The sequence below is a fragment of the Hymenobacter sp. 5516J-16 genome (assembly GCF_022919335.1).
In the GTDB taxonomy this organism is placed as follows: domain Bacteria; phylum Bacteroidota; class Bacteroidia; order Cytophagales; family Hymenobacteraceae; genus Hymenobacter; species Hymenobacter sublimis.
This window is the reverse complement of sequence record NZ_CP095058.1, coordinates 4171916-4229586: the sequence shown is the minus strand read 5'-3', so window position 1 is coordinate 4229586 and position 57671 is coordinate 4171916. Positions and strand designations below refer to the sequence as shown.

Sequence of the window (57671 nt, the reverse complement as noted above, 5' to 3'; positions counted from 1 at the left end):
AAGGAGCTTTCTGGCGGCCAGCTTACCCTAGACCCAGCTCAGGTTGATGCCCAGAATCTGTTTGAGTTTACTACCGGTGGCCGGCCCGCGCCCTTCATCGTACCCCAGCCCCGCCAGGAACGCGACGTGCGCCGAGGAAGCGGCGGTAACAATAACCGACGCGACAAGCAGCGCCGCGGCGGTAAAAAAGGCCGCCAGGAACCTCAGCAACCCCCGCAGTAAGTTTTTAGCTAGTAGCCAATGGCTAGTATCTATTGGCTTTATAGTTAGGAACAACTACAAGCCCGCTTCTTTTTCTTGATTTTAAAAGCTAACAGCTACTAGCCATCAGCTACTAGCTCCCCAAAAAATGGCCTCTTTTGAAGTTATCGGCGGCAAGTCGCTGAAAGGTGAAATTGTGCCTCAGGGCGCCAAAAACGAAGCTCTACAGATTCTGTGCGCCGTGTTGCTTACGGATGAGCCCGTCACGATTTCCAACATCCCGGATATCCGCGACGTGAACAAGCTCATTGAGCTATTGCGTGATATGGGCGTGAAGGTGGGCAAGCTTGCCAACGACACCTACCGCTTCCAGGCCGACGATGTGCACTTGGACTACCTCGACACCCCCGAGTTTGTGGCCCAAGCCGGAGCTTTGCGCGGCTCCGTCATGATTCTGGGGCCCATGCTGGCCCGCTTCGGTAAGTGCCAGCTACCCAAGCCCGGCGGCGACAAAATTGGCCGGCGCCCCATGGATACCCACTTTTTGGGTCTGGAAAAGCTAGGTGGCAAGCTCACGTTGGAGGGCACTGACTTCTACCGCATCAACACCGAAGGTCGCCTGCGCGGTGCCTACATGCTCCTGGACGAGGCCTCAGTAACCGGTACCGCCAACATTGTGATGGGTGCAGTACTGGCCGAAGGCACCACAACTATTTATAACGCGGCGTGCGAGCCGTACTTGCAGCAGCTTTGCAAAATGCTGGTGCGCATGGGGGCCAATATCAACGGCATTGGCTCTAACCTGCTAACCATTGAAGGGGTTGAGCGCCTGGGGGCACGGACCACCGCATGCTGCCCGATATGATTGAAATCGGCTCTTTCATTGGCCTCGCGGCCATGACAGGCTCCGAGATTACCATCAAGGACTGCCAGATTCCGGAGCTGGGCCTGATTCCTGACACCTTCCGTAAGCTGGGCATTCAGCTAGAATTCCGTGGCGACGATATCTACGTGCCCGCCCAGGACCACTACGAAATTGCTACCTACCTCGATGGCAGCATCCTCACCATCTCGGACCACACTTGGCCCGGTCTCACCCCCGACCTGCTGAGCGTGTTGCTAGTGGTAGCAACCCAAGCCAAGGGCACCGTGCTAATTCACCAGAAAATGTTTGAGTCGCGCCTGTTCTTCGTGGACAAGCTCATTGATATGGGCGCCCAGATTATCCTCTGCGACCCGCACCGTGCTACCGTTATTGGCCTGGACAAGCGTACTCGTTTGCACGGCATTACCATGACCTCACCCGACATTCGCGCCGGGGTAGCCCTGCTGATTGCCGCTCTATCGGCTGAGGGCCGAAGCGTGATTGAAAACGTGGAGCAAATTGACCGGGGCTACCAGAACATTGATAAGCGCCTGACAGCCCTTGGCGCCCAGATTCGTCGTCTCTAAATCCAGCTTTACGGTAAGTATTGCGCACCGCCCGGTTTCCGTTGAAGCCGGGCGGTGTTGCGTTATATACTGGCTTCGGGTTACGTTCCGGGCGTGACAGTATAAACCGGCAGAAGCTGCGCAGCTTTTTTCATCTCACTCTTTCCTCTTTTATTCGATGAAAAAATATGTGCGTCTGCTCCCGCTGATGGGGCTGATGCTGGCTGGGTGCGCCCAGTCAGCCGAGCAGCAAGATATGTTTACTTCCGGCGCGGTAGTGCCCGAAGTTACTACCACCTCTCCTGGTACAAATACGGTCGCAGCGGAAGCCACGACGCCGGAAGTACCACTTGCCCGCTTGTGGCGGGTAGCAGGTCACCCAGTTATCTACCAGGGCGCCATGGAGGTGGAAGTGGCTGACTTCACAGCCGCCTCAGCGCACCTAGATACAACCCTACTGCGCCATAACGCCTACCTCACCAGCGCCCGCGAAACCACCGACGCCGACCGCCACCAGCAACTCCTGACGATTCGGGTTCCGTCGGCGCAGTTTCTGACTCTCACCTCGGAGCTGGCCCGCTTGGGACTCGTTCGTGGCAAAGAGCTTACCTCCCGCGACATTACCGCCGAACTAGCTAAGCTCAGCCGCGCTACCGCCGCTGACACGACCACCCAACAGTTTTCTGCCCAGGAAAAGCAACTGCTTACGGAGCAGGCCACGTTGGCCACCTTGCAGCTTACATACTACCAGCTGCGTCCTGCCACTGAACTAGCTCCGGCCGCAGATATAACCAGCCAACTGCAAACTGGTTTGTGGTTTGGTTGGCGGGCGTTAAGCATGTTCCTCATTGTGGCCTCTTACATCTGGCCACTCTTGCTAGGGGTAGCAGTGTGGGCCGGATACCGTTGGCGCCGAGGTAAGCTGGCACTAGACTAATCCTTTAACTCACGGCTCCTACCCTACCCGCAGGAGCGTACTCAAACGGGCCCGTTTGGCTTCCGTATCTTTTTTATCTGGCCAAGAGATAATAGCTACCATAGAAAAGCCCGCCTGAACGCGTCCAGGCAGGCTTTCTTATAGCAGCAGGACCAGCTTAGCTCCGGTCAGTTACCATATCGATTACTGAGGTAACCAACGACAACACAACGCTGAAGATCAGGGCAGAAACGAATCCATCCAGTTTGAAGCCACCTAGCAGCCAGTCGGCTATCATAACAATTAGAGCATTGATAACCAGCAGAAATAGGCCTAGCGTGAGAACGGTAATGGGGAAGCCGATGATTTTCAGAATCGGCTTGACAATGGCGTTCAAGATTGCCAGCACAATGACCAGTATAAACGCGTCCCCGATGCCGCTGATGTCGGCACCGGGCAGAAACTTAGCCAGCACGTAGGTAACAATGGCCGTGAGAATGAATTTAAGAATGAAGCCCATAGGGTAAGAAGAGGGATTGAGGTGAGAGAACAGTACGGGAAGTAGGAAGTTGCTTACTCTACGCATAGCCCGCAAAAAAGTACGGCAAGCAGCTGAATCAGCCACTTGCCGTACTTTTTTGCGGGCGCTTGATAACTCGAACTACCGAACGAAAAGCCTATTTTTCTACAGCGCGGGCTTTTAGCCGGCCCTGCGAGACGCCCATCCAGTTGGCCATATGATAAAGCAACCGGGCGCCTACAATGGCGTTCCATTCCGTGTCGCCGGGTGCTACCTCATTTAAGTCGCAGCCGATGATGGTGCGGCCGGAGCGCACTACCATCCGAATAAGGTAGAGAGCTTGCTCAAACTCCAGCCCACCGGGTACGGGGGTACCGGTGCCGGGGCACAGCTTGGGGTCGAGTCCGTCGATGTCAAAGCTCAAATACACTTTTTGGGGTAGCTGGGCAATGATTTTTTTGCACTCCTTCTTCCAGGATTTTCCCCCAGCATTTCAGCCTGCAGAAACCGGTCGGCGAACAGGGCCACTCGGCCGTTGCTTTGGTCAATGTACTCGGCCTCCTGCTGGCAGTAGTCGCGGATGCCAACCTGCACCAACTTCTTTACCTGTGGCAGTTTCAGGGCATTATACATGATGGAAGCGTGGGAGAACTCAAAGCCTTCATAGGCCGGACGCAGGTCGCAGTGCGCGTCAATCTGCAGAATTCCAAACTCTTCGTGCCGCTCAGCCAGCGCGTGCAAGTAGCCCAGGGGCGTGCTATGGTCGCCACCCAGCACTACTACCCCTTTGCCGGCATCCAGCAAGGCACCGGTTTTTTGCTTAAGCCACTCTAGCAGGGCCTGGCCGCGCTGATTGACTTGGGCAGGCACCTGGGAGAACGTTCCGTGCGTTGCTTCAGGCTCGCCTTCCTCCAGCCAGCCGATGTACTCCGCCGCGGTAGGGCGCAAAGAGAGGCTCTCGGCGGCAATCTTTTCGTCGGGCTCCTCCATGGCCAAGCCCATTTGCCAGGCATTGGGCAAGTCGGGGTCATAGAGGTCCACCTGCAAGGACGCCTCTCGGATGGCCTCGGGCCCCTCAGCGGTACCGGCGCGGTATGAAACGGTTACTTCCCAAGGCACAGGTACGATTACGACCTGGGCCTCCTCAGGCGTGAAAGGTAGACCGTAAATTCCGCCGGCGGAGTCACCGAGGGCATTGGGGTCGAAGGCGGCAAGCTTTTGTTCCAACGAGGACGCAGAATTAGCCATACTAGTAAAGAAGTGAAAGTGAGAGGTAAGACCAGCCGGAAAAGGTAGCAGCCCCCGCTTCCAGGTCTCAACGCCCGTTCTGAGCATGATTCCTGGCGGCGAGGGCCGCTTTATAACACCCCGGCCCAACGGCCGGAAGACTTATTAGCCAGCTTGCTGGCCGCCCATAAAATCGTAGGTGCGAATGATATCCAGGATTTTCTCAAAAGTATCCCGGTCGAAGAAGATCATCAGCGGTAACTCAACTGAGTTGTCTTTGTCCGAGAATTGGGTTATAACCGAGAAAATAAGTGGCTGCACCATGGGCCGGTTCAGCAGCAGGTTGTGCAGGGCATCGGCAATGTCGCCACGCGGGTGCGTGGGTGGCGCCCCGTAAATACTGGCTTTCAGAATGTTAGCAAGCTGGGTTACCAGTGCCCCGGTAATGATATTGCTGATCTCAAGCAGCAATGACTCCTGCATTTCATCAATCTGCGTGGAGTCCGAGGTGCTCATGCGCAAGCAGACGCGGGAAAGCCGCTGGACATGCTGGCCGGAAAAGAACATCAGGGTTGTTCCATTGAAATCTCCCCGGATATCCGACTGAATAATGACGTGGCCCGCTTGCAGGTCGCGGACTTTATCCAGAATCGTCTTACCCGACACGATATCAAGGTTGGGTACTTCCAGCAGCACCTTTTCCTGGGCGACAACCGCGAACGAATCGGCCGCGCGAGCAAGGCCGATATTCAGGATTTCGCGGATGATATCCCGCTCCAGTTCCGTCATGTGCAAATCCATAGGAATCAAATGAAATGGCGGCCAGCCAAAGTCGGCCGCCACAAGTCTGCAATACGTGAGTTACGGTCGTTTGGCCAGAAATAGTCGAGTTAAGGCCGGCACATCGAGCACCAGGCATACTTGCCCGCTTCCCAATAAGGTAACGCCCCAAACAAGTCAATGGTATCCAGCGGTTTACTCATGGGTTTTACCACGATATCCTGCTGGCGTAAAAACCGGTCGACTATCAAGCCCAACCGGCGGTTACTGTAGTTGACAATGATTATGTCTTGACGACCATGTAGATCAGCTTTGGTAGCGGGCGCTAGCGGTCCGTCACCGTTATGCAGCAAGCGGCGTAGCGACACGACCGGAACGTTTTCGTCCTGGACTCGGGTCAGTAGCACGCCTCCTACTACGTTGAAATTTTCCGGCAGCAAGGATACCACCGAATCAGTATGCATAAGCGGAATAGCGTAGTTACGCTGGTCCAGTTGAAAGAGTAGCGCTCCTTTTACGGCAATGGAAGTGGGTAGTACTAGCGTAAAGGTGGTTCCTTCTCCTAGTACTGAATCCACACGCAATTGGCCGCCCAAGGAGTCAATGGCCAATTTCACTACATCCAGCCCCACACCGCGCCCCGATATTTCGGTTACTTCCTGGGCCATGGAAAAGCCCGGCTCGAACAGAAAATCACGTACGGCATCATCGTCGAGGTTAGCAGCCGTAGCGGCCGGTACCAAGCCGCGTTCAATGGCTTTGCGCCGAACGCTTTCCACGTTAATGCCGCGGCCATCGTCGCGCACCTGAATCAGCACATCGTCGCGCTCCGTCTGGGCCGACAACGTCAGGTGGCCTTGGGCACTTTTGCCGGCCGCCTCCCGCTCTTCCGGAGTTTCTAGGCCGTGCCCAATGGCGTTGCGCACCAGATGAAGCAGGGCGTCGGTAATGATTTGCAGGATGTTGCGGTCAATCTGGATGTCCTCACCCACTACCGTTAGCTCAACGTCCTTCTTTTCCGTGTTGGCCACGTCGCGCACCACCCGCGGAAATTTGTTGAACAGGGAGCCGACACCTACCAAACGGGCGTCCATGACGCTGTATTGCAGTTCGTCGGCAATGCGTGAGAGGTGAGCGGCCGCCGCTGCCAACGCTGGATTACCGATTTCCTGGCTGAGCGTCAGCACCCGGTCCCGGTCGATGGTCAGCTCGCCCACTAGGTTAAGCAGGTGGTCAAGCTTGCGGATTTGAATGTAGACCAGATCCGAAAGCTCCAGCTTACGGCTAGCGTCCTCTTCATCCTCGGGGCCGGATTCCAGAATAGGCTCCTCACCGCGCACCAGACGGTCCAGGTTTTCCAGCAGTTGCTCTACTTCCGGCAGCCCCTCATCCTCACCAACGGCGCGAATCATTTGGCCGATAGTGTCAATCCCCGTGAATAAAACGGGTACTACTGATCCAGTAAAGGTTTTCTCCCGGCTGCGAATAAGCCCGAAGATGGTTTCCATGTGGTGGGCTAACTCCCCGATGGGGTTGTAGCCCATAGCCCGCGCATTGGACTTGAGGTTGTGCATGAGCCGAAATAGCTCATTCAGCGCTGGCTCGTCGGTCGGATTACGCTCTAACTCGCTGATATGGCGGCTCATGGCGTCGTAATATTCGAGCGCCTCGGCCATGAAAATCTCGCGGTACTCCTGCTCCCTTGACTTCATTGCGCCTGCACGGGTTGAGAGAGGAAGGAAGAACGCCCCCGACGCGCGGTGGTTCCGGGCTGCACGTGGCGCACCAGGAAGTCGGCAATGTGCGGAAGGGGTAGCACAGCAGATGCCAGACCGGACTGGATGACCGATTTGGGCATCCCAAATACCGCTGAAGAAGCTTCGTCTTGGGCTACAACCGTGCCGCCGTGCTGGCGAATGTCGTGAGCTCCAGCGGTTCCATCGTGCCCAAGCCCGGTCAGGACTACGCCTACCACATTACGGCCCACGGCCCGGACAACGGAGTGCATCAGAATGTCCACGGAAGGTACATCAAGACCGTGCTCCTCCACAAAATCAGTTTGCCAGCCAACCCAAGGGCTATCCATTACCGGCCGCACAACTAAGTTACGCCCACCCGGCGCAACCAAAACACGCCCTGGTTCCAGGCGCATGCCGCTGGTAGCAGCCATGACGGGTAGTTGGGAGGCCCGCCGCAGACGCTCCACTAGCGTATCGGTGAACGATTCAGGCAGGTGAACGGCCACGAGCACGGCCCAAGGAAAACCCAGCGGCAACTCCCGAAGCAACGCCTCAACTGCGGGGCCCCACCCGTTGATCCTCCAATGACTACCACCCGCGCGGAGGTAAGGGCACCGCCGTGCGGCGCAGAATAATCGACGGTTCTACTTGGGGACGGGAACTGAGGAAGGCTTGGCAGCTAGCAGCTTACGACGTAAAGACATACGCCACTCAGCCAATTCATTACCTGTCCCTAGAGGAGGAGTAATGTAATCGTACACCCCTAGCCGCGCAGCCTCGCGCAGCATGCCGGATAGGGGCGCTTGAGCGCTATACAGCAGTACAGGGACCGAAAAGTGCCGTTGCAGCTGCTCCAAGCCTAGTAACTGATTCTCACTGATGAGCACTACCCCCGGCCGCAAACGCCGCGCCATGGCGGGCAGCTCGTCAGTAACCACGGCAGCGCCTACCACCTCCAGTTCAGGATCAGTATGCAAGAGCCGGGTGACTTCCGTGCGCACAAACGTGGGCAGGTTGCCAAGCAATAAGGTGAGAGGAGCAGTTAGGGCGGACACAAGAAAGAAAAGCAGCTACTACAAGAGGCGGACTTTATTTACCGCGTGGGGTGGGCTAAAACTACTCTTGCTCAGAATCAGTTTCCTGCAGGGCGCTTCCTACAATTTCCAGCACCTTCTCCTCCGAGAAAGGCTTAACGATATAAGCGGTGGCCCCGCTTTCCAGTGCTTCGTTTACAATAACCTCCTGGCCTACTGCTGAGCACATAACTACTTTTACCTCAGGCTGCTCCTGGCGGATGCCCTTTAACACGTCAAGGCCGGTATTGTCGGGCAGAATCACGTCGAGCGTAATCAGGTCAGGCTTCGTTGCCAGCGCCATTTCCAGTGCTTGCTGCCCATTTGCGGCTTCTCCCACTACCTCATAGCCGGCGTCGGTAAGCATGTTCTTGAGCATCGTGCGCATGTAGAAAGAGTCGTCGACGATGAGGATGCGGTTTTTCATGGAGAAAGTAAGAAGGAGGAAAACAGGAGCTGAACAATACGTTTGGACTAGGCCTTTGTACGGCTGCCCGCGGCGGAAGATTCCGCTTTGGGCTGCAACTGCATGATTTCGGAGGGGTAAGCAGTTTCAGCATATCGAGCACCACGATGATGCGGCCATCGACCTTGGCAATTCCCTCAATGTATTTGTCGTGAATGTTAATGTCCTGAATAAACTCCGGGGCCTTTTCAATGATGGACACGGGAATAGACAAGGGTTGGGGCACTTCGCGCACCATGATGCCAATGGTATACTCTTTGGCTTCAATGGCCATTGTGTATGACATAGCAGGCATCTCACCCTGGCTGGACCGAAGCTTGAATCGCTCTTCCAGGTCAATGATGGCAATAATATCGCCGCGCAGGTTGGCAATTCCCTTGACGAAGGGGGAGTTTTAGGCATACGGGCAATTTCAGGGGTAATGGTTACCTCCTTCACTTGCTCGATGCGAATCCCATACTCTTCTTCACCCAGGCGGAAAACAATCAGCTGGATGATAGGGTCCTGTTTGACGTTCTTTTCGGACTCAGGCATGCCTGAAAAAGTAGCGCGGATCCCAGGCCACCCGGTAGGGGCAGCCCGGGGGCGCGGTTAGAGAAAATGCTTACTTGTTCTTGCTCTTAGCCGTCCGAGCCTTCGAAGGTGCCGGGGCATCTGCTGACGGCTGGGGCGCCTCTTTCTTGCGGTCCTTACGGCGGCGGTTATCTTTTACCGCAGGTGAGGCAGACTGATCAGCAACGGCCGTTTCTGCCGGAGCAGCGGGAGTGGCCGCAGCGGCCCGGCGCGACGTTTTGCGGGCGGTAGCTGGGGCTGATTTCTCCGTTGTAACAGCTGCCGCGGTGCCCCGACGGCTGGGCCGGGTAGCGGGTGCGGCAGCAGGGGCAGCCGGAGTAGAGCGGCGCATCAGCGGCCGCCGACGAATTGGTTCTGGCTCCGGCTCGGGCTCCGGCTGCAAGTCTTCCATCAGCTGGAAGGCGGACAGGCCAAGCTGTAGGTCGTCGGCAATGTCGGTCAGGTTCTGACTGCTGGTGGTCAGCTCCTGCATGCTCGTGGAGAGCTGCTTGGCGGTGCTGGCTACCTGCTGGGTACCGGAGGCCGTTTGCTCGGCAATGGCTACTACTTCTTCTACGTACTTTACCACGTCGCCAATCGAGGTTTTCTGTACCTCGGTGGCCGTTAGAATGTCGCGGGAAGTGCGGAGCGTTTCGCCGCTGCTGGTGGCAATGTTCTTAAAGGCCGAACTGGCTTCGAACGTAGCGTTCTTACCCTTGAGTACTCGGCCTTCCATGGTGCTAATTGCCGTAGCGGCCGAGGTCGTATCTTTCTTAACGTCTTCTACCAAGGTAGCAATTTCGCTAGCCGACTTACGAGAGCCTTCTGCCAGCTTGCGGATTTCTTCGGCTACTACCGCGAAACCACGGCCGGCTTCCCCGGCGCGGGCTGCTTCGATGGCGGCGTTCAGAGCCAGCAGGTTGGTCTGGGAGGCAATGTCGGTGATAACGCCGAGCGACTTGCTGATTTCTTGGGACCGAGTGCTTAGTACTTCAATGGTTTTGGAGGTTTGGGCGGCAGCCGAGCTGATTTCCTCCATGTTTTTTACCACTTCCGCTACCGTCTTCAGACCCAACTGAGAAGTCTGCTCACCGAGGATGGCCGCTTTAATACCAACGTCGGCTTTGCCAGCCGTTTCCTTGGTAGCCTGCATGATTTCTTCGATCAGCTTGAAGGCTTGGTCGGTCTTGAGAGCTTGGTTCTGCGCGCCTTCGGCCATCTGCTGCATGGCCAGGGCCACGTCAACCGTAACCCGGCTCATCTCCTGCCCTTTCACCACCATTTCCTCCGACGATTCCCCTACAATCTGCGAGGACTCGTTAATCTCGCCGAGCAGTTCGTTGAGGTTGTCTACGGCGAGGTTCAGAGCGTCGGCCATGGCGCGGATGTCGCCGGTGGTTTCGATTTCTACCTGCTGCTGCAGGTCGCCTTCCGAAATGGCTCGTACCACGCGGCTTACTTCCAGTACCGGGGAGGCAATGGATTCAATAAGAGCGTTCAGCGTATCCACCAGTTCTTTCCAGGAGCCCGACACGTCCGTTACCGTAGCGCGTTCCGTCAGTTTGCCTTCGCCACCCGCTACGCGCGCCACGCGGCTAACTTCCGAGGCCAGACGGTTCAGGTCGTCCACCATGCGGTTGATGGTTTCGGCCAGGTCGGCTACCTCACCCTTGGCGTCCAAGGTCAGCTTCTGGGTCAAGTCACCCTGCGATACGGCGGTTACTACCTTCACAATACCCCGTACCTGCGTGGTAAGGTTGGAGGCCATGGTGTTTACCCGGTCGGTCAGCTCCTTCCATACCCCGCTCACGCTGGGCACGTTGGCCTGGCCACCCAGGCGACCTTCCGTACCTACTTCTAGTGCCACGCGGGTTACTTCGCCGGCGAAGATGTTCAAGGAGTCCACCATGACGTTGATGTTGTCCTTGAGGTCCAGTAGCTCGCCTTTTACATCTACCGATACCTTCTGGCTTAGGTCACCGCGGGCTACGGCGGAGGTTACGTTGGCAATGTCTCGTACCTGAGAGGTCAGCGAGGCAGCCATGGTGTTTACGTTGTCCGTCAGGTCCTTCCAGGTGCCACGCACATTCGGGACTACGGCCTGACCACCAAGGCGGCCTTCCGTGCCTACCTCGCGAGCCACGCGGGTTACTTCGTCGCCGAACGTGTTCAGCGAGTCCACCATCTGGTTGAGGTTTTCTTTCAGCTGGAGCAGCTCGCCGCGTACGTTTACCGTTACCTTCTGGCTCAAGTCGCCGCGGGCTACGGCCGTGGCCACGTTGGCAATGTCCCGTACCTGAGAGGTCAAGTTCGAGGCCATCGTGTTTACGTTGTCCGTGAGGTCTTTCCACGTACCCGAAACGCTGGGCACGTTGGCCTGACCGCCCAGAATACCCTCGGTACCTACTTCGCGGGCTACGCGGGTTACCTCGCCGGCAAAGATGTTGAGCGAGTCCACCATCTGATTGAGGATGTTCTTCAGGTCGAGAATCTCGCCTTTCACATCCACCGTCATCTTCTGGGTCAGGTCACCTTTGGCTACGGCGGTTGCCACGTTAGCAATGTCCCGCACCTGCAGCGTCAGGTTCGAGGCCATGGTGTTTACGTTGTCCGTCAGCTCTTTCCAGGTTCCACCAACGCGGGGCACTACAGCTTGGCCACCGAGCTTACCCTCGGTACCTACTTCACGCGCCACGCGGGTTACTTCGTCACCGAAGATGTTGAGCGAGTCCACCATCTGATTGAGGATGTTCTTCAGCTCCAGGATTTCTCCTTTCACATCCACGGTCATCTTCTGGCTCAAGTCGCCGCGGGCTACGGCGGTAGCTACGTTAGCAATGTCTCGCACCTGAAGCGTCAGGTTCGAAGCCATGTAGTTTACGTTGTCGGTCAGTTCTTTCCATACACCCGCGACGTTAGGCACGCTAGCCTGACCACCGAGCTTACCCTCGGTACCTACCTCCAGCGCCACGCGGGTTACCTCGCCGGCGAACAGGTTGAGCGAGTCCACCATCTGGTTCAGGTTCTGCTTCAACTGCAGCAGCTCGCCCTTTACGTCTACCGTAATCTTCTGCGACAAGTCGCCTTTGGCTACGGCGGTAGCTACGTTGGCAATGTCTCGCACCTGCAAAGTCAGGTTCGAGGCCATGTAGTTTACGTTGTCGGTCAGCTCCTTCCATACGCCGGCCACATTCGGTACTACGGCCTGGCCGCCAAGGCGGCCTTCCGTACCTACCTCCTGGGCCACGCGGGTTACCTCACCGGCGAACAGGTTGAGCGAGTCCACCATCTGGTTCAGGTTCTGCTTCAGCTGTAGCAGCTCGCCCTTTACGTCTACCGTAATCTTCTGCGTCAGGTCACCCTTAGCTACGGCCGTGGCTACGTTGGCAATATCTCGTACCTGCAGCGTCAGGTTCGAGGCCATTGTATTTACGTTGTCCGTCAGCTGCTTCCATACCCCGCCTACGTTAGGCACACTGGCTTGGCCGCCTAGCTTACCCTCCGTACCTACTTCCTGGGCCACGCGGGTTACCTCGCCGGCGAACAGGTTGAGCGAGTCCACCATCTGGTTCAGGTTCTGCTTCAGCTGTAGCAGCTCGCCCTTTACGTCTACCGTAATCTTCTGCGTCAGGTCACCCTTAGCTACCGCAGTAGCTACGTTGGCAATGTCTCGCACCTGAGAGGTCAGGTTCGAGGCCATGTAGTTTACGTTGTCGGTCAGTTCTTTCCAGATGCCACCCACGTTTGGTACCGAAGCCTGGCCGCCGAGCTTACCCTCGGTACCTACTTCCTGGGCCACGCGGGTTACTTCGCCGGCGAACAGGTTCAGGTTGTCGATGGTCTTGTTGATGGTTTCGGCCATCACTTTGAAGTCACCTGACACCGGAATCTGGAAGGTTTCGTCCAGGTTTCCTTTGCTGATGTTCTTCAATACTTTACCTACCTCCAACACCGGCACGGCAATGCTATCCACTAAGCCGTTGATGTTATTAATCATGTCGCGCCAGAAGCCAGCGGCATTATCGGCTGAGGCCCGGGCTTTGAGGTTACCCTCAACCCCGGCCACCTTCGAAATGCGCGACACCTCACCGCCTACCCCACCAATCATCTCCACCATGGAGTTGTAGGCTTCGGCAATTTCTGCGAAAATGTCGTCGTTCTGCTTCGTTAGGCGCACCGACACGTCGCCCTTCTTAAAGGCGTCAAGGGCGTAGAGCACCCGGTTAAGCTGGTCGTTGATATAATCCGGGTCCTGGGCCGTATAGCTTACAGAGCTAGCTGCTCCCCGCTTGCGGGTGAGGTTGCTGCTCTGCTGCACCGGACCAGTACCATTATCGGCCGAGTCAGTGACGAGGGTTGATTCTTCTAGCGTGTCCGGAGCGGCGGGAGCCGGGCGGTTGTTTCTGGGCGTCTTAGCTGAAGCCATAAACTGGGTATGGTGGCGAAACCTGCCGAAGCAAGGCGAGGCACAAACGGAACCCCAGATAGCAGGGTTCCAGAACGTGCAAAGGTAGCAAATAGAGTTGTCTGGTCACAATTCCTGCTAAAAACTTCAGGGTATTCAGTAACCCGCGGAATCTGAACGATTTGCCTTCCGTTGGGGTCCCTTGTATTCCTTAGTTAAGACACTAGCTAGGCCAATATTCCTACCCGGCTACTGCTGCGCCGGATTATTCCAGCATCTTTGCGGCAAAATTCAACTTTTGCGCTGTCCCGACCGTTTCCTACCGAAACAAGCCTAGCGTATCCCACCCCTATGGTCAAAAATCTAGTCATCGTCGAATCTCCTGCTAAGGCCAAAACAATTGAGGGCTATCTGGGCAAGGATTTCGTGGTCAAGTCGAGCTTCGGCCACGTCCGCGACCTACCCAAGGATAATAACGCCATTGATATTGCCAACGGCTTTAAGCCTACCTATGTGGTATCGGCTGATAAGCGGGAGATAATCAGCCAGTTGAAGAAGCTGGCTAAGGAGGCCGAAACCGTATGGCTGGCCAGTGACGATGACCGGGAGGGCGAGGCTATTTCCTGGCACTTATCGGAAACGTTGAACCTGAACGACGCCAAAACCCGGCGCATCGTTTTTCGGGAAATCACCAAAAATGCTATTCTCAATGCCATTGCCACGCCCCGGGAAATTGACCTGAACTTGGTGAACGCCCAGCAGGCCCGACGGGTGCTCGACCGGCTGGTAGGTTTTGAGCTGAGCCCCGTGCTGTGGAAAAAAGTAAAAACTGGTCTTTCCGCTGGGCGCGTGCAATCCGTGGCCGTGCGGCTAGTGGTGGAGCGCGAGCGGGAAATCAGCCAGTTCAAAACATCCTCGGCCTACCGGGTAGTAGCGAAGTTTGATGCCGGCCGCGGCGCAGTACTGGAGGCCGAGCTGCCGACCCGATTTAAAACCCGCGAAGAAGCTGAAGCTTTCCTGGCCCGTTGCGTAAATGCGGCCTACCGCATTGATAATCTGGAGAAGAAGCCCGGCAAGCGTAGCCCCGCGCCGCCCTTTACTACCTCTACTCTGCAGCAGGAAGCCTCGCGCAAGCTGGGCTTCTCCGTAGCCCAGACCATGAGTGTGGCCCAGAAGCTTTACGAGGCGGGCAAAATCAGCTACATGCGGACCGACTCGGTGAACCTGTCGCAGGATGCGCTGGCAGCGGCCCAGGTAGCTATTACGGCTGCTTACGGCGCAGAATACGCCCAGACCCGACAGTTTAAAACCAAGTCGGCCTCGGCCCAAGAAGCGCACGAAGCTATTCGGCCCACAGATTTTGCTTTGGTGAAAGCAGGTGCCGACTCCCAGGAGCAACGGCTCTACGATTTGATCCGCAAGCGGGCCCTGGCCTCACAGATGGCCGACGCCGTGATTGAGCGCACGGTAGCAACCATCAGCATCAGTACCCAGCCGGGGGTAGCCCTCACGGCAACCGGCGAAGTCATAACGTTTGAGGGTTTTCTGAAGGCGTACGCCGAGTCGAAGGACGACGAGGAGCAGGACGGGGAATCGTCGTTCTCGCGCGGGCTGCCGCCCCTAAGCGTCGGCCAGGAGCTGCCCCTGCAGCAACTGCGGGCTACGGAACGCTACGCCGCCCCTGCCGCTCGCTACACGGAAGCCTCGCTGGTAAAGAAGCTGGAGGAAATGGGCATCGGCCGGCCTTCTACCTACGCGCCGACCATCAGCACCATTCAAAAGCGCGGCTATGTCGAAAAAGACACCCGTGAGGGCAAGGAGCGCAAGTTTCATGTGCTGACGTTGGAGGGCGACACGGTGAAAACGGAAGTAAAAACCGAAACCTACGGCGCCGATAAGGCCAAGCTGTTTCCCACGGATACGGCCATGGTGGTCAATGACTTCCTGGTAGAGCATTTCCCCGTCATTGTGGACTATCAGTTCACGGCGAAAGTGGAGGATGAGTTTGACCGGATTGCCGACGGCCAGGAGCAGTGGACGGACATGCTAGCTGGTTTCTACACCACGTTTCACGAGACGGTGGAGCGCGGCCAGGACATTGAGCGTAGCACGTTAGGAAGCACCCGCGAAATTGGCGTGCACCCGGAAACGGGCCAGAAACTAACGGCACGTCTGGGCCGCTTTGGTCCCTACGTGCAGATCGAGCCCAAGGAAGGCTCGGAGGAAAAGGCCGTGTACGCCAGCCTGCGGAAAGGTCAGTTTATCGAGAGCATCACGCTGGAAGAAGCGCTGGAGCTGTTCAAACTGCCCCGCATCGTGGGCCAGTTCGAGGACAAGGACATGACGGCTGCCCTGGGTCGCTTCGGTCCTTACATTCGCCATGACAGCAAGTTCTACTCGCTCACCAAAGAGCAGGATCCGCACACGATTACGGCCCAGGAAGCCATTGATTTGATTGAGGCCAAGCGTAAGGCCGATGCCGAGCGTCTGATCAAGCAGTTTCCCGAGCGCGAGGACGTGCAGATCCTGAATGGCCGCTTCGGGCCCTACATTGTGGTCGGCAAGAAAAACGTCAAGATTCCTAAGGGCGAAGAACCGGCCGAGCTGACCCTGGAACGCTGCCTGGAACTAGCCGACGCTACCCCCGATAAGCCAGCTAAAGGCGGCCGCTTCGCTAAAAAAGCGGCACCAGCAGCTGATAAGGAAGACAAAGCAGACAAGCCGGCGCGCAAAGCGCCCGCTGCCAAGAAGCCTGCAGCCAAGAAACCAGCGGCGAAAAAGCCTGCTGGCACTGCCGCCAAGAAAGCTACTGGCAAAGTGAAGTAAGCGGTGATTACTACATAAAAGGCCCGGCTGAATTCAGTCGGGCCTTTTTGTTTAACTCAGTTCCAATATAGGGTACCGAGCCTCGTTATATCGAATAATATAGATAGTATCAACCAAATGAAGTGTGCCTTATTACTGAGCACCTTGGCGCTGGGATTTACTACCTTGCTTCCGCCTTTTACCGTACCAGCCGCCGAGCCTGGGGTAGCAGCCGTGCCTGCACCGCCGCCCGCGTATCCGTGGCTCCCGGTGGGGCGCTACCAAACCAACCAGACGCTGGCCGCCCGCTTTCCGCCCCCGCCCGGCTATGAGCGAACAGCTGTGCAGCCTGGTTCGTTTGCGTACTGGCTGCGGTATTTGCCCTTGCTGCCCGTCGGAACGTCCGTGCGCCTGCACACGGGTAAACTCAAGAACCGCCAAGATGTGCATGCCGCCGTGCTCGACTTGGACGTGGGGGCGCGTGACCTGCAGCAATGCGCGGATGCCGTTATCCGGTTGCGGGCCGAGTACCTATTTAGCCAGAACCCTGACCTCGTGCACTTTCACCTCACCAGCGGGCATGACATTGCCTTTCGGGATTGGTATGCCGGGCGTGGATTTCGGGTGGTGGGCCCGCAGGTAGAGCAGGTGCCAAAGGCCGCGGAAAAGCCCGACCACGCCACTTTCCGGCGCTACCTCGACCAGATTTTTACGTATGCTGGCACCCTTTCTTTGAGCCGGGAGCTACGCCTGGTGCCGCTGGCCCAGGTGCAACCCGGCGACGTGCTGATTCGGGGCGGCGCGCCGGGCCATGCAGTACTGGTACTAGATGTAGCCGTGGAGCCTCAGACGGGTCGGCGCAAGGCCTTGCTGGCCCAAAGCTACATGCCCGCCCAGCAAATGCACGTGTTGAAAGCGGGTCCGCGGGTTGGTGCGGGCGCCTGGTTTCTGCTGGACCCTGAACGAGACGACGTCAACACCCCGGAGTGGACGTTTAGCCGCGACGAGCTGGGACGGTTTGAGTAAGGGCGAAGCCGATTGTACGCCCGGTGCCCTAAACCCACGGGCGGCAAGTCACGTCTCTGTTTACGTAAACCTGACTGGCATGAAAAAGAAACTGGTAGCCCTAACTGGGGCAGGAATTTCGGCGGAAAGTGGACTGGCTACCTTCCGCGGCTCCGATGGACTGTGGGAAGGCCACCGCATTGAGGATGTGGCTACCCCCGAAGGCTGGGCCAAGAATCCTGGTTTGGTACTGGAGTTTTACAACCAGCGCCGGGCCGCGGCCCGCGCCGCCCAACCCAACGCCGGGCACCGCGCCCTGGTTGAGCTGGAACAGGACTTTGACGTGGTAGTAATAACGCAGAACGTAGACGATTTGCACGAGCGGGCGGGCTCCTCCCGCGTCATTCACTTGCACGGCAAGCTGTTTGAGTCGCGTAGCTCCTACTTCGACCAGTTAGTATACCCCATGGAGGCAGACCGAATTGAGCTGGGCGAGCATTGTGAGAAAGGCCACCAGCTACGGCCTAATATCGTGTGGTTTGGCGAGGATGTACCGCTGATGCAGCGCGCCATGGAAGAAACGGCCATTGCCGATGTACTTCTGGTGGTAGGTACTTCATTGCAGGTATATCCGGCGGCCAGCCTAGTAAACTACACCCAGCAGGGCTGCCCTATCTACATCATTGACCCCAGCCAGCCCCCGTAGCGGCACGGACCAACCTGCACTTCGTTGCTGAACCGGCCACAACGGGCGTGCCACGGGTAGCCGCAGAGCTACGCGCCCAGGCCTAGGGAGCAAGGGGCCTGGTAACGCGGTTACCCGGTTAGCCGTTACGTTTTTGCGTTTTTAGCTGAAAGCAACATCCTGCGTCAGATTTACTTTACCCAGGTAGCCTCAGCCACGTTGCCCTTACCAGAGGGAAGTAAGAAGGAGTTATATCGGATTGCGGATTTTTGCGTAGTAGGACGTTCTACACTCCCCTTTCCATGCCCCTACGTTACACTCACGCGCTGTTAACTGGCCTGGGCCTAGTGGCCTCTGTCCCGGTTTTTGGCCAATCAGTCCCGCCAGCACACTCGGTTTTTCTACTAGGTAATACCGCCTCCGCGGAGCTGCCTTCCAGCCGGTTGCAGGCCCTACGCCGTACTCTGGAGCAGCAGACTGGCCCTTTCACGGTAGTTCACCTCGGCGACATTGTGGGCAATACCGGCTTGGGTAGCCAGAAAGACTCCAGCCAAGCCAGCCAAACGGCCCGCGCCGATGCGCTAATTGCCCTAGTGCAGGGCTTGCCTAACGGCAAGCTCTACTTTGTGCCCGGTGACAAGGACTGGGCAAATTCCGGCCCCGACGGGCTAAAACGGGTACGTCGGCTGGAAAAGTACATCGAGGAAAGGCTGCCCGGCCAGAACGCCTTCGTGCCTACGGGCGGCTGCCCCGGCCCCGAAATCGTGGACGTAGCCCCTACCGTGCGCCTCGTGGCCATTAACTCCCCGTGGTGGACTCATCCCTACGACCGTCCCGAAGCCCCGACACCGATTGCAAGACCATGACGCCGGAGGAGTTCCGGGAGCAATTGCAGGACGTGTTGGATGAAACCAAGGGCCGGAATGTGCTGCTGGTGGGTCACCAGCCCGTTATCAGCAACGGCGTGTACGGTGGCCATATGCCCCTGAGTCGCCATTTGCTACCCCGGTAGCGGGCACGGTGTACGCTGCCTACCGCCAGAACGTGGGCTCCCCCGCGACCTGGCCAACCCGGCTTACCAGCAGTTTCAGAAGGAAATGCTGAACACGCTCAAGGACCACCCCGGCGCCGTGTACGCCGCCGCCCACGATTTCAGCCTGCAACTAACCCAGGCCGAGGGCAGCTACCACTTGGTTTCGGGTTCCTTCGTTGAAAAGCAACACGTAGGCGCCAATGCCCAGTCGCAGTTCAACGAGTCGGCTGAAGGATTCTCCAAGCTGGACTACTTTGCCGACGGCACGGTAAAAACGACGTTCTACACCTTTAACGGGGCTAGTGTTGCCGTTAAGGAAGCGTATGCAGCTACACTATTTCAATCGGCCTGCCAGCAGCCGCGCCTGCCCAACGTGCCGGTCAACAGCTTTATTCCCGAATGTCCGGGCGGGCCGGCGGGGGTAGCAGAAACCAAGCCCGATGCGCCGTTCCAGCCTACTCAAACCCTGGCCGCCGGCAAGCAGTACGCCGGCACCCGGTCCTCGCGCTTTTGGCTCGGCGACCTGTACCGCACTTCCTGGACCCAGCCCGTGCCGGTGCCAACCCTGAACCTTGCCACTGAGAAGGGCGGCTTGCGCCCCTTCGGCCGTGGGGCGGACGCCAGACTACCTCCCTCAAGCTCATTGCGGCCGATTCCTCGGAGTACGTGTTTCGCTCCGTCGATAAGGACGTGACCCGCATCCTGCCGCCGGAACTACGCCGCTCTTTCGCCGCCGATGTGCTGCGCGACATCACGCCTACGGCTCACCCCTACTCGGCGCTGGTAACCGGCTCCTTGCTCGATAAAACTGACATTCTGCACGCCCGCCCCGACTGTTTGTACTACCCGATAACAACCAGTTGGGCCCCTATCGTCAGGAGTACGCCGGCCTGCTTGGCACCCTAGAAGACCGCCCCGTGGACCCTAAGCCCAACCTGCCCGGCTTCGGCGGGGCCGATGAGGTGCGCCGGTCGTTCAGTTTTTTTCGCCAGCTCTACAAAGACCACGACAACCGCATTGATGCCGAGAACCTGGGTCGTGCCCGGGCCTTCGATATGCTGGTGGCTGACTTTGGTAAGCACGAGGACAACTGGAAGTGGGCCGGCTATAAAAACGGTAAGAAAACGGTTTACAAGCCTATTCCGCGCGACCGGGACCAGTCGTTTACCCTCTGGAACGGGGCACTTACTTACCTGGCCAACCGGGAATGGGCCGTACCGAGCATCGAGGATTTCCAGGCCGAGTTTCACGACTTAAAAAGCCTGAATTGGCCTGCCCGCCACCTCGACCGATTCCTGCTGCAAAGCCTAAGCCGGGAGCAATGGCAGCAGATTGGGCGCTACCTGCAGGCACGCATTACGCCCGCGGCCATTGACGAAGCAACTGCCACCCTACCCACCGAGTTGCAGGCCCTATCGGGTAATGAATTGAACCGCAAGCTCAAAGCTCGCATCCAGGCCCTACCCCAAGCCCTGGACGAGTACTACCTGCTGCTGGCCAAGCGCGTGGACGTAGTTGGCTCCAACAAGGCCGAAGTGTTCCAAATAAGCCGCCAAGCCGACGGCCGGGTACGGGTGCAGATGTTCGACAAGGCTAAGGAAGGCAACGAGCCCAACGGCCCGGCCCTGTTTGACCGCACGTTTTCGCCCAAGGAAACTCAGGAAATCAGCCTCTACGGCCTCGATGGCAAGGACACGTTTACGGTAACCGGCACGGCCAAGCGTAGTGTGCTGGTGCGCATCATCGGCGGCGACGGCAAAGACCAGATTGCCGATGACTCGCGCGCGGCAGGCCTGCGCACGCTCACAAAGGTGTATGACGTGCCCGATACCGACCTGAAGCTGGGCCCGGAAAGTGACAACCGCACCTCCACCCGGCCCGACATCAACCGCTACAACCAGGAGGAGTTCGAGTATAACACGTACAAGCCCCGGGCTACCGTCATCGTGAATGCCAACGATGGGCTGGGGGTAGGCGCTGGGGTAGATTTCGTGCGCCAGGGTTTCCGCAAGCCGGGCTTCAAAAACGTGTATTCCTTTGACATCCGGGGTTCTAGCGGCGGTAACTTCCAAGTTTCGCTGGCCTCGCGCCACCGTTACGCCTTTGGCCAGTGGGATGTAGGCGCGCGTACTGAATACGGCAACTTCTTCCCCTTCTACAACTTTTTCGGGCTAGGTAACGACACTGATAAGGACCAAAGTCGCTACGACGATAAGTACTACAAGGCCCGCTACAAAGGCTTCACGCTGAACGGTTTTGCAGAACGAGTTTTCTGGCAGCGCAGCTTGTTCCGCATTGGTCCCACCTACGAGCAGTACACCTCTAATTACGCCGGCAACAGCTACTTAGGGCAGCTAGAACGCCGCAACACGACCGTACCGGACGACCGAATACCCAACACCGATTTTCAGCGCCTGCTTGGTTTAAATGCCTTGCTGGACATAGACTTGCGCGACCGGCAGAGCTTTGCTCGGCGCGGGGTACGCCTGCGGGTGCAGCACGATACTTACCACCAGCTGAACGGCAACAGGGGCAATTTCGGCCTGACCCAGGGCTTTGCCGAATACTACGGCACGGCGCGCCTGGGCATTCCGGTAACGCTGGTAGTAAAGGGTGGCGGTGGCCGCAACTACGGCAACGACGACGATATTCCCTTCTACAAGTTCACCAGCCTGGGCCTGCGCGAAAACCTGCGCGGCTACTACCGCAACCGCTTCACCGGCGACGCCAGCCTCTACTTGAACACGGAGCTGCGCCTAGCCCTAGGGCGGGTGCAAACCTCTTTTCTGCCCTTTTCCTACGGTGTATTTGGGTTCTACGACCGGGGCCGGGTGTACTTTAAAGGCAGTTCGCCGGATGGCTGGCACAGTGGCTACGGAGCGGGCTTCTACATCGCGCCCGTTTCAGATCAGTTGGCTTTGTCGGTATCGTATCAAAAATCACCGGAAAATGGCCTGATACAGGTGGGCTTGGGCTTCCGCATTGATAACTAACAGGTTGCACCCTCTAAGGCGCATCCTGTTCCAAGGAAGGATGGGACACGCTTTGCTTGTTAGCTGGCCCTAATGACTTTCCACCCCTTCTGACCGGCTATATTTGTTTGTCCCCTTCCGCCACACCTTTCTCTGAATGGAATATCCTCTGCTGAAACTAGCCGCCATTGATATTGGGTCCAACGCCGTGCGCTGCCAGATTTCGGCCGTGCTACACTACGGCGACCGGTACCGGCTCAAGCGTGTGGAATACGTACGCTACCCCTGCGGCTGGGCGAGGATGTGTTTGCCAGCGGCCGGATTTCGGCTAAAAAGGAAGAGAAGTTCATTAAGTTTCTGCACGCCCTGCGCTTGCTGATGGAGGTACACGATGTGGCCCCGAACCACTACTTGATCTGTGCTACTTCGGCCATGCGTACCGCCCAGAACGGACAAGAGGTAGCCGCCCGCATTCAGCAGCAGCTCGGCATGACGGTGCGGGTTATTGACGGGCAGGATGAGGCCGCTTTCATCAACCGCGTTATCGAAAACCTGCTCGAAGACAAAAAGCACTACATCCACATTGACGTGGGCGGAGGCAGCACTGAGTTCAACATCTACCACGACCGGCGCAAGGTAGCCTCGCAGTCGTTTGAGGTAGGCTCCATTCGGCGGATGCAGCAGGAAGAAGCGGGCCTGAGCACGGAAGCCATGCGCGAAACCTGGCAGCGCATGGAAGAATGGGTAACGGAAAACGCTCGGCGCTACCACGTAACCCGGGCCATTGGCACCGGCGGCAACATCAACAAGCTCTACAGCATGGCTCAGGCGGGCGTCGATAAGCCCGTTACCCGCCGCCGCATTGCCACCATCCTCGACCACCTCACTTCCATGAGCATGGATGAGCGGGTGAACGTGGCCCTGCTCAACCCCGACCGGGCCGATGTCATCGTGCCCGCCGGCCACATCTACCTTTCCGCCATGGAATGGGCCAATGTGCACCAGATGATTGTGCCCGATATCGGCCTGAAGGATGGCATGCTGCAAACCTTGTTCGAGGAGCACTTCGACGAGTTCCGCGCCGAAGGCGACCTGAAGCCTGGCTGCCCCAAGCCCGCCATGCAAAGCCGCCCCACAGAAGTAGAGTGAGTTTAGGGTAAGGGGGTAAGAAGGTAGGAGGGCAAGAGTCGGGTGAAATATTGGCACGTTTGCCATTCACCCGACTCCTGCCCTCCTACCTTCTTACCCTTATGCCCTGTATTTACTCCAGCGCCGCCTCCGAATCAGCGGCGGGCTCAGCGCCCAAGTCCACGGTCACTGCTGTTTCCTCGGTGGCGTTGGGTTCATCATCCACGGGCACCGAGGGCGGGTTGTCGGCCGCGTCGGAGGTAGCGCTGGCCCGAATGGTGGCGCAGGACAGCCATTCATCGTAGAGCAAGGTTTCCGATACCAGTCCGAAGTTCTTGTTGTAGAACTCCTTATGCACGTTGAAGGCTGGCTCCTCATTATCGGGTAGGCGCTGAATGTAGGCTCCATCTTCGCGCATCACGTAGGTATTCTGGTTGTCCTTCAGGTTGAAGTACAGAATGTTAATGGCCTCGCGCTTGAGCTGGGGGTTTACAATCAGGAACAGGGCCTCAATACGCCGGTCGAAGGAGCGCACCATCAGGTCGGCGGAACCGGCGTACACCTTGGGGTGACCGGCCTGGTGGAAGTAGAACATGCGGGAGTGCTCCAGGTAGTCGCCCACAATGCTGCGCACCTCAATGTTTTCGCTAAGCCCCGCCCTACCCGGCCGCAGGCAGCAGATACCACGCACGATAAAGCGGATAGGCACGCCGGCTTTGCTGGCCTTGTAGAACTCGTCAATCATTTCCTTGTCTTCCAAGGAATTCATCTTCATGACGATGCCGCTGGGTAGGCCCTTCTTAGCATTGCGCACTTCTTCCCGAATCAGGGAAATCAGCTGCTGGCGCATGTCCTTGGGCGCCGTAATCAGGTACTCGTAGTCGTCGGGTTGGGAGTGGCCAGTAATTACGTTGAAGAATTCCGATACGTCGTGCCCGTACACGTCGTTGGTGGTAAGCAGGCTTACATCGGTGTAAATGCGCGAGGTTTGCTCGTTGTAGTTACCCGAGCCGATGTGCACGTAGCGCGTCACCTTCTCCCCTTCCTTGCGGATAATCATCATCATTTTGGTGTGCGTCTTGTACTTGCTCACCCCATAAATGACAAAGCAACCCGCTTTTTCCAGCTTCGCGCCCTCCCGAATGTTGCGTTCCTCATCGAAGCGCGCCTTCACCTCAAACAGCACCGATACGTGCTTGCCGTTTTCGGCCGCTTTCAGTAGCGCGGCCGTTACGCGGGAGTCGTCGGCCAGGCGGTAAATGGTTTGCTTGATGCCCAGTACGTGCGGGTCCTCGGCGGCCTGCTCCAGTAGCCGAACCACGGGTCGATGTTGTTGTAAGGATGGTGCAGGAGCACATCGTGGTGCTTGAGGTATTCAAACAAGTTGTCATCGGCACCCTCCGGCAAGCTCAAGGGCGTGACGGCGGCGGGCTGCCGGAAGCCCTTGCCCCGGAAATTGGGGTGCTTCAAAATCTGCAACACCCCTTTAAATCAATCAGGGAGTTGATAACGAACACGTTGCCGTTATCAATGTTCCACCGCTCACGCAGCACCTGCATCAGCAAGGCCGAGGCGTTAGGCTCCACCTCCAGGCGCACGACCCTACCCTTCTTGCGGGTTTTGAGGCCCAATTGAATTTCCTTGATGAAGTCCACGTCAATGTCGTCAGACTCCTCCAGGGTAAAGTCGCCGTTGCGGGTGATGCGGAATAAGTCGGCCGATACGATTTCTACGTTGCGGAACAGCTTGGGCAGGTTGGCCCGCACGATTTCCTCAATCGGCACGAACATCACCTTGTCTTTGCGGGTCAGCTCAAAAAAGCGCGACAGGTTCTGCGGAATCTGCACGAAGGTGAGGCGCTCCTGGCCCCGCTCCGCCTCGGCGTCAAGTCCGCCCCGGCCCGCGTTACTACCCCGAAGATGAGCATCTGATTCATCATCAGCGGGAAGCCGTGGTAGGAATCGTACACCATGGGGGTAAGCAGCGGGAAAATGGTGTGCTTGAAGTAGCCATCAGCTTTCTTCAGCTCCAGTTCCGTAAGCTCCTCCATTTTGAGTACGTTGAAGCCGTTCTTCTCAAACAGTGGCTTCAATTCGTTCAAGTAAGTCAGCGACTGGTCGTTGATGAAGCGGTGGGCAAAATCCAGCAGTTTACGCCGGAAAGGCATTTCGCGCAGCCCGGAGTAGTCTACCCGCTCCTTGCCGTAGTCGATGTAGTTATAGAGTGAGCCCACCCGAATCATGAAGAACTCATCGAGGTTGCTGCTGGTAATGGCAATAAAGCGCAGCCGATCGAAGAGCGAGCGGCTAGCGTCGCGCGCCTGATCTAGCACCCGGTAGTTAAAGCGCAGCCAGCTCAGGTCGCGGCTGATGTACTTGCTTTTGCGGATGAGGTCGGCAGATTTGAATAATTTCATACTGAGTAAGGAAAGGCCGGACAAAATACGAGCAAACGCCCGTAGAAGTATGGCTAGCCCGGAATAATAGCAGTGGCTTCTATTTCGACTAGCAGCCGCGGGTCAATTAGGGCGCTTACCGCCAGCATGGTGGAGGCGGGCCGGATAGTATCAAACACCTCCCGTGGGCTCGGCCCACGGCCTCCCAATTGGCCATGTTCGTGAGGTAGATGCGGGTGCGAACCACGTGTTCCAGTGAAGCACCGGCCGCCGCCAGCGCCTCCCCAATTTTGACTAGAACCCGTTGCGCCTGCTGGTAGGCATCAGCGCCCGTAATCGTGTCGCCATCCTGGGCGGTAGTACCGGCCACCTCCACCACATTGCCCACGCGCACGGCCCGCGAGTACCCCACAACCGGCTCCCAGGGAGCCCCTGACGAAATTAGCTGCCGCATGTTTCCATTTGGGTTAAAAGCAAAAAGGCCCGCTTTGCAGCGGGCCTTTTCTAGAATCAGTTACACGTCGAGTTTCGCGTACTTGGCGTTTTTCTCGATGAAGTCGCGGCGAGGAGCTACCTCGTCGCCCATGAGCATGGAGAACAGGTGGTCGGCTTCGGCAGCCGACTCCACGGTTACTTGCTTGAGGGAGCGGGTAGCGGGCTGCATGGTGGTTTCCCAGAGCTGCTCGGCGTTCATTTCGCCCAGACCCTTGTAGCGCTGCACGTTCACCGTTTCCGGCTTGCCGCGGCCCAACTCTTCCTGAGCCTGCGCGCGCTCGTCTTCGGTCCAGCAGTAGCGCTCTTCCTTGCCCCGCTTCACAAGATAGAGTGGCGGCAGGGCAATGTAGATGTAGCCACGGTCCACTAGCTCGCGCATGTAGCGGAAGAAGAAAGTCAAGATCAAAGTTCGGATGTGGGAACCGTCGATGTCGGCGTCGGTCATGATGATGACCTTGTGGTAGCGCAGCTTGGCCGTGTTTAGAGCTTTGGCGTCGGCCTCAATCCCTTTCTCTACGTCGGCGTTTACCCCGAAGCTCACGCCCAAAGCCGTAATCATGTTCCGGATTTCCTCGTTTTCCAGAATGCGGTGCTCCTGGGCCTTCTCCACGTTCAGGATCTTGCCTCGTAGCGGCAGAATAGCCTGGAAGGCCCGGTTGCGGCCCTGCTTGGCCGTGCCACCAGCCGAGTCACCTTCTACCAGGTAAATCTCGCAGATTTCGGGGTCCGATTCCGAGCAGTCGGCCAGCTTACCGGGCAGGGAGGTGGAGCCCAGCACGGTTTTGCGCTGCACCATCTCGCGGGCCTTGCGGGCGGCAATCCGGGCTTTAGCAGCCAGAATTACTTTCTCCACGATGATGCCGGCTTCCTTGGGGTTTTCCTCCAGGTACTGGCTCAGGATTTCACCAACTACGGTGTTTACTGCGCCACTTACCTCGTTGTTGCCCAGCTTGGTTTTGGTCTGGCCCTCGAACTGAGGCTCGGCTACCTTCACCGAAATAACGGCCGTCAGACCTTCCCGGAAGTCTTCCCCAGAAATCTCCACCTTGGCTTTCTCTAGCTTGCCTGATTTATCGGCGTAGGCCTTCAGCGTGCGGGTCAGGGCCGAGCGGAAGCCGGCTACGTGCGTACCGCCTTCGTGGGTGTTGATGTTGTTAACATAGGAGAAAATGTTCTCCTGATACGAGTCGTTGTACTGCAGTGCTACCTCCACTGGGGTGCTACCCTTCTCGCTGATCACGTGAATGGGGGCCGGCATCAGGGCGTGGCGCTCCGAACCGTCGAGGTACTGCACGAACTCGGCCAGGCCGCCCGTGGAGTAAAACTCTTCGCCCAGGAACTCCGCGCCGTTTTCGCCGGGCTCCCGGCGGTCAGTCAGGGTAATGCGGATGCCGCGGTTCAGGTAGGCCAGTTCCCGCAAACGCGAGGCAATGGTAGCGTACTTGTAGACGGACTCCGTGAAGATGGTATCGTCGGGCAGAAACTCTACCTGGGTACCATGCTCCTCCGTTTCCCCAATTTCTTTAACCGGGTACTGCGGCGCCCCAATTTTGTATTCCTGCTCGTACACTTTGCCGTTGCGGCGCACGGTTACTTTCAGGTCCTTGCTCAGGGCATTCACGCAGCTGACGCCTACCCCGTGCAAACCACCGGATACTTTGTAGCTGTCCTTGTCGAATTTGCCGCCGGCGTGCAGCACCGTCATCACCACTTCCAGGGCCGAGCGGCCTTCCTTCTGGTGGAAATCAACGGGAATACCGCGGCCGTTGTCGCGGACGGTTATGGAGTTGTTCTCATTAATGGTCACGTGGATCGTGTCGCAGTGGCCGGCTAGGGCTTCGTCAATGGAGTTATCGACTACTTCCCACACCAAGTGGTGCAGGCCTTTGATACCGGTGTCGCCGATGTACATCGAGGGACGTTTGCGCACGGCTTCGAGCCCTTCGAGTACCTGAATGCTGTTCGCGGAGTACTCGGCGGGGGCTTTTTTCTCTTTAGTTTCGCTCATGTTGCGGTTGGTTCAGCGCTTAGTGCGTAAGTAGGCAAAGATAACGAAAAAAATCGTTTTTTACCAGCAAAAAGGCCGATTTACCACTACGTCAGCAGCCGTTGTGTATTCCCTTCCGTGGCAGTCAGAGCCGCGCCACACCGTTCTGCTTGTAGCTCTATTTAAGGGCTACCAAGATAGATCTAAGCTGCACTATAAATTGCAGGATATATCTGTTTTAAACGAGCTGTTTTCTGCACCACTTTACCCGTGGTATTCGCTGCTATGTACAGCATAGGCGTGGCGCGTAACATGCAACATACTAGCTGGCATAGTGTAGGCTATTTCGGTGCTATAAATAAAAAAACCCGCTTCACAAGACGTAAAGCGGGTTTCAGTGGCCCCGATTGGATTCGAACCAATGACCGGCTGCTTAGAAGGCAGCTGCTCTATCCAGCTGAGCTACGGGGTCAAAAACAAATAGCCGCCCGCCCCAAAGGTGGGCTGACGGCTATCTTGTGGTCGGGGTGGCAGGATTCGAACCTGCGGCCTCCTGCTCCCAAAGCAGGCGCGATACCGGGCTACGCTACACCCCGAAAAAGAATTATGAGTTAAAAACCAGGGCTGCCAAGGTTGTTGTGCAACATACAGCCCACAATTTCTAACTCATAATAGGAACTATGTGGAGAGGGGGGATTCGAACCCCCGGTAACCTTTAGAGCTACGGCAGTTTAGCAAACTACTGGTTTAAGCCACTCACCCACCTCTCCAAGTGGAACTCCTTTCCGGCTGAAAGGTGTGCAAATATACAAGCGGAATGGAGAAACAAACCCTTTTCAAAAAAAATATCTTCCATCTTGCCGTTGCATTGCGAGCCGCAGAAGGCATTTTCAGCTCCTAAATTCTCCGGCTCAACCTTACTTTTGCGGCGCTTGTATTGTGAACAATAAGTGGTTACCATCGTGCTGAACTGGGCGTATCCGCTGGGCTGGCCCGAGGGGTTGGTGGTCCTCTTTTTTTTTCTTTTCTACCTCGGCTACGCCCTAAGAACCCGTCGGCTGGCGGCTCCGCTGGGCAGCGCGGCTGGCGGCTGGGCTGGAAGTTGGGGCTGCGGCTGCTATATGTGAGCCTGCTGGGCGCCGCACTACTGGGTCCGGCGTACGGGCTTACCCAACGCCCCGTTCGCACGGCGGGCAAGGATGTGTGGCTGTTGGTAGACCTTTCTCGTTCCATGAATGCGGTGGATGTAGCGCCTTCCCGCTTGCAAAAAGCGAAGTCGGAGCTGAGCACTCTAATCAGCCGTTTTCAGGCCGACCGGCTGGGGTTGATTGTATTTGCCGGCGAAGCCTACGTGCAGTGCCCCCTCACCTACGATCAGGCCGCCTTACAGCTCTTTTTGCGCACACTCCAAACTTCACTGGTGCCCGCCGGCAGCACTGATTTGGCGCCGCCGCTGGAGTTGGTGCTGCAGCGCTTGGGTAGCACGCAGATGACCACCCCGGCAGCAATACCCCGCGCTACTGCTATTGTGCTGGTAACGGACGGGGAAGATTTCGGGGAGAATCTGGAGCCCACGGTGCGCGTTCTGGCACGCTCCGGCACGCGGGTATTTCCAATGGGGGTGGGCTCCGTGGAAGGCAGCCGCATCCCACAGACCGGGGGGCGGGGCTACTTGCGTGATGCCCGGGGCCGGGAAGTTGTCACCCGCCTGGCTCCAGTACCCTTGCGCCGGTTGGCGGAGCAGACCGGGGGCAGTATTTTGAACTCACGGATCGGCGGAATGAGTTTCCATTGCTGCTAAATGCGCTTAACCGCGTAGAAGGCCAGGCAGAGCAAGTTCGCACGGTAGCCGTGGCCGACAATCGGTACCGCTACCCTTGGTACTAGGCCTGCTGCTGCTGCTACTCGATGTATTAATTACCGTAAAAGTGATTCGGCCGTGAAAAACACCCTGTTAGGTGGCATGCTGCTGCTCAGCACCTGGGGCGGCTTAACCCGCATTCATGACCGCAATGAAGCCATTCGACAAGGGGCCGCGGCCTATGCGCGCCGGGAGTACGCCGCGGCCGCGGCTGCTTATAAAACCGCAGCCGTTACGCTGGGCTCCCGCGAAGATGTAGTGTGGCTAAATCTGGCGCACGCTACGGCGCGGGCCGGGGAGCCGGGCGCGGCCCGTGGTTACTACAGCCGATTGGTAACCAGCAAAACACCCGGCATTCGGAGCGTAGCGTTGCAGCAATTAGCGGCGCTGGCCGCTGCTCAGCACGATTATGTACAAGCAGTAGGGTTGCTGCGACAGGCACTAGTAGCCAACCCGGCCAATCAGGATGCTCGCTACAACTACGAAGCCCTCCGCGCCTTTCTGGAGCGACGAGCGGCCGCACCCCAAACGCCCCCGCCCGGCACGGATGGCAGCCCCCAAAACAGCCCAACGCCTACCCCTACCCCACGCGCCGGCACTGACCAGGCGGGTAGCCTCCCAGACCCTGCCCGACCACAAGACCCTAGCTCAGCTCCTCAACCCCAGACTGACCCCGCCGGTCAGCGTAACCCAACCCAACCCTCAGCCACTCCCGGCAGCTCCGCCAACCAAGGATTCCGGCCAGGAGCAGGGCCTCAGCGCAGTGTGGGCCGAGGTAGTGAGCCGGGCTCGGTGCGCGGGCTGAGCGATGCGGAAAGCGGCCCGGAAGCGCCGGGCGGCTCAAGTCGGCGGGGAGGAACTGAGGCCGCTACCAATGCCGAAGCGAACACCCAAACGCAACGGGCGCGTTTGCAGCAAATGAACTTGAGCCCAGGCCAGGCGCGCCAGCTACTAGAAGCCCTGCACACGGCGGAGCAGCAGTACCTGCAGCAGTTGCCCCGCAAAGCCACCGCCCCAGCCCCAAAGGCAAGCCGGGCTGGTAAGTTCATAGCAGCTTAACTCTGGGCAACGGCAGTAGCTGAACACTAAGGCGCAGGGCCTGCTTGCTCTAGCCTACGCCTCTCCTACCCTATTGGCCGAATTCCTACCTTTACGGGAAAGCAGCCCACCCAAAACTAAACCATTCCACCCATTCAATTTATGCAAATCAAGGAAGTAGTAATTGTAGCCGCCGTGCGCACGCCCATTGGCTCATTTGGGGCAGTTTGGCCTCATTGTCGGCCACTGAACTGGGGGCCATTGCTCTGAAAGGCGCGCTGGAAAAAGCCGGCATTGACGGTCAGGAAGTTGATCAGGTGATAATGGGCAACGTTATTTCTGCTAACCTGGGCCAGGCTCCCGCCCGGCAAGCTGCCAAGAAAGCTGGTTTGCCAGACACGGTAGAGTGCACCACGGTTAACAAAGTGTGTGCTTCCGGCACCAAAGCCATCATGTTCGGAGCCCAAGCCATTATGCTGGGGCAGTCGGAGGTAGTGCTAGCGGGTGGCATGGAAAGCATGTCGAATGTACCGTACTACCTCGACAAGGCTCGTTTTGGCGCCAAGTACGGCCACGGCCAGATGATTGACGGCCTGATGAAGGACGGCCTGTGGGACCCCTACCACGATTTCGCCATGGGTGTAGCCGCCGACCGCACCGCCACCCACTACGGCATCACCCGCGAGGAGCAGGACGCCTTTGCCCAGCAGAGCTACGAGCGGAGCGCCGCTGCTGCTAAAGCTGGCAAAAAGAAAGACGAAATCGTGCCCGTAACCATTACGGTGCGCGGCAAAGAAACCATCATCAGCGACGATGAGGAGTACACCAAGGCTGATTTCACCAAGTTTGCGGGCCTGAAGCCGGCTTTCGGCAAGGAAGGCACCGTAACGGCCGCCAACGCTTCCACGCTTAATGATGGGGCCGCCGCCGTGCTGCTCATGAGTCGGGAGAAGGCCGAGCAACTGGGCGTGAAGCCCCTGGCCTTGATTCGGGGCTTCGCTGATGCCGAGCAGGCTCCGGAGTGGTTTACCACTTCCCCAGCCCTGGCAATTCCCAAAGCGCTGAAGCACGCCGGTCTGGAGGCCAAGGATGTTGATTTCTACGAAATCAACGAGGCTTTCTCGGTGGTTTCGCTGGCCAACAACAAGCTGCTGGAACTGGAGGGAACCAAGGTGAACCCTTACGGCGGCGCTGTATCATTGGGCCATCCGCTGGGCGCTTCGGGCGCGCGCATCGTTACTACCCTGGTAAATGTGCTGCACAATGAGGGCGGCAAAATTGGAGTAGCCGGCATCTGCAACGGGGGCGGCGGAGCCAGCAGCCTCGTGGTAGAAAAACTGTAAGCCCAGACTTCCGGCGGGTTTTTCGAATTCGCCGGATTTTCTGCCTAACTCAGGTGTCAAAGCCCTGCTGCATTTGCGGCAGGGCTTTTGTTTTGTGGGTAGCAGATGCATGGTTTGGGGTGAATGGGTGCGTATCGTTCGGCTGATTTTAGCTACCTGCTACCCCTTGCCACCTGTTGTCATCCGAAAATACTTTCTGCTTTACTGCGTTCTTGCGCCTATGAAACGACTTGCCCTTGCTCTGCTGCTGCTAACTTCCACGGCCGCCCAGGCCCAGAAGCTGCGACGCCTCACTACCTATTTCGATTCTACGAATACCCGCAAGCGGGAAATATTTTCGGCTCTAGTAGCTGCTGATACCGTCATGCAGGGCCCCTACAAGCGGTTTTACTACTCTGGCAAGCTGGAGGCCCAAACTCGCTACACCGATGGGAAGCGCGACTCAGCCTACGTGGAGTTTCATCCTACCGGCGGCCGGCGGCTGGAAGTCACCTACCAGCAGGGCGTCCGCCAGGGCCCTTTCAAAACGTATTACCCCACCGGCAAAATCGCCCAGGAAGGCACCTACCAGGACGATCAGCCGACGGGCACGCTGCGCTACTACCACCCCAGCGGGGAAGTAAAGCTCGAAACCACGCTCAGCAACGGCCAGCCCGCCGGGGCCATCCGGGAGTTGTATCCGTCGGGCAAGCCCCGGGTGGAAATCACCTACCAGAACGGGCAAGCCAACGGGCCGGTGAAAACCTACTTTGAAAACGGTCAGCTGCAAAGTGAGGGAGTGTACAGCAAAGGATTGCTGGCGGGCCCCTATAAAACGTACTACGACAACGGCCAGGTGGAAACGGACGTGCAGGCCGATAAAAGCGGCAAGGGCAGCTACCGCAGCTTCTACCGCTCGGGCAAGCTGCGCACAGAGGGCACCTACGCCCCCGCTACCCTGGTGGGCCGGGCCATAAAAAACCCCTTGGCCGACGACCTGACCAAGCAGGCCAAAAACTTGGCCGGGGCACCAGCAACCTCGATGGGCCGGCGAAATCCTACTACGAAAGCGGGGCCGTGAAAAGCACCCAAACTTACCGCCAGGGCGTGCTGGTGGGCACCCAGCAGGATTTCTATGAGTCGGGGAAAGCCCAGCAAAAGATTGAGTACGCTAACCAGGGCCGCGACCGGCGCATTACGGCTTACTACGAGGACGGCCTCCCGAAGGAAGAGCAACAGTACAAGAACGGCCAGCCCGCAGGCCAGTGGCGTACCTTTCACCCAGGCGGCAAGCAGGTGCAGAAGCAGGAAACCTACGTGAATGGCAAGCTAACCGGCGAGCAGCTCACCTACTACCCCACCGGCACCGTGCAAAGCAAGCTGACCTTCGAAAACGGCAAGCCCATAGGACTGGGGCAGGAATTCTACCCTTCTGGCAAGCTTAAAGCGGAGACTACCTACGTGAAAGGCTTCAAGATGGGCCCCTTCCGCCAGCTGCGGGAGGATGGCACGCCCGAAATAACCGGGGCCTTCCGCAATGGCAAAGAAACCGGCGTATGGAGCTATTTCGCCCCCGATGGCAAGACGGTGCAGGAAAAGAAAACCTTCCGCAACGGGCAGGTAGCTACCGATGCAACACCTTCTGCTGGCCGGCCCGCTCCTACCCGCAAGCCCGCCGCGCCGGTGAAGCGCAAATAATGTAAAATCACTATATCTGGCCTTAATTTTGCGGTGCCCAGGGGCAGCGAGCCGGTTACAACCGGTTTCGCTGCCGCTGGGCACCGTCGCGTTGCCGCGATGTTGTCTGTTACGAGGCCTTTGCTTGCTTTGGCACCGCGAAAGGTTTCGTTGCTTGCTGGTATTCCTCTCTGCCGATTCTTCTTACTTCCTGCCTTCTTTGCTATGCTGCTACCCCTACGCTCTGTGTATGTATTCTTTCTGGGAGCTTTGCTCTTGTTGAGTGGACCCGGACAAGCTCAGATTCCGGCTTTCACTTGGGCCACGGGTGGCGAGAAGCCCACTAGCTTTGGTCAGCAGGTGCAGGCGCACGGCATCGCCACGGACCGGGCCGGCAACACGGTGGTGGTGGGCTCGTTCCGACAGACCCTTACGCTGGGTAGCACGACGCTTACTGCGGCCGGCGACTATGACATTTTTGTGGCCCTACTAGATGCCGCCGGTACCTACCAGTGGGCAGTGCGAGCGGGCGGGCGCGACGAGGACATGGCCACCGGCGTGGCCCTTGATGCTGCTGGCAACATTTACCTCACTGGCAATACGAAAAGCTACGAATCTAATTTCGGCGCGCTGCAGGTACAAAACCCTAGCTATGGCATCCATCTGTTTGTAGCGAAGCTAAGCCCGACCGGACAGTGGCTCCGGGTAAACCATACCAGCGGCAAGAATACCAACAACTTCATCTTTGGAACGGCCCTGGCTGTTGACGGGGCTGGCAACGCCTATGTGACGGGTGGTTTGCGCGTTCATGATGCCATGTTTGGTTCCCTTTCCGTTCACAACGAAGGCCTCTACAATGCCTTCGTAGCGAAGCTGAATGCGGCGGGCACCTGGGAATGGGCGGTGACCGAAGGCGGCACTGGTGGCTATGACTTCGGCCAGGGCATTGGGCTGGATGCCAGTGGCAACGTGTATGTAACCGGCACGTTTGAAGGCAATGAAGCCCGCTTTGGCTCCCAAATTCTGCGCCGGGGCAACTGGCGCAGCAGCCTGTTTGCCGCCAAGCTAAATAGCCAGGGCCAGTGGCAGTGGGCTACCGCGGGCGGCGGCGCGGCCCAAACCCGGGGCAATGGCCTCGCGGTAGAACCCGATGGTACCGTGTACCTAGCGGGAATGGTAGCTGGCAAACAGGCTTCTGTTGGTTCAACCAGTCTGCCCAAAGACGATACCAATCCTGATCTGCTGGTAGCAAAGCTCAACCCCAACGGGGCCTGGCAGTGGGCCGTGCGGGGCGGAGGCCCGGAAACAGATACGGGCAACGGTATTGCTCTGGACGCGGCGGGTAATGTACTGGTAACAGGTAGCTTTTCCGGCACCCAGGTTGCCTTTGGGCAGTTGCCCCTGCTGAGCGCGGCCGGAAAAACCGATGTGGTAGTGGCCCAGCTTACTTCCCAGGGCGCTTGGCGCTGGGCTTCGGGCGGAGGGGGCAGCGGTACCGACCTGGGTCTGGCTGTGGCCTCCAGTGCCACCGGTACTGTGCAGGTTGCAGGCACTTTTCAGGGTCCAGACCTTACACTGGGCTCAACGACCCTGTTCGGGGGCGCCACTTACTATGAGTACTTCGCCGACCGCTTCTTCGTGACTACCATGCTCGACCTGGCCCTGCCAGCCCCGAGTGAGCTTACGCTCTGGCCCAATCCTAGCCGGGGCACCGTGTGGGCTACCGGCCTAGAAGCTAACCAGCCCGTGCAGGTGTTTGATGCCACAGGCCGCTTAGTAGCCGCCAACGCCCGTCCCGCCTACGAGGTGGAAGGCCTCTACCTCCCCACCCTCAAGCCTGGTATTTACTTGGTGCGGTGCGGTAAGCAAACGCGGCGCTTAACTATTGAGTAAGCACAATCCGGCCCCTAGTACTACTGCCTTCACCATCTGGCGCTAAGCCAACCGGATGGTGAAGGCAGTAGTACCGTGCGGCGTTGGAGCCAGCTCGAACGAAAAGCCGTGGGCCAGTAGAATGTCGCGCACCAGGGTCAGGCCGATGCCCTGGCCGTCGCGCTTGGTACTAAAGAAGGGCGTGAACAAGCGGCGCTGCACCTCGGGCGGAATGCCGGGGCCGTCATTTTCAATGCTGATGCAGGCGGGCTCCCGGCTGGTGCGTACCCACAGGTTGCCTTCTTCGCCAATGGCTTCCAGGGCATTCTTGCAAATATTGAGCAGCGCCTGCTCCAACTGCTGGGCATCCAGGCGGACAACCAGCGGGCCGGGCGCGAAATCAGTGTGCCAGTGAATGCGCCGGCGCCCAGCTTGCACGTGCAGTAGCCGCTCAGTGGTGCGCAGCAGCTCGTGCACATCGGTGGGGTGGCATTGGGGCAAGGGCAGGCGCACGAGGTTGGCGAAATTGGCGATGAAGTTGGCCAAGTGGGTATTGCGACTGATGGACACGTCGAGGGCCTCCGTAAAATCGGGCTGGTCATCGGGGCGGAGCTGGGGCGCATAGTGGTGGAAGCTCTGCAGAATGGAGTTGATGGCGCCGATGGAGTTGTTGATTTCATGCGACATCATCCGGATCAGCTTCTCATAGGCTTGCTTTTCCTGCCGAATCAGGTCCTGGGTTAGCTCCTCCAGCACAATGAAGCGGCGCGAAAATCCCCGGTCAATAAAGCGGGAACAGTGGGCGCGGTAGGTCTGAATGCCGGAGAGCTGCACCACCTGCGGCGCCTGCTCCGACAGGTTGGCCAGCGCACTACCCCAGTCGCCGGGCAAGTAGGCGGGCTCCTGCCCGAGCAGCTGCGCGGCCGGCAGGTTTAGCATCCGCTCGGCGGCTGGGTTCACGCCCTCAATCCGGCCGTCGAAGGTGAGCAGCAACACGCCGGCCGGAGAGGCTTGAATTAGACTTTCCAGCAGGTAGCTTTTCTCGTGCTGAGTGACGCGTTCCTTGCGCAGCTCCTCAATCATGTGGTTGTACACGTCGATGAGCTGGTCCATTTCGCGCTGCCCTACCGGCACAAATTTCATGGAAAAATCCTTGGCCCGGATGGCTTCGGTGCCGGCCGCAATCAGGTGGAAGGGCCGCACAAAGCCCTTGTAGAGCTGCACCGTGAGCAGAATACTAACGGCCAGTAGCACCTCCAGGCCCACAAACAACGGCGCGTTGGTGCGCATTACCTGCCCCGCCAGCACAATAAGCACCGCATGAATCAGGACGACGAACAGGACGAATTTGGTGCGCAGAGACATGAAAGCCGGTAAAATGATAGTGCTTTAAACTAGAATTAAAACCCAGCTCCTCTCCTCACGCGGAGGAGGAAGCCGGGTTTTACTTGTGCCACATGCCTGCCCGCAGCTACTCCGCATCAAACGGAATAGCGTATTTTTCCAGCCTACGGTAAAGGGCGCCGCGGCTCAGACCCAGGGCTTTAGCCACGCGGCTGATGTTGCCGCTGTAGTGCTCCAGGGTGCGGCGAATCATTTGGGCTTCTAGCTCGTCGAGGGTAATGGTGCCGGGCTCGGGTAGCTCGCCGACCTCGGCGGAGCGGGTGGGGGCGCGTTGGAACTGGGCCTGAAAATCATCGGGGCCCAGTTCGTCCTTGCCACTGACCAGCACGGCGCGCTCCACCAGGTTTTTCAGCTCCCGGATGTTGCCGGGAAGGGGCTGCTCCTGCAGCCAGTGCTGGGCGCGGGTGCCTACCTTCAGGGCCGGTCGGTTGTAGATAGCGCGCAGCCCATCCACGAAGTGCTGCACCAGCAGCGGAATGTCCTGGGGCCGCTCGCGCAGGGCGGGCAAGCGCACGGTAATCAGGTTGATGCGGTAAAACAGATCCTCGCGGAAGCGGCCCTGCTGCACCATTTCGGCTAGGTTGCGGTTCGTGGCGCAGATAACCCGGATGTCGAGGCGGCGCGGCTTACTGTCGCCGAGCACCTCGTAGGTGCGGTCTTGCAGCACCCGCAGCAGCTTTACCTGGCTACCGAGGTCCAGCTCCCCAATTTCGTCCAGGAAAATAGTACCACCATTAGCTAGCTCAAAACGGCCCACCCGGTCGGTTTTGGCATCAGTGAAGGCCCCGCGGCGGTGGCCAAACATCTCGCTTTCAAACAAAGAGGCCGAAATGCCGCCCAAATTTACTTTCACGAAGGGCTGGCGGCGGCGTTGGCTGTTCTGGTGCACGGCCTCCGCAATCAGCTCCTTGCCCGTCCCCGATTCGCCCTCGATGAGCACGGAAGCATCGGTGGCCGCTACCTGCCCTACGTTGCGCAATACCTGCAACAGGCGCACATCCTGGCCCACAATTCCGCGGAAATTGTACTGCTTATCGAGTTGGCGGCGGGAAAAGGCAGTGGGGTCGGCGTCGGGGTCCGGCTCGTGCAGGGCTAGAATTGTGCGGATGGTTTGCAGCAGGGAGTCGTTGTGCCAGGGCTTGGTGATAAACTCGGCGGCGCCGGCCTTCATGCCTTCCACGGCCAGCGTGATGCTACCCCAGCCGGTAATCAGAATCACGGGCAGGGCCGGCACCAAACGCTTTACCTGAGCTAGCAACTGCAGGCCGTCGTGCCCGCTGGTGTCAAGGGAGAAGTTCATGTCCAGGAGCAGCAGGCGGGGCGGACTCTCGCTTACCTGCTTCAGCACTTCAGCGGGTGTAGCTACGCTGCGCGTGGCGTAGCGAGCCTGCTTCAGCAGCAGCCCCAGCGAAGTGCGCACGGCCAGGTCGTCGTCGGCAATTAGTATCATAGCTCAGGGGCGAAGGAAGGAAATCGGCGGGTAATTTGCGGCACCCTATTCTTCGCGCAGCGCCACGGCCGGATGGATGGCGGCCGCCAGCCGGCTGGGGTATAGCGCGCAGAGGGCCGTAATCAGGTACACGGCCACGGCCGCCACGCCCATGCCGGCCAGGTACAGCGCGGGGGCCAGGCTGAAAGCGCCCAGCAGCGGAAACTGCGCCGCCAGCAGGCAGCCCAGCACCACGCCCAGGGTCGTTACCACCAGCATCTCGCCCAGAAACTGCCAGCTGATGGCCGCCCCAGTGGCGCCCATGGCCCGGCGCAGCCCAATTTCGGCCCGGCGCTGACTGATGTTGTACCAGAGCACGCCGAACAGGCCTAGGGCCACGTTCACAATCAGGAATACGCTCACCAGGGCCAGACCTACCACGGGCACGAGCGTGTAGCGGCGTTTGTGCAGGCGGTCATCTTCCATCACGCGCACCATGGTCGTCCATTGGCGCGTGACGCCGGCCACGGTGCGGGCTATTTTTTCCTGCAGCTCGCCGCCCGCGCCGGGCGCCACGCGCACCACCACGTTGGCCGTTTCCCAGCGTGTGGTGTCAAACGGCAGCAGGCGCTTCCACATCGAGGGCACGGGGGCACTGAAGTCGTTTTCCATGCGCACGTTCTCTACCACGCCCGTCACCAGAAACTCGTCCTCGGGCTTGGGATTGGGGCCGGGCTCCACCCAGGAAAAGACTTTTCCCAGCGCGGGCTCGGGGCCGAACAGCTTTTCGCGCAGGTCCTGGCTGATGACGACCGGGCGGTAGTGGCTGCCGTCGTCGGCCTTCTCAAACCAGCGTCCTTCCCGCAGCTGCAGGCCCAGGGCCTGGGCGTAGCGGTCATCGGCGTCATAAATGTTGGATTGCCCCGACTTTCGCCCCTGGTAGGCAAACTCCGACGTATTGGTGCTGAACGTGAACGGCACGTTGCCGCTGGTGAGGGCCACGTGCCGGATGCCCGGCAGCGCCTTCACCTGGCGCAGCACCTCGTCGAGCTCGGCGCGGGGCATGGTCTCGTTTTGCCCGGCCCTGATTTCAAGCCGCCACACCTGCTGGGAGTCGAAGCCGTGGGGCGAGAGAAAGTTGGCGCCAAAGGTGATGAGCATGGTACCGACCCCAAACAGCACCACGAAGGAGAAGAAGATTTCCGACACCAGCAGCGCGTTGTTGCGCTTGCGGTTCCAGATAAGTTTAAACAAGTGCCGAAACATACGAGCAGGATATGAGGTGAGAGGAAAAAGGGCTGCTGCCCCAGTAAGGTGGCCTGGCCGTTACTTCTGCTCCCCGCTGCCGCGCAGGGCCACCACCGGGCTCAGGCGCGACATCTTCCAGGCCGGGTACACGCCGCTCATCAGGCCGAAGACCAGGGCCAGTAGCAGCCCCCAGCCAAATACCCGCCAGCTCAGGGCAAACTGCGCGTAGGCCACTATGTGCGCCTCGTTGAGCAGGGCCAGGGCCCCGGCCGCCAGGCCCAGGCCCAGCAGCCCGCCCACCAGGGCCAGCACCACGTTTTCCACCAGAAACTGCCCCACCAGGTTGCTGCCCGTGGCGCCGAAGGCCTTGCGTACCCCAATCTCGCTGGAGCGCTCCAGAATGCGGGTCACGTTCAGGTTCACCAGGTTCAGGGCGGGCAAGAGCATAAACATCAGGCCTAGCACCGTGCAAATCAGGTAGAAGGTTCCCATGTTATCTTTATCCAGCGTCTGGGAGCCGCCGTCGAAGTGTAGCGCCCGCGTAAAGCTGGCCAGCATGGAGTCGGCGTAGGAATACAGGGCCCGTACTTCCTTGGGATTCGGAATTTCTACCCGCCGCATCATCTGCTGGTATTCCTCGCGCACGGCCGCCACGGCGGCCGTTTTGGGCGCCAGCAATACAATCATAAACTCCCCCCGATGCGGTTGTCGCGCGCCAGCGAGGGGCTCAGGCTGTAGGGCACCCACACGTCGGAGTAGGAAGCAATGTGCGCCGCCGACACGTCGCGCACCACGCCCGACACGCGGTAGCGCTTCAGGTCAATTTCGATGGTGCGGCCCACCACGTCGGCCGTCCCGAAATAGTTGCGGGCCGTGGTTTCGTTGAGGACGCACACCGGCTGAGCCTGGGCCACCTCGCTGCTGGTAAAGGCCCGCCCGCCCAGAAACTCAAAGTCCAAAATGCGCCAAAACTCGCCGTCGGTATAGCGGATATCCAGGGGCAGTAGGCCACTCTTGACGAAAGCCGTGGCATTGTAGATGTTCGACATGATGCCGATCCTCTCCGGGGTTTTGAGCTTGCGCACGTAGTCGTCCACGAAATGCAGGCTGGCGGGCATGTTCATCCAGCCGTGGTCGTCCGCCATCTGCTGGCGGATAGTATTCACGAACAACATGCGGTCGATGCGCTTTTCCGGCATGTTGGGCCCCACCACATGATCCACCAGGGCCATGACTACCAGCAGAATCATCAGCGTGAAGCTGACGCCAAACAGGTTGATGAAGGTGAAGAACTTGCGACGCAGCAAGACCTTCCAGGCAATTTTGAGGTAGGAAAGAAGCATGGGATTTTAATTAAGAATTGAGAATTAAGAATTAAGAATTAAGAATGAGTAGAGAAAACCAGCTCAGACGGACTCTAAAGCCAATTTTTAATTATTCATTCTTAATTCTTAATTGATTCACTGTACCTGGCTTCCGTCGAAGAAGCGGATGAGGCGCTGGGTTTTGTGGGCCTGCTGCTCGTCGTGGGTTACCATCACAATGGTGGTGCCCTCCTGGCGGTTGAGACCCAGCAGCAGTTCCATGATTTCCTCGCCCATCACGGAGTCGAGGTTGCCGGTGGGCTCGTCGGCGAGAATGATTTCGGGGTTGCCGGCCAAGGCCCGGGCAATGGCCACGCGCTGGCGCTGGCCCCCGGAAAGCTGGCTGGGAAAGTGGTTGGTGCGGGCGCTCAGCCCTACCTTGTCGAGGGCAGCGTAGGCCCGCTCTCGCCGCTCCCGGCCGCCTACCCCCGTGCGGTACAGCAAAGGCAGCTCCACGTTATCGAGCACCGAGAGGTCGTTGATGAGGTGGTAGCTCTGGAAAACAAACCCAATTTTCTGGTTGCGTAGCGCGGCTAGCTCCTTGTCGGAGTACGACTGCACCGGGCGACCATCCACTTCAATAATGCCGCTGGTTGGCTCATCCAGCAGCCCGATAATGCTAAGCAGCGTGGACTTGCCGCAGCCCGACGGTCCCATAATCGAGACGAACTCGCCCTTGTTGATGGTCAGGTTTACCCGGTTCAGAGCAACGGTTTCAATGGTTTTGGTTTGGTAGACTTTCTCAATGTCGCGGAGCTGAATAACGGGCTGGGAGGTAGCGGCCAGCGGCGCGCTGGTAGCCAGGGGCCGCACGGCCGATTGGGCGAGGATGTTTTCCATGAGTAGGTCGGGGTAGGAAAAGTGAGGAAGGCTTGCGAAAGAGTTGTCCGGTATTGGGCAGTAGGCTACCCAGGCTATAGTGGTGTTACCAAGCAAGATGCCAACTTCATATTAATTTGTTTTTCAATTACTTACATTAAAATCCCGAACTGCAGCTTTAGTAAAAGTTGTCCGGTTCCGGACAGGGTGTTCAATATTGAAGGGCGTCTTGCGCGTGGCATGGCAGACAAAGACAACGGCCGTTTTTGGTGCTTACTGAGCCGTGAGGGGCAACTGCCGCTCGAAGTCGTAAAGGGTGAGGGCCCGGAGGCGGTAGTGAGCCACCCAGGCCGCGCGCAGGGCCAGAATGTAGGTGCGGCGGGCCTGGTCCTTTTCGGCGGAAGCAATGGTAAGGTCGGTGAGGCTGATGCGACCGACTTTGTAAGTGGCCTGGGCAATATCGTAGCGGCGCTGGGCCAGAGAATCGGCGCGGGCCGCCAGGTCCAGCTGCTCGCTGAGGGTAGCAAGCTGGGTGGCCTGCACCTGCACGCTCTGCTCGAAGGAGGCTTCCTCCTGCGCCACATCGGTTTGCACCTGGCGGCGGGTTAGCTCCGCCGTTTTCACGATGGATTTCTGCTTGCCCCAATCTACCAGCGGAAGGGCAAACGTGAGGCGTACCTGCTGCTGGTTTTGCAAGGCGGCGTAGGTATCCCACAGATTGCCAGCCTGATTGACGTAGCCCAAATTCGCCGCCAGCGTGGCCTGAAACCCCGTGGTGCCCCGAGCCAGCGCTACCTCCCGCTCGGCCAGCAACAAGCGCCGCCGAAAGGCCAGCACCTGGCTGCGGTTTTCGCGCGCTTGGCTCAGGGCTTGCTCGGCAGGTACTACCAGCCGCGGCGCGGCGGCCGGCACCGCCAGGCGCAGAGCATCGGCCCGCAGGCCCGTGTAGCTCTGCAGATTCACGGCCGCATTCTGGGCATCTAGTCGGCCCTGGGCCATGGCCTGGCGGGCATTCAGCAGGTTTAGCTCCAGGCGCAACAGGTCGCTCTGGGAAAGGCGGCCGAGCTGGTACCGCTCCTTGCCAATGCGCAGCAGTTCCTCGTTGGCCTGCACGTTCTGGCTGGCTACCTCGGCGTTAACTTGCTCCTGCAACACGTCAAAATACAGCTCCGTGATGCGTTGGGCAATGCCCTCACGCTCCTCTAGGTACTGGCGCTGGCTTTCCTGGTAGCGCAGTGGCTCAATGCGCCGGGCCCACTTCAGCCCGTTGAACATGCCGAGCGGCTGGGTTAGGCCAATGGCTACGGGCTGGTTGTTGTAGCGCTTCAGGCCTCCGTTGAAGTCGTCGAAGCGCTGCACTTCGGAGGCCACGAAAATCTGCCCACCCGTCAGGCCAATGTTCTGGCTTACCGACAAGGCGAGGTTGGAATTGTTGATGCGCACGGCCCGGAAGTCGGTGGTGCCATCGGGCTGCACCACGGGCGTAATCACGCGGCTAAAGCCCGGCAAGGTGCCTTGCAGCCCTAACTGGGGCTTGTAGTTGGCCTGGTAGGTGCGCCACTCCCAGTAGCTTTTGTCGCGGGTAGTTTGGGTTTGCTTGGCGGCGGCCGACTGGCTTAGGGCCAGCTCAATAACCTGATTCAGCGATAAGGTAGAAGGCTGGCTCTGCGCCAGCGCGGGAACAGCCAGCAGCACTAGCAGGCTGCCGAGGCGCCCAGGTGCGCCTCGTCGTTGAGTAATTAACTGTTGCACGACTGACCCAGAACGATTCCAGGTAAACAACCTCAGCAACGAGAAGGCGCGAATACGCAGCTCTACAGTCCAGATGACAGGAAATATCCGGTTCATGGCGCCGCTAATCGTTGAGGGTGAGTTCGGGCGTATCCACGTGGTCCTTCATATCGGACACGATGATTTCCTCGTCCGGGCTGAGGCCGCCGGTTATCTGCACATAGTCGAAGTTGCTTTCCCCGAACTGCACGGTACGACGCACCGCCTTCCCTTCCTTCACCACGAACACCGGCTGCTCTTTACCGCCCTTGTAAAACGGGCCGTTTTTCACGCGCACCACGTTGTGCAGGGCCTTGGTTACCACAAACACATCGGCCCGCAGATTGGAGCGCAGGGCCGGGTGATGGTCCTGGGCCAGAGCGGCGTAGAAGGTGACTACCCCCTTCTCCACGGCCGGACTTACGGTAGTAATGGTGCCACGCAAATCGGTGCCGTTCACGCGAATCACGACTGGGTCCTGCGGGTGCAGGGCGTCGGCGTAGGCATCGGAAATGGTGGCTCGCACCCGGAAGCGGCTCAGGTCGGCCACTCGGGCCAGGGCGTCGCCGGCCTGCACGGTGCTACCCAGGTTCTCGTTTACCCAGGTCAGCACGCCCGGCTGCTGGCTGCTAATGTTGGCCTGCTGCAGCTTGCCGGCCAGCTCGGCAATGCTGCGTTCCTGAATTTGTAGGGTAAAGCCCAGCTCCCGCACATCAGCGGCATTGGCGGCGCGCTGGTTCCGAATTTGCTCGGCCAAGCGCTGCAGCTCCAGTTGGGCCACTTTTAGGCTTAGCTCAGCCTGGCGCACGCTCTCGGAGGTGCCGCCGCCAATCTTGAGCAGGTACTGCTCGTCGCGCAGGGCCGACTGCAGGCTGCGAACTTTCACCTGCTGCACCTGCTCCTGGGAGCGAAGGTCGTTGAGCGCTTTTTCGAGCGTGAGCTGGAGCTGGCTGTTTTTATTGCGGTTCTGCTGCTGCTCATCCTGGAGCTTGGCCAGGGCCGTGTTGGTCAGTTCCCGGTCCAGCTCCAGAATCGTTTGGTTCGGCTGCACCTTGCTGCCCACGGCTACCAACACCCGGCGGATAGTGCTCTGGATGGGACTGGTGATGACGGCTTCGTGAGCCGGAATAATGACGCCGGCCGCCGTAAGGGAGGCTTCCACGTTGCCGGTTTCGGTGCGGGCCGTTAGCACGGTGTTGTGCTCCAGGCTGGGCTTGAGCACGCGGCGGAAGGCCAGCAGCCCCGCTGCCAGCAGCACCAGCGCGCCCAGCCCCAGCAGCCACCGGCGGCGCTGGCGGTGGTTTAGGGTTGCAGTAGGTATAGCTCTGTCCATTTTCGTACAGGAAAGGAAGGTTTTCCTGTAGGGTCAGCCAAGCAACATGCCAAGTGTATAAAGAAATGATATTCAATAATTTACACCTCAATTATAAAAATAGCGCTTTACAAAATATGTCCAAGAATGGACAGGCTGTTCGAAAACGAAAGGCAGTGCAGTATCCGAGCGGGGCAAGCAAAAGCCTACTGCAGCCCGCCAGGCCGAAACATCTCGCCCGCTGCCGTTGAAATGGTAGCCAAATTGAGAACAAACGGTACGATTCGATTTGGCCTCCGCTCAGCCGAAGTACCACTACCTCTAGCTACTTCACGAGGTAGCGGTGAAGCGGTAGAGATGCTTCCACTTTACCCAGCAGGATACCTACTACCATAACGTCAGCCAAACACGCTACTTCGGTTCCGCTTCTGCCGGACGTTACGCTGTCCATACCTGTCTATATCAGTTTGATAAGATATTTTCTGCTGGTCAGGCAACGGGTGTTTCTCGCCGTGCATCTATTCCCCTGGTAGCCAACTACTGCCGCCGCAGCCGCTCATAGTCCAGGTTATTCGGTGGGGCTTCGTCTTCCAGCTTACAGCAAAACACAAGGTTTTCATCGAATCAAAAAATAATTTCTACAGGTACCTTGCTTTACATAGTACCTTCGCTTACCTTTGGACTGTTAATTAGCTGAACTCTCTGCCGCGGCGCAGCTCCTTTCCCGAGCCTGCTGCGGTACCTGCCAGACACCACCGTGGGCCAACCGGGCCGGGTGCTGGGTCGCTAGCCGGAAACGTTCGTTTCTCGCCGCGGCGCTTGTGTTCTGGTCGCCTGGCCTCCCCGCAATTGCTGCCTGGAGCCCCTGCTTTTCGTGTCTGAATTTCTGGCAACCATGCCAGCCCAGCGGAACCGCGGCCGCCGGGCACGGCCTCTCCTTGCCCGATTCGTCCCCAACCACTCCCTTTTTATGACTACCTCCCTGTCTTCCGGCCGGGCCCTGCGGGGCCTGGGGTTCCTCGCTATGCTCTTTCCCCTGGCCGCCGCGGCCCAGCAGCAACCAGCTGGCTCCATTTCTGGCACCCTGCTCGACCAAGCCAACGGGCAGCCGCTACCCTTCACCAACGTCGTCGTGCTGCGGGCTCAGGATTCGAGCTTCGTGGCCGGGGCCGAAACCGCTGAGAATGGCCGGTTTGCGCTGGAGAAGCTGGGCATGGGTAACTACCTACTGAAAGCTTCGGCGGTGGGCTACCAGGGTCTGCGCCGCACGGTAGCCCTCACCAGCGCCACGCCTACCCTGCAACTGGGCCCCATGAAGCTAAAATCTACCGCTACCCAGCTGGCTGGCGTAACGGTGCAGGGCGAGCGGGCTGCCGTGCAGGAAAGCCTAGACAAGAAGGTTATCAACGTAGAAAAAGACCTGAGCAGCGTGGGCGGCACGGCCGTAAACGTGCTCCAAAACGTGCCCTCCGTAACGGTAGCCCCGATGGCACCGTGAGCATGCGCGGCTCCTCCAATATCACCATTCTCATTGATGGCAAGCCCAGCAACTCAGCCAACAGCGGGGCCGGCGGCAACCGCCTAGAGCAGATTCCGGCCAGCAGCATTGAGCGGGTGGAAGTCGTCACGAACCCCTCGGCCCGCTACGATGCCGCCGGAGCCGGTGGGGTGCTCAACATCATTCTGAAAAAGCAGAAAAAAGACGGCTGGAACGGCCAAGCCGTGCTGAACGTGGGCACCCGCGACAAGTATAATACCAGCCTGAGCCTCAACCGCCGCACGGGCAAGCTCAACGTGTTTGGCTCCTTTGACCTGCGCGACGACCACTACCGCAGCCGCATGTGGAGCGACCAGTACACGACCCTGGAAAACCGCAGTCTGCGTACCTACCAGCAGGGCACCAACCTGCGCCACAGCAAGAGCTACAATGGCCGCCTGGGTTTCGACTACACCCTCCCCGCGGGCCAGTCGTTGACTTTCACGCTGGAACCCAACTTTAACCGCAGCCGCAACACCGGCAACCAGTTAGCCACCCTTAGCGGCGACACTACGGCCCGGATTGGCAGCACCTTTGGCGTCACGGAGAACATCGACAATATTGATGCCTCCGTAGACTACCGCCGCACCTGGGAGGCCCACAAGGGCCGGGAGCTGACGGGCAGCATGAACTACACCTTTCTGAACGCCGATGTGGTTGTGGCCCAGCGTAATACCGAGGGCTCCCCTGATTTGCGTGAGTGGCAGCAGGACCTGGATGTGCGCCTGAACGCCGTGGCCGGCCAACTCGACTACGTGCACCCCTTGGGCGAGAAGGCCCGCGTTGACGCCGGCTTCAAGGGCCAATACCAGCGCAACGGCGGCACCGACGATTTCCTGCGCCAACAGGCCGACGGCCCCGCCTTTGACCGCCTCCCCGACCGTTCCTACGAGTATACCTTCCGGGAGCTGACCCAGGCTGCTTACGCTACCTATCAGCAGGAAATCAACAAGTGGCGCATGCAGGGCGGGCTGCGGGCCGAGTACACCCACACCAGCGGCGAGGTGCTGAACGGCAACGGCCCCTTCCGTTTGCGCTACCTGAACCTGTTCCCCTCGGCTACCGTGGAGCGCACCCTGCCCGGCAAAGACCAACGCGTGAAGCTGAGCTACTCCCGCCGCCTGAACCGGCCCGGCTTCATGCAGCTGCTGGCTTTCCCGCTCTACCAGGACCAGCGCAGCTACCGCATCGGCAACCCCACGCTACGGCCCGAGTACATCAACGCCTTTGAACTGGGTCACCAAGTGAGTATGGGCCAGGCCTCGCTGACGTCGACCTTGTTCTACCGCCACACCGATAACACCATTCAGCGTTTGGTGCGGGTAGACGAGGAAGCCACCCAGCGCTACGGGGCCGGGGCGGTTATTACGGCCCAGTACGTGCGCAACTTCGGGCAGGCTACTAGCTACGGCGCGGAGGTTTCCCTGAACCAGCCCCTGGCCAAGTGGTGGCGCCTGACGGCCAGCGGCTCCCTGTTCCAGAACACCGTAACGGCGGCCACCGGCAACGAAGCTAACCGCCGCATTGTTTCGGGCACGGCCCGCGTGATGAACTCCTTTACGCCTACCCCCAAGCTGGACATGCAACTTACGGGTAACTACCGCGCCGCCGCCGTAACGGCCCAGGGCCGGGTGGCGCCGGTGGGCTCCGTGGATGTGGCCCTGCGCCAGCGCCTGTTCACTGACCGCGCCGCCCTGACCCTGCGCGTATCGGACATTTTCAACACCCAGCGCAACCGCTCCGAGTCGTTCACGGAAAACTTCCGGGCCGAGTACTACAACAAGTGGGAGTCGCGGGTGGGCTACCTGGGTTTCAGCTGGTACCTGGGCTCCAACAAGCCCCCGAAAAAGATTGAAAACCAGCCTCAGGGCGGTGGGGGCGGCTTCGGCGGCTAGCTGGGGCCAGCAACTGAAAAATAAATTTTCGATTTGCTGTAACGACCGGCTCAACGCGCGGTATTCACAGCAGCAACGGTCTTTAAGGCGCACCGCCGCACGCACTGCTACCCTGACAGACACTACCCGCACCGGCGAAAACAACATAAAATATTCAACATATTTTTTATCCCTCAGGCATCCTTTCTACTGCCGCTTCCATCTTTTAAGTACCTGCTCCCCAACCTACTACCTGGCAGACAGCTCGCTACTTCTGCTGCTCTTTACAGCTCCTGCTTCACCCCGCGGCGACGTTGCTTCCCGGTACCGTCATGGCCTCTCGCCCGCTGAAGCTGCCCGCCGCTCCTGCCGGCTGGGCGTTGTCCTCGCGCCGCCTTTCCGGCTGCACTGCGGGGCCTGGCTTTCCTCTTGCGTTGTTGCTGCTTCCGTGTTTCGGCGGGCCTGTGGGCCAGCCGGCGAGTGGCTTGTTGTGCCCATTTTTTTCCTACTAATCCTCATGAAAACTTCCCTGCTTTCCCGTCTCGGTATCCTCTGCGCCTCTCTTGTGGTGCTACCCGCCTCCCTAGCTCTGGCCCAAACCACCTCATACAGCGAAGCGCCCGTTATTGCTAAATCGGGCTACTGGATGCTGGAAACGGACCCCAAGCGCCCCGACTATACCGTGGTTCGATTCTACAACGACCAGCACGAGGAACTGTACCAGGAGCGGCTGAGCGGTATTTGCCTGAACCCTTTGAAAAACCGGGCTACCCACCGCCGCGTTGCTCAGATGCTGGGCACCGCCCTGGATCAAGTGCAGCGGATGCAGTCCAACGCGGTAATATCCACCACGCTGGCCTCCACCGCCCGGCGCATGCCCCGGACCTACGCCGTGAAGTAGCCCCTCGCGCTGCCAGCTGCTGGAAGTGCTGCCCCGTTACCCCTAGCTATTCATAGTATATTCTTCCGTGCCAGCCACTCTGGTTTGCCTGGCGCGTAGTGAGTTCTTGCTGAACCCCGCCGCCCGATTATTTGGGCGCACGACCCAGTCCGGCTTGGCTTCTTGCTAGCCTACCCCATTGGGCTCGACGTTTTACCCTGCTTTTCCTGACCCTCGCCGGCATCTTCGGAACGGAACCGCGGCCCTTCTTCGGCCCGGCGAGGGCCACTCCTTTTCCTTTCTTTTTCCGTACTACCATGAAAACTTCCTTTGTTTCCGGTGCCCTGCTGGGCTTTTCCCTTCTCGTTGCGGGCCCTCAACTGCCTGTGCAGGCCGGCTCCACTCCGAACCGCGGTACGGTATCGGGCCGCCTTTTCGATGGGCAAACCCAGGAGCCCATTCCGCACTCCTACGTGGTGGTGCTGCGGGCCTCCGATGGACGCCTGATGAAATCAGTAGAAACCGATGCCAAGGGCCATTTTCGGGCGACGGGCCTGCCCCTGGGCCGCTACGTAGTGCGCACCACGGTACTGGGTTACCACGCCCTTCGGCCCGCCGTGACTTTGCACCAGGCCCGCACCCAGCACGCGCTGGGCACCATGGTGCTAGTACCGGTAACCATGCCCCAGGTAGCCCGCGCCGACCGGCAGGCCTGGGCCAAGCGCACTGCCGCCGTGGCAGCCGTTGAGCCGCGCCGCCCAGTAGTGCGCACCCGGTCTTAGGTACTCTAGAACCCAGGATAGGTAGTAATTCACCAGTATACGAGGCCAGCCAGCAGCTTCCAGTGCGGAAGGCTGCTGGCTGGCCCGTTGCGTTTACGCCTGGCAGGGGTTACTCAGCCGGTAAATGCGTATCAAGCCGCAGCTAGTATAGCTCCTATGGCTGATGCGCCTACCTTCGCTTTTCCTTGCCTTTCGTTTGCTTATGTCGGCTATTGCTGCCCTTGTGCTTCTGCTGCTGACCGGAACAGTGGTGCCCCTAAACCGCCAGTTTCGGCAGACGCCCGACGGGGTACCCATCTTCTTGGTATCCAACGGCTTCCATACCGATGTGGTGCTGCCCATGCGGGAGGCGCGCACCGGCCATGACTGGCTCCAGACGCTCAGCCAGCCGGCCCTGACGGCGCGCTTCGCCCGCTACCCCTACGTGGCCTTTGGCTGGGGCAACGAAGGCTTTTACCTGGGCTCGATGGGTGGCAAATTTCCGGGGCCGAAAGCCGTCCTGGGGCGTTGTTACCGTCCCGGACCCTCATGCACGTTGATTTCTACCGTGCCGCCCCCGACTCCGGGGCGCGGGTAGTGCCCTTGCGCATCTCTCCCGAGCAGTACCGCACCCTGGCCGCCTACGTGCAACGCTCCTTCCGCCCCGACAGCCTGAACCACATGCAGTTGCGGCAGCCGACCGGCTACTCGCCCGAGGACTTTTTCTTCCGGGCCCGGGCCACTACCACGCCCTGCGCACCTGCAACGACTGGACCAACCGGGGCCTTCGGCAGGCCGGAATCCGGGCAGCGTTAAAGGCGCCGTTAGCCGCCAGCGTACTTTTCCAGGCCCGCCGCACGAAGCGGTAGCTCTGCCCCTGCCCCACTTCAAGCCCGCAGTAGGCCGATTAGGCAACAAGCAAAAACTAGTTGCCGAATATTCGTGCGGGCCAGGGCGGCTGGTTATGGGTAGAGTGCCCTTCACGGGCTCCGACGAAACGGACTCCTGACTTATTTTTCATTGACCTGCAAGTCCTGGCTACCGTGGCGTGGGGACTCTGGTTGAGCTTATGTCCTATTGTGTCAATTTTAACCGCAATTCCAACGTAGTACGCTGATACATCCAACTTTAAAGTTCTACTTATTCTGCTTTTCACGCAGAACTTTCGTGGGGGTAACTACAGTATTACCTACTGTCCCAACCCATCCCGATAGATATCGGCTATGTTAGATGTCCACCGCGAAGTGCTGCCGAATGGTTTTTTGCTCATTCTTTCCCCAGACACTTCCTCCCCCAACGAAGTAAAGCTAGCCCGGGCCCTGCACCGGGCCAGCCGCAGCGACAAAGGCGCCATTCTGATTGACTTAAGTTTGGTTGATTCGCTTTCCGAGGACGTGATTGATTTGCTGCTGGCCTACGCCTTCATGCTGCACGCCCAGGACCGTCGCCTGATTTTGTGCCACGTGCCCCAGCCCGCCCAGCACCACTTCCTATTCCTCGACGCCGCTTCTCAACCCCTGTTAGTACCTTCCCTGCTAGACGCCATGCAGGAAATCGATTTCACCTTTAGTCAAGATCAGTCCGTGCAAACCGGTAACGCCAACGCCTCTTTGTAAGGAAACCGGCGCTTAAAAAGGTCTTTGCAAAGGGCCTTCCGGAAAATCCAATGCAAACCGCGAATTTTGCGGCCGTATTTCCGCATTCTGATTTTCCTGATGAGCGCCCAAAAGCCCAGCATTCCCCGCGGCACCCGCGACTTCGGCCCCGCCGTAGTGGCCCGCCGTAATTATATTTTCGGCGTCATCCGCCGCGTGTTCGAGAAGTTTGGCTACGCCCCGCTCGAAACCCCTACCCTCGAAAACCTCTCGGTGCTTACCGGCAAGTACGGCGAGGAAGGCGACCAGCTCCTGTTTAAAGTCCTGAACTCCGGCGACTTTGCCAAGGACGTTACCGCCGATGATCTGGCCGCCGACAACCGCAGCAAGCGCCTGCTGCCCAAAGTAGCCGAGAAGGGCCTGCGCTACGACCTAACGGTGCCCTTCGCCCGCTACGTGGTCATGAACCGCAATACCCTGGTATTTCCCTTCAAACGCTACCAGATTCAGCCCGTGTGGCGCGCCGACCGGCCCCAGCGTGGCCGCTACCGCGAGTTTTACCAGTGCGACGCCGACGTGGTGGGTACCGACTCCCTGCTCTGCGAGGCCGAAATTGTGCTGATGATGTCGGAGGTGCTGACCACGCTGGGCCTCACCGAGCACACCATCAAAATCAACCACCGCCGGGTGCTGGGCGCGTTCTACCAGGCCCTGGGCGGTGAAGGCACCGAGGTTGATTTGTTTACGGCCATCGACAAGCTGGATAAGATTGGACGCGACGGGGTAGAGAAAGAGCTGCTGGGTCGGGGCTTCTCCGCGGAGGCCACGGAGCGGCTGTTTGACCTGCTGGGGGTAGGCGGCGACTTCGAGGAAAAGCTGGAACGTCTGCTGGCGGCCTTTGCTACAGCCGCCGTGGAGCCCGACAACGCCGACGGTTACAAGGGCCTGCAGGACCTGGCACGGGTGCTGGAGTACCTGCGCAGCTTCGGCTTTACGAAATGGCAGAACCTGGAGTTCGACGTGACCCTGGCCCGCGGGCTGAGCTACTACACGGGCTGCATCTTCGAAATCAAGATCAACAACGTGAACATGGGCAGCGTCTCGGGCGGCGGCCGCTACGACAACCTCACCGGTGCCTTCGGGTTGCCGGGCGTGTCGGGGGTAGGCTTCTCCTTCGGGGTGGACCGGCTCTACGACTGCCTGGAGGAGCTGAACCTGTTTCCGGAAGCGGTGGCCACTACCACCCGCTGCTTGGTAGCTAATTTCGACCAGGAAAGCGAAATGGCGGTGCTGCCCGTACTGCGGCAGTTGCGCGAGGCCGGCATTCCCAGCGAGCTGTTTCCCGAAGCCGGTAAGCTGGGCAAGCAGTTTAAGTACGCCGACGCCAAGGGAATTCCTTACGTGCTGATTCAGGGCCCAGAGGAGCGCGCGGCGGGTCAGTTCAAGCTTAAAACGCTCGCTTCGGGTCAGGAACGCACTCTTTCCCTGGATGACGTAGTAGCCGAACTGGCTCAGTAGTACACCTTAGCTACCAGCTGCCCCCTTCATTTAGCCGCTTTTCTCACGCAGGCGCCCCACTCACTTCCGCCCCCATGGCCCAGGATTTCGCCCTCACTCCTTCTACCCGCCTCGACCTGACAACCATCGGGGAATTGCTGCACACCAAGGCCCGCGTAGTGCTCAGCGAGGAAGCCCGGCAGCGCGTGGCCGCCTGTCACCGGTACCTGCACGACCGGCTGGAGCGCACCCCGGATGCGGCTATTTACGGCATCAATACGGGTTTTGGGGCCCTGTGCAACCAAGCCATTCCGGCCGGGCAGCGCCAGCAGCTGCAGGTGAACCTGATGATGTCGCACGCCTGCGGAACCGGGGAGGAAGTGCCGGCCGAGCTGGTACGGCTCATGCTGCTGCTCAAGACCCAAAGCCTGAGCTACGGGCACAGCGGGGTGCAAGTGAGCACCGTGCAGCGCCTGCTCGATTTTTACAACCGTGGCATGCTGCCAGTGGTGTATCAGCAAGGCTCTCTGGGTGCCAGCGGCGACCTAGCCCCGCTGGCCCACCTTTGCCTACCATTACTGGGCTTGGGCGAGGTGAACTACGAAGGCTACCGCCTGGCCGCCTCGGATGCCATGAGTTTGTTTAGCTGGCCGCCCCTGACGTTGGAAGCCAAGGAAGGCCTGGCTTTGCTTAATGGCACCCAGTTTATGCTGGCTTACGCCGTGCATTGCCTGCTGCGCACCCGCCGCCTGCTGACCGCCGCCGATGTTATCGGGGCCTTGTCCTTAGAAGCCTTCGATGGGCGCAGTGAGCCGTTTGATGAGCGCCTGCACCGGATTCGGCCCCACGCCGGACAGCTAACGGTGGCCCGGCGCGTGCGGGAGCTGCTAGCGGGCAGTACGCTGCAACAGCAAGCCAAAACCGCCGTGCAGGACCCCTACTCCTTCCGCTGTATGCCCCAGGTGCACGGCGCCTCCCGCGACGCACTGGCCTACGTGGAGCAGGTAGTGGAAACCGAGTGCAACGCCGTAACGGACAACCCCAACCTGTTCCCCGAGGACGACGCCATCCTGAGCGGAGGTAACTTCCACGGTCAGCCCCTGGCCCTGGCCCTGGATATGTTGGCCATTGCCACGGCCGAGCTGGGCAGCATATCCCAGCAGCGCACCACCCAGCTTATCAGCGGGCAGCGGGGCCTGCCGCCTTTCCTAATTGCGGAGCCCGGCCTGAACTCGGGCCTGATGATTCCGCAGTACACGGCCGCCGGCATCGTGAGCCAGAACAAGCAGCTTTGTACGCCAGCCTCCGTCGACAGCCTAGTGAGCAGCAACGGCCAGGAGGACCACGTGAGCATGGGGGCCAATGCCGCCACCAAGGCCCGCCGGGTAGTAGAAAACGTGGAGCAACTGCTGGGCATTGAGCTACTGAACGCCACCCAGGCCCTGGCATTCCGGCAGCCCACTCGCACCAGTGCCGCCCTGGAACAGGTAGTGGCCCACTTCCGCGAGAAGGTACCCTTCGTATCGCAGGATCGGGTGTTGTACCCTGATTTACACGCCGCCGCGGCCTTCGTGCGTACCTATGCGTGGCAGTAAAGCCCAGCGGTAAGGCGTAAAAAGCTTCAAAAACGGAGAACCGGCTAAAGCCAGCAAGTCAGCTTGCTCCCAGCTGAAACCTGTTACTTTCGCTTGGCGCGTAGACGCAACTACGCGGCTGCTTCGTTATGGGGATAGTGAAAAAACTACTTGTCTTTCTGCTGATGCTGGGGTTAGGCAGCCTGTGGGCGCACACTGGCGCCCTAGCCCAATGCGCGCCCACACCCAATTCGGGCGCCTGTTTCAAGGCCTACGATGCCGCTACGGGCCAGGAAATGCCCTTTTACCTGTGCGTAGGTCGTCCGGTACGGCTGCGGGACTGCAGCGGCAAAAACCTAGATCCGGCCCAGATTTATTACCAGCGCGGCTCGGCTATTACCTGCAGTGGCTTCCGGGATACGGCCACTTCGTTTACACCCACGGCTGCGGGCGTGCTCGTCATCACCCAAAACACCCAGGGCCCGCAAGGGGGTAGTCAAGGCATCATCTTTTCGCGCAATTTCGAGGTTAAATCTACTCCGGCTCCCACGTTCACGCTGACGACCTGCGCCCCGGGGTTCGTGGAAGTCACCGTTACGGACGCTACCTACGACCAGTATTTTGTGCAGGTCGGCAACGGAGCCCCGGTGGCTGCTGCGCGCAACACTCCGGCTACTTACCCCACCAACGGCGCCAACCAAGTGAAAGTCATTGGCCAGTACGCCATTGCGAGCCTGTGCGCGGGTACTAACCCGCAAACTTTTACGCCCCTGCCTACCCCTCAGCGGCCTACCTTAACTTCCCTGACCGTGCAGGGCGGAGCCGTGCAATTTCAGTTTACGGGCCTGCAAGCCGAGTACCAGTACCGCCTGCAAGTAGCCGATGCCGCAGCCGCCGGTGGCTACCGCACGGTAGCTACCGTGCCCAGCAGCGCTACCTCGTTTACCCTGAACAATGCGCCTCTACCGGGCTGCTACCGACTTTTGCTTCAGGATGCTTGTCAGCCTTCTGTGGCCAGTACGCCTTCCCTGGAGGTATGCTCCGTGAGTTTAACGGGTACTTCCCAGAACGGCCGCAACATACTGCGCTGGACAAATCAGGGCAACGGCAGCTACGCCCTAACCCGCACTGACGGCCCGAATACCATCCGAATTACGTTGCCGGCCGGCTCTAGCCAGTACGAGGATACAACGGCTTCCTGCGGTACTACCTACCGCTACCGGCTCAGCCAAACCCTGGGCAGCACTACCTCGGTTTCCGATGAGGTAGCCCTGACCACTACTGCCGGCCTGGCTCCCACACCGCCCCGCTTGGCCGCTACGTTTAACCTGCGCAACCAGGTAGAGCTGAGCGCCTTGCTGGTGCGCAGCCCGCCTAACAGCCAGCTCACCTATCTGCGTAACGGCTCCGAGCTGCGCGTCACGGCGGCCCGCACGGTCACCGATTCGCTGGTCAGCCCGGCGCTTACTACCCCGGTGTGCTACTCCGTGCGGTTTCTGGATGCCTGCGGTAACCGCTCCGCCGAAAGCCCAGCGGTGTGTCCGGTGCTGCTAGAGGCCACGCCCGCTACCGACGATGGCAGCACCATTCGTCTCACCTGGACGGCCCTGCGCGGGCCCGACCCCACGGCTCCGGTCAGCTACCGGGTGCTCACTCTCTCGCCCACGAATGCCGTACTGAGTTCCCGCTCCGTAGCCGCCGGACTGACGTATCTGGATTTGCAACCGCCCCAGGATCAGCAGGTAGTGCGCTACCGCATTGAGGCCACGGGTGGCGGCCAGCTGCTGGTCCCGAGCTATTCTAATGTTGCGTCGGTAGCCCGGGCAGTGAAGGTGTTTGTGCCCACCGCCTTCACGCCCAACGGCGACGGCCTGAATGATGTGCTGGAGCTGAAAGGACGCTACCTCGACAATTTTCGGTTTACGGTAGTGGACCGCAACGGCCAGCAGGTGTTCCAGGCCACCTCCCGGACCCAAACCTGGGACGGCCGCATCGGCTCGGCCCCACCCGCGCCGGGCACCTACGTGTGGCGCTTTGAATCCACGGACCAAACCGGCAAGCGGAGCGCCCAAAGCGGCACAGTCTCCATTCTACGCTAGTTACCCAGACCGACGTAGCCACCGGCTTGGCGCCGCCGTATGAGAGCTGGCGCCTACCTTTGCGCGCCGCGTACGCTGTTTCGCGCCTATTTCTCACTTTAACTACAACGCGCCGATGTTTGATATGATGGGCATGATGGGCAAGATGAAAGAGCTTCAGGACAAGATGAAGCAAGCCCAGGACAACCTGCAGCACGTTACGGCCACGGCCGAATCGGGGGTGGGCTGGTGCGGGCCACGGCCAACGGCCAGCGCCGCCTGCTTAAGCTGGAAATTGATGAAAGCCTGCTGCAACCCCAGGACCGTGACATGCTGGCCGACCTAGTGGTAGCAGCCGTGAACAAGGTGATGGAGGAAGCCAGCGAGAAGGCCAAGGAAGAAATGAAAAACTCCACGGCTGGCCTGATTCCTAACATTCCGGGCCTCGACCTCGGCGGCTTTGGCCTCTAATCCGCCAACAACAAGTACGGACAGCTGCCTCGACGTAGCAGTGGTTATCCTTAACTGGAACGGCAGGGACTTTCTGAGAAGGTTCCTGCCTTCTGTGTTGATGCACTCCGATGGTGCTACCGTATTTGTAGCCGACAATGCTTCCACTGATGATTCGGTGGCTTTGCTGGCCCAGGAGTTTCCGCAGGTGCGGCTACTGCAGTTGCCCGACAACCTGGGGTTTTGTCAAGGCTATAATATGGCCTTGGACATGGTGCGGGAGCAGAATTGCATGGTATTCCCTAGCGCACTTGCCGGGGTCGGGCCGGAACTAGGTCAGAGCGGCGTGGCAGCTTCCGGCTTCCGCTACTACGTGCTGCTTAACTCCGATGTGGAGGTAACGCCCGGTTGGCTCCGGCCCCAGCGGGAAGTGCTGGAACACAACCCGCGCGTTGCCGCCTGTCAGCCCAAAATACGGCAGTACAGCCAGGTGC

At 59.1% G+C, this 57671-nt stretch carries 43 protein-coding genes, 3 tRNA genes and 7 pseudogenes (2 of these 53 running past the window's edge); 29 read left to right on the top strand and 24 right to left on the bottom strand.

Annotated elements, in window-relative coordinates; all coding sequences use genetic code 11:
• The 3 genes and pseudogenes from MUN84_RS20925 to MUN84_RS20915 all read left to right on the top strand — a co-directional run.
• Positions 1–222, top strand: partial view of a DUF4290 domain-containing protein gene (locus MUN84_RS20925; RefSeq protein WP_244695846.1) — the 3' end only. Its footprint begins 480 nt before the window's first position; 222 of the gene's 702 nt are visible here — the last part of the coding sequence; the start codon falls outside the window, past its left edge; it ends in the stop codon at positions 220–222.
• A 127-nt stretch (positions 223–349) separates the two neighbouring features.
• Positions 350–1653: pseudogene (gene murA / locus MUN84_RS20920) on the top strand (UDP-N-acetylglucosamine 1-carboxyvinyltransferase).
• A gap of 157 nt (positions 1654–1810) precedes the next feature.
• Positions 1811–2569 carry a DUF4349 domain-containing protein gene (locus MUN84_RS20915; RefSeq protein ID WP_244695845.1) on the top strand — a complete coding sequence of 253 codons (759 nt, stop codon included), beginning with the start codon at positions 1811–1813 and terminating at the stop codon, positions 2567–2569.
• A 157-nt stretch (positions 2570–2726) separates the two neighbouring features.
• Here MUN84_RS20915 and MUN84_RS20910 read toward each other — a convergent pair whose 3' ends face one another.
• From MUN84_RS20910 to MUN84_RS20870, 10 genes and pseudogenes are all read right to left on the bottom strand, one after another.
• Positions 2727–3068, bottom strand: coding sequence for a phage holin family protein (locus tag MUN84_RS20910; protein WP_244695844.1), 342 nt, complete (start codon positions 3066–3068; stop codon positions 2727–2729).
• Positions 3069–3225: 157 nt separating this feature from the next.
• On the bottom strand, positions 3226–3492 hold the full coding sequence (locus tag MUN84_RS24245; protein ID WP_317239029.1) for an arginase family protein: 267 nt from the start codon (positions 3490–3492) through the stop codon (positions 3226–3228).
• A complete protein-coding gene (locus tag MUN84_RS20905; RefSeq protein WP_317239028.1) occupies positions 3489–4316 on the bottom strand; it encodes an arginase family protein in 828 nt (275 codons plus the stop codon). The genes MUN84_RS24245 and MUN84_RS20905 overlap by 4 nt, the downstream gene beginning before the upstream one ends.
• Positions 4317–4460: 144 nt before the next feature.
• The gene (locus MUN84_RS20900) at positions 4461–5096 is read right to left on the bottom strand and encodes a chemotaxis protein CheC (RefSeq protein ID WP_244695843.1); all 636 of its coding nucleotides are present in this window, start codon (positions 5094–5096) and stop codon (positions 4461–4463) included.
• Positions 5097–5185: 89 nt separating this feature from the next.
• Positions 5186–6787 carry a chemotaxis protein CheA gene (locus MUN84_RS20895; RefSeq protein WP_244695842.1) on the bottom strand — a complete coding sequence of 534 codons (1602 nt, stop codon included), beginning with the start codon at positions 6785–6787 and terminating at the stop codon, positions 5186–5188.
• Positions 6784–7362, bottom strand: coding sequence for a CheB methylesterase domain-containing protein (locus MUN84_RS20890; RefSeq protein ID WP_262920592.1), 579 nt, complete (start codon positions 7360–7362; stop codon positions 6784–6786). Before MUN84_RS20890 ends, MUN84_RS20895 begins: the two co-directional genes overlap by 4 nt.
• A 96-nt stretch (positions 7363–7458) precedes the next feature.
• Positions 7459–7869, bottom strand: a complete 411-nt coding sequence (locus MUN84_RS20885) for a hypothetical protein (RefSeq protein WP_244695840.1) — start codon at positions 7867–7869, stop codon at positions 7459–7461.
• A gap of 61 nt (positions 7870–7930) precedes the next feature.
• Entirely contained in the window at positions 7931–8314 is a 384-nt protein-coding gene (locus tag MUN84_RS20880) for a response regulator (RefSeq protein ID WP_244695839.1), read from the bottom strand.
• Positions 8232–8887, bottom strand: a pseudogene (locus tag MUN84_RS20875) (chemotaxis protein CheW). Before MUN84_RS20875 ends, MUN84_RS20880 begins: the two are co-directional and overlap by 83 nt.
• A gap of 70 nt (positions 8888–8957) precedes the next feature.
• On the bottom strand, positions 8958–13331 hold the full coding sequence (locus MUN84_RS20870) for a HAMP domain-containing protein (RefSeq protein ID WP_244695838.1): 4374 nt from the start codon (positions 13329–13331) through the stop codon (positions 8958–8960).
• Positions 13332–13661: 330 nt separating this feature from the next.
• Between MUN84_RS20870 and topA the strand changes: the two genes are divergently transcribed.
• The 9 genes from topA (at position 13662) to MUN84_RS20825 (ending at position 22959) form a co-directional block, all read left to right on the top strand.
• Positions 13662–16136: a type I DNA topoisomerase gene (gene topA / locus MUN84_RS20865; RefSeq protein ID WP_244695837.1), complete on the top strand. Its 2475-nt coding sequence runs from the start codon at positions 13662–13664 to the stop codon at positions 16134–16136.
• A gap of 165 nt (positions 16137–16301) precedes the next feature.
• Complete coding sequence (locus MUN84_RS20860; RefSeq protein ID WP_244695836.1) at positions 16302–17141, top strand: DUF4846 domain-containing protein; 840 nt, start codon at positions 16302–16304, stop codon at positions 17139–17141.
• A gap of 79 nt (positions 17142–17220) precedes the next feature.
• Positions 17221–17826, top strand: a complete 606-nt coding sequence (locus MUN84_RS20855) for an NAD-dependent deacylase (RefSeq protein ID WP_317239027.1) — start codon at positions 17221–17223, stop codon at positions 17824–17826.
• A gap of 281 nt (positions 17827–18107) precedes the next feature.
• On the top strand, positions 18108–18671 hold the full coding sequence (locus MUN84_RS20850) for a hypothetical protein (protein ID WP_244695835.1): 564 nt from the start codon (positions 18108–18110) through the stop codon (positions 18669–18671).
• Positions 18668–18817, top strand: coding sequence for a hypothetical protein (locus tag MUN84_RS20845; protein ID WP_244695834.1), 150 nt, complete (start codon positions 18668–18670; stop codon positions 18815–18817). Before MUN84_RS20850 ends, MUN84_RS20845 begins: the two co-directional genes overlap by 4 nt.
• An 85-nt stretch (positions 18818–18902) precedes the next feature.
• A complete protein-coding gene (locus MUN84_RS20840; protein WP_244695833.1) occupies positions 18903–19532 on the top strand; it encodes a hypothetical protein in 630 nt (209 codons plus the stop codon).
• Positions 19505–19744, top strand: coding sequence for a hypothetical protein (locus MUN84_RS20835; RefSeq protein ID WP_244695832.1), 240 nt, complete (start codon positions 19505–19507; stop codon positions 19742–19744). Before MUN84_RS20840 ends, MUN84_RS20835 begins: the two co-directional genes overlap by 28 nt.
• Positions 19699–21831: an outer membrane protein assembly factor gene (locus MUN84_RS20830; RefSeq protein ID WP_244695831.1), complete on the top strand. Its 2133-nt coding sequence runs from the start codon at positions 19699–19701 to the stop codon at positions 21829–21831. Before MUN84_RS20835 ends, MUN84_RS20830 begins: the two co-directional genes overlap by 46 nt.
• Before the next feature lie 282 nt (positions 21832–22113).
• Entirely contained in the window at positions 22114–22959 is an 846-nt protein-coding gene (locus MUN84_RS20825; RefSeq protein ID WP_244695830.1) for a phosphatase, read from the top strand.
• 112 nt (positions 22960–23071) lie between these two features.
• On the opposite strand, the pseudogene ppk1 reads toward MUN84_RS20825, so the two are convergent.
• From ppk1 to MUN84_RS20795, 6 genes and pseudogenes are all read right to left on the bottom strand, one after another.
• Positions 23072–25354, bottom strand: a pseudogene (gene ppk1 / locus MUN84_RS20820) (polyphosphate kinase 1).
• Positions 25355–25469: 115 nt separating this feature from the next.
• A complete protein-coding gene (locus tag MUN84_RS20815) occupies positions 25470–25787 on the bottom strand; it encodes a Rid family hydrolase (RefSeq protein WP_244695829.1) in 318 nt (105 codons plus the stop codon).
• Positions 25788–25847: 60 nt separating this feature from the next.
• Entirely contained in the window at positions 25848–27836 is a 1989-nt protein-coding gene (gyrB, locus tag MUN84_RS20810) for a DNA topoisomerase (ATP-hydrolyzing) subunit B (protein WP_188557530.1), read from the bottom strand.
• Between the two features lie 377 nt (positions 27837–28213).
• Positions 28214–28287: transfer RNA gene (locus tag MUN84_RS20805), tRNA-Arg, on the bottom strand.
• A 47-nt stretch (positions 28288–28334) separates the two neighbouring features.
• Positions 28335–28411, bottom strand: a tRNA-Pro gene (locus MUN84_RS20800).
• An 87-nt stretch (positions 28412–28498) separates the two neighbouring features.
• Positions 28499–28585, bottom strand: a tRNA-Ser gene (locus MUN84_RS20795).
• 353 nt (positions 28586–28938) lie between these two features.
• Here MUN84_RS20795 and MUN84_RS20790 point away from each other — a divergent pair.
• The 6 genes and pseudogenes from MUN84_RS20790 (at position 28939) to MUN84_RS20765 (ending at position 35606) form a co-directional block, all read left to right on the top strand.
• Positions 28939–29616: a VWA domain-containing protein gene (locus MUN84_RS20790; protein WP_244695828.1), complete on the top strand. Its 678-nt coding sequence runs from the start codon at positions 28939–28941 to the stop codon at positions 29614–29616.
• Between the two features lie 138 nt (positions 29617–29754).
• On the top strand, positions 29755–30735 hold the full coding sequence (locus tag MUN84_RS20785; protein ID WP_244695827.1) for a hypothetical protein: 981 nt from the start codon (positions 29755–29757) through the stop codon (positions 30733–30735).
• 141 nt (positions 30736–30876) lie between these two features.
• Positions 30877–32057: pseudogene (locus tag MUN84_RS20780) on the top strand (acetyl-CoA C-acyltransferase).
• A gap of 109 nt (positions 32058–32166) precedes the next feature.
• Positions 32167–32841, top strand: a pseudogene (locus tag MUN84_RS20775) (toxin-antitoxin system YwqK family antitoxin); the annotation flags it as partial.
• Positions 32842–33113: 272 nt separating this feature from the next.
• The gene (locus MUN84_RS20770) at positions 33114–33734 is read left to right on the top strand and encodes a toxin-antitoxin system YwqK family antitoxin (protein ID WP_244695825.1); all 621 of its coding nucleotides are present in this window, start codon (positions 33114–33116) and stop codon (positions 33732–33734) included.
• 204 nt (positions 33735–33938) lie between these two features.
• Positions 33939–35606, top strand: a complete 1668-nt coding sequence (locus MUN84_RS20765; RefSeq protein ID WP_244695824.1) for an SBBP repeat-containing protein — start codon at positions 33939–33941, stop codon at positions 35604–35606.
• Positions 35607–35648: 42 nt separating this feature from the next.
• Here the strand turns inward: MUN84_RS20765 and MUN84_RS20760 are convergent, their stop codons facing one another.
• The 8 genes from MUN84_RS20760 to MUN84_RS20725 form a co-directional block, all read right to left on the bottom strand.
• Positions 35649–36950, bottom strand: coding sequence for a sensor histidine kinase (locus MUN84_RS20760; protein WP_244695823.1), 1302 nt, complete (start codon positions 36948–36950; stop codon positions 35649–35651).
• 106 nt (positions 36951–37056) lie between these two features.
• On the bottom strand, positions 37057–38439 hold the full coding sequence (locus MUN84_RS20755; protein ID WP_244695822.1) for a sigma-54-dependent transcriptional regulator: 1383 nt from the start codon (positions 38437–38439) through the stop codon (positions 37057–37059).
• A 45-nt stretch (positions 38440–38484) separates the two neighbouring features.
• Positions 38485–39684 (bottom strand): ABC transporter permease, encoded by a 1200-nt coding sequence (locus MUN84_RS20750; protein ID WP_244695821.1) that lies wholly within the window; start codon positions 39682–39684, stop codon positions 38485–38487.
• Between the two features lie 60 nt (positions 39685–39744).
• Complete coding sequence (locus tag MUN84_RS20745; RefSeq protein ID WP_244695820.1) at positions 39745–40353, bottom strand: ABC transporter permease; 609 nt, start codon at positions 40351–40353, stop codon at positions 39745–39747.
• Complete coding sequence (locus tag MUN84_RS20740) at positions 40350–41009, bottom strand: ABC transporter permease (protein ID WP_244695819.1); 660 nt, start codon at positions 41007–41009, stop codon at positions 40350–40352. Before MUN84_RS20740 ends, MUN84_RS20745 begins: the two co-directional genes overlap by 4 nt.
• 117 nt (positions 41010–41126) lie before the next feature.
• The gene (locus MUN84_RS20735; RefSeq protein WP_244695818.1) at positions 41127–41870 is read right to left on the bottom strand and encodes an ABC transporter ATP-binding protein; all 744 of its coding nucleotides are present in this window, start codon (positions 41868–41870) and stop codon (positions 41127–41129) included.
• A 252-nt stretch (positions 41871–42122) separates the two neighbouring features.
• A complete protein-coding gene (locus tag MUN84_RS20730; protein WP_244695817.1) occupies positions 42123–43544 on the bottom strand; it encodes a TolC family protein in 1422 nt (473 codons plus the stop codon).
• Positions 43545–43704: 160 nt separating this feature from the next.
• Positions 43705–44952 carry an efflux RND transporter periplasmic adaptor subunit gene (locus tag MUN84_RS20725; RefSeq protein WP_244695816.1) on the bottom strand — a complete coding sequence of 416 codons (1248 nt, stop codon included), beginning with the start codon at positions 44950–44952 and terminating at the stop codon, positions 43705–43707.
• 949 nt (positions 44953–45901) lie between these two features.
• On the opposite strand from MUN84_RS20725, the gene MUN84_RS20720 reads away from it, so the two are divergent.
• The 11 genes and pseudogenes from MUN84_RS20720 to MUN84_RS20665 all read left to right on the top strand — a co-directional run.
• The gene (locus MUN84_RS20720) at positions 45902–46429 is read left to right on the top strand and encodes a carboxypeptidase regulatory-like domain-containing protein (RefSeq protein WP_244695815.1); all 528 of its coding nucleotides are present in this window, start codon (positions 45902–45904) and stop codon (positions 46427–46429) included.
• Between the two features lie 2 nt (positions 46430–46431).
• A complete protein-coding gene (locus tag MUN84_RS20715; RefSeq protein WP_244695814.1) occupies positions 46432–48363 on the top strand; it encodes a TonB-dependent receptor domain-containing protein in 1932 nt (643 codons plus the stop codon).
• A gap of 496 nt (positions 48364–48859) precedes the next feature.
• Entirely contained in the window at positions 48860–49243 is a 384-nt protein-coding gene (locus MUN84_RS20710) for a hypothetical protein (protein WP_244695813.1), read from the top strand.
• 296 nt (positions 49244–49539) lie between these two features.
• The gene (locus tag MUN84_RS20705) at positions 49540–50004 is read left to right on the top strand and encodes a carboxypeptidase-like regulatory domain-containing protein (RefSeq protein ID WP_244695812.1); all 465 of its coding nucleotides are present in this window, start codon (positions 49540–49542) and stop codon (positions 50002–50004) included.
• A 163-nt stretch (positions 50005–50167) separates the two neighbouring features.
• Positions 50168–50852 (top strand): annotated as a pseudogene (locus MUN84_RS24755) (DUF2459 domain-containing protein).
• A gap of 393 nt (positions 50853–51245) precedes the next feature.
• Positions 51246–51599, top strand: a complete 354-nt coding sequence (locus MUN84_RS20690) for a hypothetical protein (protein ID WP_244695809.1) — start codon at positions 51246–51248, stop codon at positions 51597–51599.
• 99 nt (positions 51600–51698) lie between these two features.
• Positions 51699–53096 carry a histidine--tRNA ligase gene (gene hisS, locus MUN84_RS20685; protein ID WP_244699079.1) on the top strand — a complete coding sequence of 466 codons (1398 nt, stop codon included), beginning with the start codon at positions 51699–51701 and terminating at the stop codon, positions 53094–53096.
• 74 nt (positions 53097–53170) lie between these two features.
• Positions 53171–54670, top strand: coding sequence for a histidine ammonia-lyase (hutH, locus tag MUN84_RS20680; protein WP_244695808.1), 1500 nt, complete (start codon positions 53171–53173; stop codon positions 54668–54670).
• A 137-nt stretch (positions 54671–54807) separates the two neighbouring features.
• Complete coding sequence (locus MUN84_RS20675; protein ID WP_244695807.1) at positions 54808–56748, top strand: gliding motility-associated C-terminal domain-containing protein; 1941 nt, start codon at positions 54808–54810, stop codon at positions 56746–56748.
• 115 nt (positions 56749–56863) lie between these two features.
• Positions 56864–57198, top strand: a pseudogene (locus MUN84_RS20670) (YbaB/EbfC family nucleoid-associated protein).
• A gap of 40 nt (positions 57199–57238) precedes the next feature.
• Positions 57239–57671: the 5' end (the start) of a glycosyltransferase family 2 protein gene (locus MUN84_RS20665; protein ID WP_244699077.1), read on the top strand. 674 nt of this gene lie beyond the right edge of the window; 433 of the gene's 1107 nt are visible here — the first part of the coding sequence; its start codon is at positions 57239–57241; its stop codon lies off the right edge, out of view.

Excerpts from the sequence above, each read along its gene's own strand:
- MUN84_RS20915 (WP_244695845.1), top strand. The coding sequence starts at position 1,811 with ATGAAAAAATATGTGCGTCTGCTCCCGCTGATGGGGCTGATGCTGGCT.
- MUN84_RS20910 (WP_244695844.1), bottom strand. The coding sequence starts at position 3,068 with ATGGGCTTCATTCTTAAATTCATTCTCACGGCCATTGTTACCTACGTG.
- MUN84_RS20905 (WP_317239028.1), bottom strand. The coding sequence starts at position 4,316 with ATGGCTAATTCTGCGTCCTCGTTGGAACAAAAGCTTGCCGCCTTCGAC.
- MUN84_RS20900 (WP_244695843.1), bottom strand. The coding sequence starts at position 5,096 with ATGGATTTGCACATGACGGAACTGGAGCGGGATATCATCCGCGAAATC.
- MUN84_RS20895 (WP_244695842.1), bottom strand. The coding sequence starts at position 6,787 with ATGAAGTCAAGGGAGCAGGAGTACCGCGAGATTTTCATGGCCGAGGCG.
- MUN84_RS20880 (WP_244695839.1), bottom strand. The coding sequence starts at position 8,314 with ATGAAAAACCGCATCCTCATCGTCGACGACTCTTTCTACATGCGCACG.
- MUN84_RS20870 (WP_244695838.1), bottom strand. The coding sequence starts at position 13,331 with ATGGCTTCAGCTAAGACGCCCAGAAACAACCGCCCGGCTCCCGCCGCT.
- topA (WP_244695837.1), top strand. The coding sequence starts at position 13,662 with ATGGTCAAAAATCTAGTCATCGTCGAATCTCCTGCTAAGGCCAAAACA.
- MUN84_RS20855 (WP_317239027.1), top strand. The coding sequence starts at position 17,221 with ATGAAAAAGAAACTGGTAGCCCTAACTGGGGCAGGAATTTCGGCGGAA.
- MUN84_RS20850 (WP_244695835.1), top strand. The coding sequence starts at position 18,108 with ATGCCCCTACGTTACACTCACGCGCTGTTAACTGGCCTGGGCCTAGTG.
- MUN84_RS20845 (WP_244695834.1), top strand. The coding sequence starts at position 18,668 with ATGACGCCGGAGGAGTTCCGGGAGCAATTGCAGGACGTGTTGGATGAA.
- MUN84_RS20840 (WP_244695833.1), top strand. The coding sequence starts at position 18,903 with ATGCTGAACACGCTCAAGGACCACCCCGGCGCCGTGTACGCCGCCGCC.
- MUN84_RS20815 (WP_244695829.1), bottom strand. The coding sequence starts at position 25,787 with ATGCGGCAGCTAATTTCGTCAGGGGCTCCCTGGGAGCCGGTTGTGGGG.
- gyrB (WP_188557530.1), bottom strand. The coding sequence starts at position 27,836 with ATGAGCGAAACTAAAGAGAAAAAAGCCCCCGCCGAGTACTCCGCGAAC.
- MUN84_RS20765 (WP_244695824.1), top strand. The coding sequence starts at position 33,939 with ATGCTGCTACCCCTACGCTCTGTGTATGTATTCTTTCTGGGAGCTTTG.
- MUN84_RS20760 (WP_244695823.1), bottom strand. The coding sequence starts at position 36,950 with ATGTCTCTGCGCACCAAATTCGTCCTGTTCGTCGTCCTGATTCATGCG.
- MUN84_RS20755 (WP_244695822.1), bottom strand. The coding sequence starts at position 38,439 with ATGATACTAATTGCCGACGACGACCTGGCCGTGCGCACTTCGCTGGGG.
- MUN84_RS20750 (WP_244695821.1), bottom strand. The coding sequence starts at position 39,684 with ATGTTTCGGCACTTGTTTAAACTTATCTGGAACCGCAAGCGCAACAAC.
- MUN84_RS20745 (WP_244695820.1), bottom strand. The coding sequence starts at position 40,353 with ATGATTGTATTGCTGGCGCCCAAAACGGCCGCCGTGGCGGCCGTGCGC.
- MUN84_RS20740 (WP_244695819.1), bottom strand. The coding sequence starts at position 41,009 with ATGCTTCTTTCCTACCTCAAAATTGCCTGGAAGGTCTTGCTGCGTCGC.
- MUN84_RS20735 (WP_244695818.1), bottom strand. The coding sequence starts at position 41,870 with ATGGAAAACATCCTCGCCCAATCGGCCGTGCGGCCCCTGGCTACCAGC.
- MUN84_RS20725 (WP_244695816.1), bottom strand. The coding sequence starts at position 44,952 with ATGGACAGAGCTATACCTACTGCAACCCTAAACCACCGCCAGCGCCGC.
- MUN84_RS20720 (WP_244695815.1), top strand. The coding sequence starts at position 45,902 with ATGACTACCTCCCTGTCTTCCGGCCGGGCCCTGCGGGGCCTGGGGTTC.
- MUN84_RS20715 (WP_244695814.1), top strand. The coding sequence starts at position 46,432 with ATGCGCGGCTCCTCCAATATCACCATTCTCATTGATGGCAAGCCCAGC.
- MUN84_RS20710 (WP_244695813.1), top strand. The coding sequence starts at position 48,860 with ATGAAAACTTCCCTGCTTTCCCGTCTCGGTATCCTCTGCGCCTCTCTT.
- MUN84_RS20705 (WP_244695812.1), top strand. The coding sequence starts at position 49,540 with ATGAAAACTTCCTTTGTTTCCGGTGCCCTGCTGGGCTTTTCCCTTCTC.
- hisS (WP_244699079.1), top strand. The coding sequence starts at position 51,699 with ATGAGCGCCCAAAAGCCCAGCATTCCCCGCGGCACCCGCGACTTCGGC.
- hutH (WP_244695808.1), top strand. The coding sequence starts at position 53,171 with ATGGCCCAGGATTTCGCCCTCACTCCTTCTACCCGCCTCGACCTGACA.